Genomic DNA, 56431 nt, shown 5'->3' with positions numbered 1-56431 from the left:
TTCCATTCCGTGGAAGTCCGCAAAGGCCGGATAGCGCCGGATGACCTTGTTGGAAAAGATTCGCGACAGCCGGGAGTTGGCGGAAGTGTCCACCAGTTCGGGCTCGCCAATGGCCATCAGAAGACGTTCTGCGGCAGAGGCGTATGCGCTGCGATCCTGTTTGCAGAGCTCCAGATACTCCTGTAACGAGAGCTCTTCCTGACGTGTGGTTTCAAAGCGTTGTTGGAAGTGGCTAAAAATACTCATGACGTCACCTCGCTCGATACGTAGAGCCGGCGGCGGATCGTCAGTCGATGCTGGCAGCAACCGGGATTCCAGATGCTGTTTACCCCCCAGAACACCATAAAAGTAACTACCGATGACCCACGCGCCGGTGTACCGGCTCTCCCCTGATTACGGATGGCCTGAGGCTAAGGATAGTTCGGATTCGGAAAGATGAAGACGGGATGAGCAAGAAGTCGCGCTGACCGTTCGTCAGTTTGGGCGCGAACCCGCGCAGGACGCGGGATCGGCTGGATAAAAATATTTTTTCCGGGTACTTGCGATGTGCCCGTGATGGAAATGGCAGTCGGTATCAGCCTTGTGCCGTTTCGTTCGGATAGGTGGTGCGCCACAGCTCGAAACCACCGTCGAGGCTGTAGACATCGGAGAAGCCCTGGCCGACCAGATAGGCCGCCGCGCTCTGGCTGGAGTTACCGTGATAGCAGACCACTACCAGCGGTTTGTCCAGGTCGGCCTTGGCGATGAAGTCGGCGATGGAATGGTTGTCCAGGTGTTGCGACTGGCTGATGTGGTTGCTGGCGAAGGCCTGCGGATCGCGTATGTCCACCACGACGGCACCTTGCTCGCGCAGGGCGTGGGCCTGTTCCGGGGGGATACGTTTGAAGTCTGTCATGGGGTGGGCTCCTGAGCTGAATCTTTCAAGGCCGGGCCACACTGGGTGGCTCCGGAGTGTCGAGTGTTCTGGTCGGACCTTTGGCGGTATTGCCGGCAGCGTCGCAATCGCATTGATGGCGTTCAAGCGTGTCGACGTTCATCAGGGTCATGGTTCCGCCCCAGACGCAGCCGCTGTCCAGCGCATGGATGCCGGGCTCGTCGCAACGCCCTTCGAGTGCTGCCCAGTGGCCGAACAGGATCTTCAGGTCACCGGTCTTGCGAGGCTTGTGGCTGAACCACGGCGCATAGCCTGGCGGGGCGGTCTCGATGCCTTCCTTGCCCTTGAGGTCCAGCTTGCCTTCGCGGGTGCAGAAACGCATCCGGGTGAAGTAATTGGTGATGACCCGCAACCGCGTCACGCCGTGCAAGTCGTTGTCCCATTTGGCGGGCTCGTTGCCGTACATGCCATCCAGAAAGGGTTCATACAGGTTATCGTCCTGCAGGGCCTGTTCGACTTCGCTGGCATATTTGAGGGCTTTCTTCAGCGACCACTGAGGAGGAATGCCCGCGTGAGCCATGGCGATATTGCGCTGGGCATCGTAGTGCAGCAGTTTTTGTCGACGGACCCATTCCAGCAATTCGTTGCTGTCGGGCGCCTCGAGGATTTCGCGCAGGGTATCGGACTTCTTGAGGCGCTCGATCTTGCGTGAGACCGCGAGAAGGTGAAGGTCATGGTTGCCCAGTACACAGACCACGGAGTCGCGAATGCCATACAGAAACCGTAATGTCTCGAGCGATTGCGGGCCACGGTTGACCAGATCGCCCACCAGCCACAGCTGGTCTTTGGCCGGATCGAAGTGAACATCGTCGAGCAGGCATTTCAGGGGGGCAAGGCAGCCTTGCAGGTCGCCAACTGCATATACCGCCATCAGTGAAGGGCGCCTGGAACGGCAAGACGGAAGGGGGCAATCACCGCATCGAAACGCTTCCCGTCTTCGGCGAGCATCTGATAGGAGCCCTGCATGTTGCCGACCTGTGTCGTCATGACGGTGCCGCTGCTGTAGGTGTGGCTCTGCCCGGCCTTGATCAACGGCTGTTGACCCACGACGCCTTCGCCACGCACTTCTTCGACATGACCGTCACCATCGGTGATGACCCAGTGCCGCGACAGCAGCTTGGCCGGCAACTCACCGTTATTGTGGACGGTGATGGTGTAGGCGAAGGCAAAGCGGTTCTGCTCGGGTTGTGACTGTTCCGCGAGGAATCGCGTGACGACGCTGACGTCGACCTGATAACGGGAATCGGGCATGCAGTAGACCTTGAAAGCTAGAGCGGAAAAAACTGGAGCATTCGATAGACAGGTCAGTCTAGGACATGTAAGCGGAAAGTGACGACTCGCCGCTTACCTGTCCTTTCAGATTATTCCACCCCTGCCTTTTCGCTGAGTTTGTCCGCCAGACGGACGAATGCAGCCAGATCCAGTTGTTCGGGACGCAGACTGCCATCTACGCCGGCAGCGGCAATTTCGTCGCCACTCAGGAGCAGTTTGAGCGTGTTGCGCAAGGTCTTGCGCCGCTGGTTGAAGGCTTCGCGCACGATGCGTTCGAGCAGGCGATGATCCTTGGCCGGGTGAGGCAGGGTTTCGTGTGGCACCAGGCGCACGATGGCTGAGTCCACCTTCGGCGGCGGGTTGAACGCCCCCGGACCGACGTTGAACAAGTGTTCCACGCGGCAATGGTACTGAACCATGATCGACAGGCGACCCCAGTCGCCACCACCTGGCCCGGCTGCAAGCCGCTCGACCACTTCCTTTTGCAACATGAAGTGCATGTCGCGAATCAGGCTGGCGTTTTGCAGCAGATGGAAAATCAGCGGCGTGGAAATGTTATAGGGCAGGTTGCCCACGACACGCAGGCTGTTGGGGGCTGCTCCCAGGCTGTTGAAGTCGAACTTCAGGGCGTCGCCCTGGTGCAGGTTGAAGTTCGGCTTGCCGGCGAACTGGCTGTTGAGGATCGGGATCAGGTCCTTGTCCAGCTCGACCACATCGAGGCGTGCCCCGCTGTTGAGCAGGCCTTCGGTCAGCGCGCCCTGGCCCGGGCCGATTTCCAGCAGGCGGTCTTCGGATTTGGCACGGATGGCGCGCAGGATCTTGTCGATGACGCCGGCGTCGTGCAGAAAGTTTTGTCCGAAGCGCTTGCGGGCCCGGTGTTGGTATTGCTCGGTCATGAATGGGTCTCGGCCATCTGGTAGGCGGTTTGCAGGGCGACTTGCAGGCTGCCGGTGTCGATGTTTCCGCTGCCTGCCAGATCCTGCGCCGTGCCGTGATCGACGGAGGTGCGGATGATCGGCAGGCCGAGCGTTACATTGACCGCTGCGCCAAAACCTTTGTATTTCAGCACGGGCAGGCCCTGGTCGTGATACATCGCCAGCACTGCATCGCAGTGCTCCAGATATTTGGGGGTAAACAGAGTGTCGGCAGGCAGCGGACCTCGAAGATCGATGCCTTCGCTGCGCAAGCGTTCCAGGGTGGGTTCGATGATGTCTATTTCTTCGCGGCCCAGATGCCCGCTTTCTCCCGCATGCGGATTGAGTCCGCACACCAGGATCCGTGGTCGGGCAATGCCGAACTTTTCGACCAGATCGGCATGAAGGATGCGTGTCACACGCTCCAGGCGGTCCGGTGTAATGGCGTCGGCAACGTCGCGAAGGGGAAGGTGAGTGGTGACCAGCGCTACACGCAGGTCGCCCGTGGCCAGCATCATCACTACCTGTTCGGTGTGGGTCAGCTCGGCCAGAAATTCGGTATGGCCGGAAAAGGCGATACCGCCCTCGTTGATCACGCCTTTGTGCACGGGGGCTGTAATCATCCCGGCAAACAGGCCGTCGAGGCAGCCTTGGCCTGCACGTGTCAGGGTTTCCAGCACGAAGGCGGCATTGGCCTTGTCCAGCGTCCCGGTGACGACCCTGGCCTGCAAGGGAGTATCCCAGACATAGAGGCTGCCGGCAGGTGCCGGTGCATCCGGAAAGGTCTCGGGCGTGACTTCCAGCAGGTTGACGCTCACACCCAGCTGCGTGGCCCGCTCAAGGAGCAGGTCACGGCTGGTGATCGCAATCAGGGGGTGTGGCTGGGGCTGCGTGGCGAGCAGCAGGCAAAGGTCGGGACCAATGCCTGCGGGCTCGCCGGGTGTCAGTGCAAAACGCTTCGGCTTCACTGTGCAGCCTGGGACGCGCCAGGAAGCTTGATTTCAACGTAGGCTTCGTCGCGGATCTGACGCAGCCAGGTTTGCAGCTCTTCGTCGTACTTGCGGTTGCGCAAGACGCCAAGGGCTTGCTGGTCACGGGCCTGGCTGGTGGTGTCCGTGGCGCGACGGCCAAGGACTTCCAGGATGTGCCAGCCGTAGGCCGTCTTGAAAGGCTTGGACAGCGTGCCTTGTGGCGTGTCGTTCATGGCCTCGCGGAACTCCGGAACCAGAGAGTTCGGGTCCACCCAGTTCAGGTCGCCACCATTGAGCGCCGAACCAGGGTCTTCCGAGAAGCTCTTGGCCAGTTCGCTGAAGTTTTCACCCGCTTCGATGCGATCGTAGAGCTTGGTCGCAAGGCGACGGGTTTCTGCTTCGCTACGGATTTCGCTTGGCTTGATCAGGATATGACGCACATGCACTTCGTCGCGCATCTGGGCCTGACCTTCTCCGCCGCGTTTTTCCAGCAGCTTGAGGATGATGAAACCGCCAGGGGTGCGTGCCGGAGGCGTTACTTCGCCGGGGCGCATCGAGCTGAGCATGTCACCGAACGGTGGTGGCAGTTGAGCTGCCTTGCGCCAGCCCATGTCGCCACCTTCCAGTGCGCTTTCGCTGGCGGACCGAGCGATGGCGAGCTGGGAGAAGTCGGCGCCTTTCTGCAACTGACCGTAGATGTCCTGGGCCTGACGGGCCGCCGCCTGAATCGCATCCGACGAAGCGCTGTCGGGGGTGGCGATCAGGATATTGGCCAGGTGGAACTCTTCGGACAGTTGAGCCTTGCCCAGGTCGGACGCGAGGAAGTTCTTCACTTCCTGCTCGGACACCTGGATGCGCTCGGCCACGCGACGCTGACGCACGCGGCTGATGATCATCTCGCGACGAACCTGCTCACGGGCATCGTTGTAGGACAGACCGTCATGGGCCAGGGCCGCACGAAACTGCTCAACGCTCATGTTGTTGCGCTGGGCGATGGTTTCGATGGCCTGGTTCAGCTCTTCATCGGTAATGCGAATGCCGGAGCGTTCACCGATCTGCAACTGAAGGTTTTCCAGGATCAGACGGTCGAGTACCTGAGACTGGATCGCTTCGGCAGGAGGTGTACCACCTCCACGCTTGGCAATGGTCTGCTGGACTTCGCGAACGCGCTGGTCCATCTGGCTTTTCATGATCACGTCGTTATCGACGATGGCCACGACGCTGTCCAGAGGTTGAACCGCTGCATGCACAGCGCCGCTCAGGAGTAACGCGCCCAGCATCAGCGGGCGCAGACAATCAGAAAGCTTGGTCTTCACGTTCACGATAACCTTGAATGCCTTTGTCGAGGAAGCTCTCTACCTTGGCGCCGGTAACGCCGCCCAGTCCCTTCAACACAATTTGTAGGAATATGCCACGGTCGCCTTTTTCGTTCTCTGGGGCTTCCTGGCTGTATTCGTCGTAGTCGACCCAGTAGCGGTTGATCAGACGCAGTTTCCAGCAGCAGTTGTCGTACTCGAAGCCGCCAAACGCCTCGATGGTGCGATTGCGGTTGTAGTCAAACTGCCAGCGACTGATCAGGCTCCATTGCGGCACGATTGGCCAGATGACCGAGAAGTCGTGCTGCTGGATCTTGTAGTAGTCCTTCACGTAGCCCGGCTGGCCCTTGGTGCCATAGTCGCCACCACCCACGGTCCAGCGACCGGTGTTCTGGTCGTAGCGAACCTGGTCGTTGCGATAGCGATAACCGGCGTTGATGATCTTGCCCGGATTGTCTTCAGGCTGGTAATGGAGCATCGCACTGCCCGAGCGGGTGCTGTGGCTGTCCGGATCCCAGTTGAAGTCGGAGTTGATACGCAGGTCGCGGCTGAAGCGGTATTCATGCTCCAGTGCATACGGCGAGACTCCGGCCTTGGCATCGTCACGGTCTGCGAAGACCACGCCTGGCAACTGGACCTTGCGATCACTGAAGTACACCGCCTGACCAATGCTGAAGCGTTGACGCTCAAAGCCGTCTTCTTCGATCCAGCGGTTGGTGACGCCCAGGGACAACTTGTTCTCGTCACCAATCCGGTCGGAACCGGTGAAGCGGTTGTCACGGAACAGGGAGGCGTAGCTGAACGTGCTTTCGCTCGTATCGAAGACCGGGATGTCGCTCTGGTCTTTCTCGGGTACATAGAGATAGAACAGGCGCGGTTCCAGAGTCTGGCGATAGTCCTTGCCGAACCATTGGGTGTTGCGGTCGAAGTACAGGCCGCTGTCCACGCTCAGGATAGGTACGCTGCGGTTCTGGCTGCTGCTGTATTGCTCGCCTGCCAGCAAGGTGTTCTTGCCCTGAGTGTCCAGATCCAGATCGTACTGGGTATAGACATACTTCAGCTTCGGTGTGAGGAAGCCGTAGGTCCAGTTCATCGGCAGGCTGACAGACGGAGCCAGGTTCAGGCGATCACCATTGGCGCGGGCAAGCCCTTGCACGTTGGTGTCCAGGCGGCGTTCGGGGTTACCGTCCTGATCGAAGTAGGTGCCTGTCTGCAGGTCACGCTCAAAGCGCACGGCTTCGGTCTGATAATCGAAGCGAAGGCCGCCCGGATTGTAGGGCAGTGTGCCGTTGAAGGTGATCTGCGGCAAACGGTCGTACGGGGTGATGTTGGAGATCGATGCCAGCTTGTAGGCCTGGGCATTGAACATCGCCGTGTAACCGTCACCACGGTAGGTCAGGGAGCCTTGCTGATTGATAAACTCGGTCTTGTTCACTCCGGCCTGATCGGTTTCCAGGTCCTGGAAGTAGTACGGATCGCTGATATCGGTGTAGTCGACCTTGGTCAGCCAGCGGGAATCCAGACCACCGGTGTGTTGCCAGTTGATCATCCAGCGGGTTTTTTCATAGTCGGACTGCAGCTTGCGCTCGTCCTCTTCGTCGTTCAGGTACGCACCGCCGAACTGGCCTTCGCTGCTCTTGGTGAGGTAGCGGAATTCGCCTTCCATCAGCAGGCCGCGGTCAGCCATGTAGCGCGGGTATAACGTGGCGTCGTAGTTGGGGGCCAGGTTGAAGTAGTACGGCGTGACCAGCGTAAAGCCGTTGTCGCCACCGGCCGCGATGGTCGGCGGCAGGAAGCCGGACTGGCGACGGTCGTCGATCGGGAAGTAGATATACGGTGTGTAGAGTACCGGTATGTCCTTGACCCGCAGCGTGACGTTGGTCGCGGTGCCGAAACCGGTAGCCGGGTTCAGCGTGATGTTGTTGCCCTTGAGCGTCCAGGCATTGCTGCCCGGTTCGCAGGAGGTATAGGTACCGTCCTTGAGGCGGATGATCGCGTTCTCGGCACGCTTCGCGTAGCGAGCGTTACCGCGGACATTCGACTTGTGCAGGACGTACTCGGCGTTGTCGATCTGGGCTTCGCCAGTGTCGAGCTGCAGTTCGGCCTTGTCGCCGACGATCAGGGCACCGTTGTCGCGCAGACGGACATCGCCGTTCAGCTCGCCACGGTTTTCGGCCTGATACAGGGAGGCTTCCTGAGCCTGGGCCTGCATGCTGCCCTGACGCAGTACGACATCGCCTGCCAGAGTCGCGATCTGTTGTTCCTGCTCGTAGCGCGAGACCTTGGCTCCGACGAACATCGGGGCTTCGCTCTTGGGCGTCTTGTCGTCCATGCCTGGGCGGATCGGTTCTACATAGGCACCCGAGCAATAAGGCCCGGTCTCGGCCAGTTGCGCCGGCGTGAGCTTTTCCCGGGGAACCCAGTCAAGGTGGCTGTAGTCAGCACTGCGCGACTTCAGGCCTTTGCCTTTGGCTTCGGTAACAAGCTGGGTGGCGGGAACAGATTCGCCAGCCGGAGTGCTTTCCGAAATCACGGTGCCATTGGAGCTGACCACCGTCGCCTTGTGTACAGGACGTGGCGGCAGCTCTGCAGCGGCAGCGTTTGATTTCGGCGCACAGTTCCAGGCACCCGAAGCAGAGACTGAGCAGTCATACTGTTCCGCGGCAACCACGAACTGAGTGGCCAGGGGTTGCATCGCCAGCAAACTGCCGGTTACGAGCAACGGAAATTTTTTACGAAACGCGGGGGATTTCAATGCCATCTTATTAGTCCGGGCTTCCTGCGCGCCATCTGCCCGCGGGGGGGCCGCACGCCTCTCGATGGGCTGAAAAAGATCCCGGATAATAAAGCATGACCCGCTTGACGGCTAGCGCCGTCGGAGACCCTTGTAATGTCAGATCAAGATATACGCCTTCAATCCTTGAAAGTTTGGCTCGATGAGCAGCTTCCAGCGCTCTTCGCAGCGCAGCAATGGGGCGGCGTACCCCCGGCCACATTGACTGCGGCCAGTAGCGATGCCAGTTTTCGCCGTTATTTCCGCTGGGAAGGCGGTGGGCGAACTTTTATTGTCATGGATGCGCCTCCACCGCAGGAAAACTGCAAACCCTTTGTGGACATTGCTCATTTATTGGCCTGTTCGGGCATTAATGTTCCGAAAATTTATGCCGAAGACCTGACGCAAGGGTTCCTGCTGCTCAATGATCTGGGACGCAAGACCTATCTGGATGTGATCGACGCAGAGAATGCCGACGGGCTGTTTTCCGATGCGATCGATGCGTTGCTGGCTTATCAGCAATTGCCGATGGAGGCGCCATTACCCAGCTATGACGTAGCGTTGCTGCGCCGCGAGCTGGAGCTTTTTCCTGAGTGGTATGTGAAACGGCATCTGGGCGTCGAACTGGATCAGGCACAATTGGCCAGTTGGCAGCGTGTCAGTGATCTGTTGATCGAAAGCGCTCTGGCGCAGCCCAGGGTTCTGGTCCATCGCGACTATATGCCGCGCAACCTGATGATCAGCGAACCCAACCCAGGCGTGCTGGATTTCCAGGATGCGGTTTACGGGCCGGTCACTTATGACATTACCTGCCTGTTCAAGGATGCGTTCCTGAGCTGGCCTCAAGAACGTGTAACGGGCTGGTTGAGCGGCTATTGGGACAAGGCGCGTGCCCAGGGCATCCCGGTCCAGGAGGACTTTGCCGAGTTTTTGCGGGCCAGCGATTTGATGGGTGTTCAGCGCCACTTGAAGGTTATCGGGATTTTTGCCCGGATTTGTCATCGTGATGGCAAGCCTCGTTACCTGGGCGATGTGCCGCGTTTCTTCTCTTACATCGAAGCTGTTCTGGCGCGACGCCCGGAGCTGGCGGAATTGAAGCAATTGCTGGCCAGCCTGCCGACGTCGGCATGAGAGGTGATTTTTTGAAAAGGAATCGATTGTGTTGAAGGGGCTTGCATGAAAGCGATGATTCTCGCTGCCGGAAAGGGCGAACGGATGCGTCCGTTGACCTTGCACACACCAAAACCGTTGGTGCGTGCTGGCGGTGTTCCATTGATCGAATACCATTTGAATGCACTCAAGCAGGCCGGCTTTCACGACCTGGTCATCAACCATGCCTGGCTGGGGCAGCAGATCGAAGACCATCTGGGAGACGGCCAGCGCTGGGGGCTGAATATTCGCTACTCACCCGAAGGCGAGCCACTGGAAACCGGGGGCGGCATTTTTCGTGCGTTGCCATTGCTGGGGGAGGAGCCCTTTGTCGTGGTCAATGGCGACATCTGGACCGATTACAGCTTTGCCGGGCTGCGCAAGCCTCTGACCGGTCTTGCTCATCTGGTCATGATTGATAATCCCGCACACAACCCGACAGGCGATTTTTCGCTGGTCGAAGGCCGCCTGTTCGATGCGGGTACTGATGCTCCACGTCTGACTTACAGCGGGATTGCGGTCCTGCACCCACGCCTGTTCGCCGCTTGTGAGGCCGGTGCATTCAAGCTGGCCCCGTTGCTGCGCGATGTCATGGCGCAGGGGCTGGTCACGGGAGAGCACTTCCAGGGGACCTGGGTCGATGTCGGGACTCATGAGCGCCTGGATGAAGTCGAACGATTGCTGGCGGAGTCTCGCTAGATGTTATGGCCTGGCACACTGATCGGCGCCGGAGCCGGTTATGCCATCGCCAGCATCCCGGGCGCGATGCTCGGCGCGTTGCTGGGACAGGCGCTTGATCGTCGTTTGCAGTTGCACAGTTGGGCGCATGTGCGTGAGCGTCTGGGTGGGCGGTCTGCCATACGGGACGAGGACCTGCTGTTCGTGTTGCTGGGCCGTCTGGCCAAGAGCGGAGGGCGGGTAACGGCCAGTCACATCCATCAGGCTCGTGCGGAAATGCGCCGCTTGAACATGGATGAAGCGGCGCAGCGTCTGGCCATTACCGCTTTCAATCGTGGCAAGGATGGCGCGGACGGGCTGCGCAGTTATCTGCGTCGCCTGCGTGCACAGCCGGGTATGGCCGAAGGCCTGTTGCGGGCCTGTTGGCGCATGGCCTGGGCTGATGGCAGGATGACTCGGATCGAGCGTGAGCTGATCGGAGCGTGGGGCATGTGGCTGGGGTGGTCTGAGCAGAGGATCGATGCGCTGGCTGCCGAGCATGATCCGATGAAGAAGGCCCCCGTCAGCAGCAAGGATGAATACAACGGTGCGTTGTCATTGCTGGGTGTGCAGGCCGATACGGACCCTGCGAGCATCAAGCGGGCCTATCGCCGTCTGCTCAGTCGGCATCATCCGGACAAGATCGCGGGGGCCGGAGCCAATGCACTGCAAGTGCGTGTGGCCACCGAGAAGACCAGTGAGCTGCACAGTGCTTACAGGCTGATCAAGGCGCGTCGCGGGTTTCGTTGAGGCATCGTGCCTGCCGGAGCTCCGGCAGGCCTGTGCAGCATGTGGTTTAGTTGGCTTCGACCCAGCCGCGGATGCGTCGAAAGATCTGCTCCTGTTCGGCGTCTTCATTGCCAGCAATGTTGGTCAGCCCGACTTGCGTAAAGCCTGCGCCCTTGGTGCGCTTGCTGGCCTGCAAGCGGTCGTTGGCTGCCTGGGCGGCCAGGTTCCTGTAGACGAAGTCTGCGGTTTTCATTTTCAGCGTCGGTATCAGTTCCAGCAGTGAAGGCTTGGTATTGAGGGGCTCGCGTGCCGCCACCATCGCGAACTTCTGCACCGCCGGCGATGGCCGTTCATTCAGGAAACGCGCCGCCCAATAGGCGCCGCTGCTATGACCGACCAGCACGATGCTGCGGGCCTTGTTCTGTTGGGCAAAGCTGATCGCGCTTTCGATGCGGGCAAAGATCTTTTCGGCTTCTGCCTTGGCACGCTCCTCGGCGGCGGCCGCCTTTGCCGCGTCGTCACCGGCCTGGGCTTGCGCGTCGGCCTCTTTGGCAGTGTCGTCCTTGGCCGCTTCCTTGGGTTTTTCATCCGTGGCGGGAGCATCCGGCTCCCGAGGCATCAGGGCTTCGTCCTGTACATCCGGCAGCGTGATGCTCAGCGTGGCCCAGCCGGTATCGGGAAACTTGCGGCGTAGCGGCCCGATGATGTCCGGCCAGTCTGCCGACTCGCCGGCTCCGGGAAGAAGAATGACCGCGCCTTGTGGTTCTGCGCTGTTGGCCGGTTTCCAGAGGGCCAGGAAGCTTTCGTCGCCAGCCTGCAACTGCTGCAGATCCTGCGGGGGCAATTGGCGCTCAAGGGCAATGGCATCTTCCTGGGCGCGGGTCAGAAGCGGGGCGCGCTCTACCGGTGCTTCCGTGGGTGCGGCATCCTTGGCGGGAGCAGGATCGGCCGCCATCGCAGGCAAGGTACAAGGTACTATCAGCGACAGGAACAATGCAGGAAGCGTTGCACGAAAGGTATGGGACATCGAATATTCCAGGCCAGAAACTATCCCGGCAGCCTAATGTGTTGATCGGTATTTGTCAGGCCCAGGCTTGGGCGGTTCATGATCGCCCAATGAAAACACATGAGAACGACACCTTGATGATTCGTCTTCTGCGCTCCGTTTTTATCGGCTGCCTGACGGTGCTCTTGATGGCGCTGGCGGTGAATACGCATGCGGATGAGCAGGAGCAGGTTGTGCCCGCTGTGCTGAGTCAGGCGCAACGCGCCTGGCTGGACCAGCACGGTCCCTTGCGTGTCGGTCTGGTGATGCATGCGCCTTATGCCCAGTTCGATCAGCGTCTGCAGCAATTGTCGGGTGCCAATGTCGACCTGATGAATGCACTGGCCACGGCGCTGCAAGTCGAGTTGCTATGGCGAAACTTTCCCGATCAGGCTTCGCTGGAAAAGGCTGTAGCGGCGGGGCAGGTGGACCTGGCTCCAGGGCTGATGCAAACCCCGGCCGGGCTGCGGATCTGGCTGTTTTCCGACCCTTATCTGCGGGTGTCGCAATTGCTGATCGGAGAGCGCGATGGCAGCTCTGCGGTGGATCTGGAAAAGGTCGATGAGCGTTCTCGTGTCGCGGTGCGGATGCCCGGTCCGACGGCCGATTACCTGCGCAGCAATTACCCTCATCTGAACCTGCAAGGTGTGCCGCTCGAGCGTCAGGCGCTGCAATTACTGTTGAGCCAGCAGGCGCGATACGCCGTCGTGGATGAGGCTCAGCTCAGTCGTCTGTTCCGTGAACCGGAGTTCGCCGGGCTGGCGGTGGTGGGTGATATCGGCCTGCCGCAATTGTTACGTGTGGCAACGCGGCGGGATGCGCCGCAACTGGCCGCCATCGTCACCGAGGCCCTGCATGCCATTCCCGCGAAGGCGCTGGATCAACTGCATGCCCGCTGGATGCCGCTCAAGCCTTCGCGCTTCAGTGAGTCGCCTGGCTTGTGGCAGAACCTCTGCCTGTTGCTGCTGGTGATGCTGTTGGCCTGCTTCGCCATTGTCATCTGGCAGCGCCGTCAGCAGCAGGCCCTGGAGCAGGAGTTGCTCGCGGCCCGGGAAGACATCGCGCGACGGGTCGCGGGTGAAGAGGCACTGCGCCTGGCGCAGTTCTCCATCGATCAGAGCACGGTCGGTATTCTCTGGGTCAATTGGGACAGTCGGGTGCGTTATGCCAATCAGGCCGCCGAGTCCATGCTGGGCTACGCGCCGGGCGGTGTCGTCGACCGACCCTTGATCGATTTCGAGCCTGGCCTGCACATGGATCGCTGGCTGAATCTGTGGAAGAACGCCCGTTCAAGCGAAGACAGTCCGCAAGTGTTCGAGACCAATTGCATCCGTGCCGACGGCAGTGTGTTGCCGGCGGACGTGTCTTTGAGCTTCCTGCGTTTCCAGGAAGCTGAATACCTGGTGGTATTCCTCAGTGATGTCAGCGAGCGACGGCGTGCTCACGATCAGTTGCGTGAGCTGTCGGCGCATCTGGAAAGCGTGCGGGAAGAGGAGAAGGCCCGCATTGCCCGGGAAGTGCATGACGAGCTGGGGCAGATGCTGACGGTTCTGAAGCTGGAGACGTCCATGTGCGAGCTGGCCTATGCCGGTCTCGATCCGGGGCTGGGCGAGCGCCTGAACAGCATGAAGCGTCTGATTGCCCAACTCTTTCAGTTGATCCGCGACGTGGCGACCGCCTTGCGTCCGCCGATTCTCGACGCCGGTATTGCCTCGGCCATCGAATGGCAGGCCCGACGTTTCGAGGCGCGCACGCAGATTCCGTGTCTGGTGCAGGTGCCGGACAATCTGCCGACGCTCAGCGACGCGAGGGCAACCGGCATGTTTCGCATTCTTCAGGAGGCGCTGACCAACGTGATGCGTCATGCCCGGGCGCATACGGTGGAAGTCAGCCTGACGCTGGAAAGGGGCGTGATGTGCATGACCATTGCCGATGACGGCCAGGGGTTTGTCATGCAGCCCGACAAGCCGGTTTCGTTTGGTCTGGTGGGGATGCGCGAGCGAGTCCTGATGCTGGGCGGTCGATTGGAACTGGACAGCGAGGTCGGTGAAGGCACAACCTTGCGCGCATATATTCCGTTGGACCCTGTGGGGCAGGAGCGAGAAACGTGATTCGTGTACTGGTCGCCGAAGACCACACCATCGTGCGTGAGGGCATCAAACAACTGATTGGCCTGGCAAAGGATCTGCTGGTGGTGGGCGAGGCCAGCAATGGCGAGCAGTTGCTTGAAACACTTCGTCATGTGCCTTGCGAAGTGGTGCTGCTGGATATCTCCATGCCGGGCGTCAACGGGCTGGAGGCGATTCCCCGGATTCGGGCCTTGAACAATCCGCCGGTGATCCTTGTGCTGTCGATGCATGACGAGGCACAAATGGCCGCCCGCGCCTTGAAGGTGGGGGCTGCAGGGTATGCAACCAAGGACAGTGATCCGGCCTTGCTGCTGACCGCCATTCGTCGGGTGGCGGCCGGTGGACGTTATATCGACCCGGAACTGGCGGACCGCATGGTCTTCGAGGTCGGCCTCACGGATAACCGTCCCTTGCACTCACTTCTGTCGGAGCGCGAATTTTCGGTTTTCGAGCGTCTGGCCCAGGGCGCGAACGTCAATGACATCGCCCAGCAACTGGCCTTGAGCAGCAAGACCATCAGCACCCACAAGGCGCGGCTGATGCAGAAGATGAACCTCAACTCGCTGGCGGACCTTGTGAAGTATGCGATGGAGCACAAGCTGCTCTGATCTAAAAACGACCCCGTAGGAGCGAATTCATTCGCGAAAAACGACGTACCTGAGGTGGCAGGCAGGACGCTTTCCCGAATGAATTCGGTCCCACAGGTCGATTACCCGGAAAATGAACGACATTCCCACTTATCCAATCGCGCCATTCGTGTAGGGCAATCCCTACAGCGTCGCTTCCAGCCTGCCTAGGCAATTCTCTCCTGACCCCCGATTTGCGCGGTGTGTGGCCTGTTCTAGGCTTGAACTCACGCAGATAAAACAAAGGTGTGGGTAATGAGCGACGTCGATTCAAGCGCTGGGGCGAATGATGTTCTGGTCAGCTTTCGTGGTGTTCAGAAGAGCTACGACGGCGAAGCACTGATCGTCAAAGACCTGAACCTGGACATTCGCAAAGGCGAATTCCTCACCCTGCTCGGGCCGTCGGGCTCCGGCAAGACCACCAGTCTGATGATGCTGGCCGGTTTCGAGACGCCGACCGCCGGTGAAATCCTGCTGGGTGGGCGAGCCATCAACAACGTGCCGCCGCATAAACGCGACATCGGCATGGTGTTCCAGAACTACGCCTTGTTCCCACACATGACGGTCGCCGAGAACCTGGCGTTTCCGCTGTCGGTGCGCGGCATGAGCAAGACCGACATCGGCGAGAAGGTCAAACGCGCGCTGGGCATGGTGCAACTGGACGCCTTTGCGCACCGTTATCCGGCACAGCTGTCCGGTGGTCAGCAACAGCGTGTGGCCCTGGCCCGCGCCTTGGTGTTCGAGCCGCAACTGGTATTGATGGATGAACCGCTCGGTGCGCTCGACAAGCAGTTGCGCGAGCACATGCAGATGGAAATCAAGCATCTTCACCAGCGTCTGGGCGTGACCGTGGTCTACGTGACCCACGACCAGGGCGAGGCGTTGACCATGTCTGACCGGGTGGCGGTTTTCCATCAGGGCGAGATTCAACAGATCGCCGATCCGCGCACCCTCTACGAAGAACCCAAGAATACGTTTGTCGCCAATTTCATCGGCGAGAACAACCGCCTCAGCGGGCGTCTGGTCAGCCGCAACGGCGAGCGCTGTGTCGTCGAGCTGGGACGCGGTGAAAAAGTCGAGGCGCTGGCAATCAACGTCGGGCAGGCCGGTGAACCGGTCACCCTGTCGATTCGTCCCGAACGTATCAGCCTCAATGGTCGCAGCGAAAGCTGTGCCAACCGCTTTTCGGGCCGTGTGGCCGAGTTCATTTACCTGGGCGACCACGTGCGTGTGCGCCTTGAAGTGGCCGACAAGACTGACTTCTTCGTCAAGCAACCCATTGCGGAGCTGGACCCCGCGTTGAGCGTTGGCGACGTAGTCCCCCTGGGTTGGCAAGTCGAGCACGTGCGCGCGCTCGATCCCTTGCAGCAAGTGCATTGATCTATCGATAAAAGCAACAACAGAGGCGAACGATCGCCCATCCCAATCGCTTACCAACACTGCTCGTGGAGAAAAGAATAAATGCTGAAATCATTGAAGTTCACCGCCATCACGTTGGGCATGATGTGTGCGACGCAAGCCATGGCCACCGATCTGACGGTCATCTCTTTCGGCGGTGCCAACAAGGCGGCCCAGGAAAAGGCTTTCTACGCCCCTTGGGAGAAGGCCGGTCACGGCAAGATCATCGCGGGCGAGTACAACGGTGAAATGGCCAAGGTCAAAACCATGGTCGACACCAAGAGCGTTTCCTGGGATCTGGTAGAAGTCGAATCGCCTGAACTGTCCCGTGGTTGCGACGAAGACATGTTCGAGGAACTGGACCCGGCTCTGTTCGGCAAGGCCGAGAACTTCGTGCCGGGCGCGCTGACGACCTGCGGTGCAGGCTTCTTCGTATGGTCCACTGTCCTGGCTTACAACGCCGACAAGGTCAGCACGGCTCCGACCAGTTGGGTTGATTTCTGGGACACCAAGAAATTCCCGGGCAAGCGCGGTCTGCGTAAAGGCGCCAAATACACTCTGGAATTCGCCTTGATGGCCGACGGCGTTGCGCCGAAAGACGTCTACAAGGTACTGGCCAGCAAGGACGGTCAGGACCGCGCCTTCAAGAAGCTCGATGAACTCAAGCCAAACATTCAATGGTGGGAAGCGGGCGCTCAGCCGCCTCAATACCTCGCTTCCGGCGACGTGGTCATGAGCTCGGCCTACAACGGTCGTATCGCGGCCGTGCAGAAGGAAAGCAACCTGAAAGTGGTCTGGACCGGTGGCGTTTATGACTTCGACGCATGGGCCATTCCAAAGGGCTCGAAAAACGCCGAAGCCGCGAAGAAATTCATCGCTTACATCCTGAGCCCCGAGCAGCAGAAGACCTATTCGCAGAACATCGCCTACGGCCCGGCCAATACTCAGGCGGTCGCCTTGCTGGACAAGGAAACCCTGCAAAACATGCCGACCACACCTGAAAACATCAAGGATCAGGTGCAGATGGACGTGACCTTCTGGACTGACAACGGCGAGTCGCTGGAACAGCGTTTCACCGCTTGGGCCGCCAAGTAATCGCGTCAACCTGAGTTAGACCCAGGAGCGTTCCCGACCTCAGGGAACGCTCCCCTCGTTCAAAGATTTCGGAGTTCGCTATGGCCACCGCCGTGCCCCTGACTGAAGGCGCCAGCCCCAACTTGAAGCAACGCCTGGCCCGTGCCGAACGGGTCAACCGCTGGAAAGCCCAGGCCCTGATCGCTCCGTTGGTCATCTTTCTGCTGCTGGTCTTTCTGGTGCCTATCGCTGCGCTGCTCTACAAGAGCGTCGGCAACCCGGAAGTCGTTGCCGCACTGCCGGGCACCGTTGTCGAAGTCGACAAGTGGGACGGTAAAGGGCTTCCGCCCGAGTCGGTCTACAAGGCCCTGAGTCTGGACCTGGCTGAAACCCGCAAGAATTCGACCCTTGGCGAACTGTCCAAGCGTCTGAACATGGAACTGGCCGGCTATCGCAGCCTGCTGAGCAAGACGGCCCGTGCGCTGCCTTTCAAGACCGAGCCTGAATCCTACAAGGATGCACTGGAAGCGCTGGACGAGCGTTGGGGCGACCCTGCCTACTGGCAGGCGATTCGTCGCAATACCAGCAGTTTCACACCTTATTACCTGCTGGCTGCTGTCGATCATCGTATCGATGACGTCGGTGAAGTCGCCGCTGCAACGCCCGATCAAGCCATTTATCTGGATATCTTCACCCGCACCTTCTGGATGGGGCTGGTCATCACCACCATCTGTCTGGTACTGGCCTATCCCTTGGCTTACCTGCTGGCCAGCCTGCCGGCACGGCAGAGCAACCTGCTGATGATTCTGGTGCTGTTGCCGTTCTGGACATCGATTCTGGTGCGCGTGGCGGCCTGGATCGTGTTGCTGCAATCGAGCGGCCTGATCAATGGCGCGCTGATGGCCATGGGCATCATCGATAAACCGCTGGAGCTGGTCTTCAACCGGGTCGGTGTCTACATCTCGATGGTGCATATCATGCTGCCGTTCATGATCCTGCCGATCTACAGCGTGATGAAAAACATCTCCCCGACGTACATGCGTGCGGCCATTTCGCTGGGTTGCCATCCGTTCACCAGCTTCTGGCGAGTGTATTTCCCACAGACCTATGCCGGGATCGGTGCAGGCTGTCTGCTGGTCTTCATCCTGTCGATCGGCTACTACATCACCCCGGCCTTGCTGGGCAGCCCGAACGATCAGATGGTCAGCTACTTCGTGGCGTTCTACACCAACACCAGCATCAACTGGGGCATGGCGACGGCCCTGGGCGGGTTGCTGCTGCTGGCGACTATTGTGCTGTACCTGATCTATAGCTGGTTGGTCGGCGCCAGCCGCCTGCGTTTGAGCTGAGGGGAATCATCATGCTGAACTCTTATTCGTCGCCCATCGAGCGCATCTGGTATTACGCGCTGCGCATCATCTGTGCGCTGGTGCTGTTGTTTCTGGTCTTGCCGGTACTGGTCATCGTGCCGTTGTCGTTCAACTCGGGCAGCTTTCTGGTCTATCCGCTGCAAGGCTTTTCGTTGCAGTGGTATCAGGACTTTTTCGGTTCTGCCGAATGGATGCGTGCGCTGAAGAACAGCATGATCGTCGCCCCGGCTTCCACCGTGCTGGCGATGGTCTTTGGCACGCTGGCTTCGATTGGCCTGACCCGTGGCAACTTCCCCGGTAAACCCCTGGTCATGGCGCTGGTGATTTCCCCCATGGTCGTACCGATGGTGATTGTCGGTGTCGCCAGCTACCTGTTCTTCGCCCCACTGGGGCTGGGCAACAGCTACACCTCGTTGATCCTGGTGCATGCGGTCTTGGGCGTGCCGTTCGTGATCATCACCGTGTCGGCTACCCTGCAGGGCTTCAACTACAACCTGGTTCGTGCTGCCGCCAACCTCGGCGCGTCGCCGTTGACGACCTTTCGTCGGGTGACCCTGCCGCTGATTGCGCCGGGTGTGATTTCCGGGGCCTTGTTCGCCTTTGCGACGTCGTTCGATGAAGTCGTGGTGACCCTGTTCCTCGCGGGCCCCGAACAAGCGACCCTGCCGCGCCAGATGTTCAGCGGTATCCGCGAAAACCTCAGCCCGACCATCGCCGCCGCCGCGACCCTGCTCATCGCCTTCTCGGTGGCCTTGCTGCTGGTGCTGGAATGGCTGCGCGGGCGTAGTGAGAAGCTGAGGACCCAGGGAGAATAATTGCTCCTGTAGGCGCGGATTTATCCGCGAAGAGGGCACTTCACGCCTGTTTCGCGAATGAATTCGCTCCTGCGTTCGCAGGAATTCATTCGCGAAAAAACATCCTCCAAGGCATATCCCGATCTCTTGGAGTACAATGCGCGCCACCGTGATTCTGCTCAAACAGGTGCGCCATGCAGCCCTTCGTTATTGCCCCATCGATTCTATCCGCTGACTTTGCCCGTCTGGGCGAGGATGTCGACAATGTGCTGGCCGCTGGCGCCGACTTCGTCCACTTCGATGTCATGGACAACCACTACGTTCCGAACCTGACCATTGGCCCGATGGTGTGCAGCGCGCTGCGTAAATATGGCGTTACGGCGCCTATCGATGTGCACCTGATGGTCAGCCCGGTGGATCGCATCATCGGCGACTTCGTCGAGGCCGGTGCGACCTACATCACCTTCCACCCGGAAGCGACCCAGCATATCGATCGTTCGCTGCAACTGATCCGTGAAGCCGGCTGCAAGTCGGGCCTGGTGTTCAACCCGGCTACGCCGCTGAACCTGCTGGAATACGTGATGGACAAGGTCGACATGATCCTGCTCATGAGCGTCAACCCCGGTTTTGGCGGGCAGAAGTTCATCCCTGGCACCCTCAACAAGCTGCGCGAGGCGCGTGCCTTGATCGATGCGTCGGGCCGCGATATCCGCCTGGAGATCGATGGCGGCGTCAATGTCGCCAACATTCGTGAAATCGCTGCCGCAGGTGCCGACACATTCGTGGCCGGTTCGGCTATCTTCAATGCCCCCGACTACAAGGAAGTGATCGAAAAAATGCGTAACGAACTGGCGTCGGCACGCCCATGAGTGGCTTCGAGCAGCTGTTTGCGGGCAAGTTGCCCAGACTGATCATGTTCGATCTGGACGGGACCCTCGTGGACTCGGTGCCTGATCTGGCCGTGGCCGTGGACAAGATGCTGCTCGAACTCGGACGTCCGGCGGCCGGTATTGAATCGGTCCGGCAGTGGATTGGCAACGGCGCACCGACCCTGGTGCGTCGGGCGCTGGCCAACGACCTCGACTGCAGCGGTGTCGATGAGACACTGGCCGGGCAGGCGCAGGACATCTTCATGCAGGCTTATGCCGAGAAACATGAATTCACCGTGGTCTATCCCGGCGTTCGTGAAACCTTGAAGTGGCTGCAGAAGATGGGCGTTGAGATGGCCCTCATCACCAACAAGCCGGAGCGCTTCGTGGCCCCCTTGCTGGATGAAATGAAGCTGGGGCGTTTCTTTCGCTGGATCATCGGTGGCGACACCATGCCTCAGCGCAAGCCGGATCCGGCGGCCCTGTTTTTCGTCATGAAAATGTCCGGTATTCCGGCCTCCCAGTCGCTGTTTGTCGGTGACTCTCGCTCCGATGTACAGGCGGCCAAGGCTGCTGGCGTGACCTGTGTTGCCCTGAGTTACGGGTATAACCATGGCAGACCGATTGCCGAAGAGTCTCCGGCCATGGTCATCGACGATCTGCGCCAGCTGATTCCCGGTTGCCTGGATCAGGACGCTGAGATACTGTTGCCCGACATTGAACGTCCCTCCTTTAGAGATTCCATCGTGGTGGTCACTCGCAAACTCTGGATGAAAGTCATCAAGGCCCTGGCCCGTTGGCGTTGGCGCGCCTGACTTGATCCCGGCCGCCTGTGCGGCACGTTTGCCTACCTGACCGTTTTACCCTCAAACCACGAGGCTGCTCATGAACCGTGAAGAATTCCTGCGTTTGGCTGCTGCTGGCTATAACCGCATCCCGTTGGCCCGCGAAACCCTGGCTGACTTCGATACACCGCTGTCGATCTACCTGAAACTGGCCGATCAGCCGAACTCTTACCTGCTGGAGTCTGTGCAGGGCGGGGAGAAGTGGGGGCGTTACTCGATCATCGGCTTGCCGTGCAGCACCGTAATGCGCGTTCACGGGCATCACGTCAGCGTGACTCACGAGGGTGCAGAAGTCGAAAGCCTGGAGGTTGAAGACCCGCTGGACTTCGTCGAAACGTTCAAGGCCCGCTACAACGTACCGACCATTGCCGGCTTGCCGCGTTTCAATGGCGGGCTGGTGGGGTATTTCGGCTATGACTGCGTACGCTATGTCGAAAAGCGTCTGGCCAATTGCCCGAATCCGGATCCGCTGGGCGTGCCGGATATCCTGTTGATGGTGTCCGATGCGGTGGTGGTGTTCGATAACCTGGCAGGCAAGATGCACGCTATCGTGCTGGTCGATCCGGCTCAACAGGATGCCTATGAGCACGGCCTGTCCCGTCTTGATGACCTGATGGAAAAACTGCGTCAGCCGATCGCGCCACGCCGTGGTCTGGAACTGGGCCGTGCACAGGCGGCAGAGCCGGTGTTCCGCTCCAGCTTCACCCAGGGTGACTACGAAAAGGCCGTCGACACCATCAAGCAATACATCCTGGCCGGGGATGTGATGCAGGTCGTGCCGTCACAGCGCATGTCCATCGACTTCAAGGCCGCGCCCATCGACCTGTACCGGGCGCTGCGCTGCTTCAACCCGACGCCTTACATGTACTTCTTCAACTTCGGCGACTTCCATGTGGTCGGCAGCTCGCCGGAAGTATTGGTTCGGGTCGAAGACAATCTGGTCACCGTTCGCCCGATTGCCGGTACACGCCCACGGGGCGCGACTGAAGAAGCGGACCGTGCCCTCGAGGAAGACCTGCTGTCCGACGACAAGGAAATCGCCGAGCACCTGATGCTCATCGATCTGGGGCGTAACGACACGGGGCGTGTCTCGGAAATCGGTTCGGTCAAGCTGACGGAGAAAATGGTCATCGAGCGTTACTCCAACGTCATGCACATTGTTTCCAACGTGACCGGCCAACTGAAAAGCGGGCTGACGGCCATGGACGCGCTGCGTGCGATCCTCCCGGCGGGTACCTTGTCCGGCGCGCCGAAAATCCGTGCCATGGAAATCATCGACGAACTGGAGCCGGTCAAGCGTGGCGTCTACGGTGGAGCCGTGGGTTATCTGGCGTGGAACGGCAACATGGACACCGCGATTGCCATTCGTACTGCGGTGATCAAGAACGGTGAGCTGCATGTGCAGGCCGGGGGCGGCATCGTGGCCGACTCGGTACCGGCGCTGGAGTGGGAAGAAACCCTCAACAAGCGTCGGGCCATGTTCCGTGCCGTGGCCCTGGCCGAGCAAACCCACGAGTCCTGATGCGTGAGCCATGCAACGCGGTGTCTGCCCTTGGGGCAGGCACCGCGTTTTTGTTTGCCTGGGCAAAGGCTTTCACCGATCGTTTGATTACCGTTCAAGGGAACTCTTCGAGCTGATTTCGGCACGAAAGAGGTGCCAATTGCTGCCTTTTCCTACGGTAGTGTTTTTTGGAATCGTAATATCTTTCACGAAGCGTGCGGCACGAAAGGTGCTTGAATCCGGCGGTTCAAGCCATTTTCCATGAAAACTGTCCGATTCCGGCGGATGTTCCCTCTACTCGCTGGCGGAGGATTGCCGTATAACGGCAACAATCGCGTATCAGGCAACAAAGGACCCACAATAAAAGCTGATGAAAACTCCTAAACGCATTGAACCCCTGATCGAAGACGGTCTGGTCGACGAAGTGCTGCGCCCTCTCATGAGTGGTAAAGAGGCAGCTGTTTATGTGGTGCGCTGTGGCAAAGAGCTGCGGTGTGCCAAGGTTTACAAGGAGGCGAATAAACGCAGTTTCCGCCAGGCGGCCGAGTATCAGGAAGGTCGCAAGGTACGCAATAGCCGGCAGGCAAGGGCCATGGCCAAGGGCTCCAAATACGGTCGTAAAGAGGCCGAGGATGCCTGGCAGAATGCTGAGGTCGCGGCGCTGTTCCGTCTGGCCAATGCCGGTGTGAGGGTTCCCAAGCCTTTCGATTTTCTGGAAGGGGTCCTGCTCATGGAGCTGGTTGCCGACGAGTACGGCGATGCGGCTCCCCGCTTGAACGATGTGGTCCTGGAGCCGGATCAGGCGCGCGAGTATCACGCATTCCTTATCCAGCAGATCGTGCTGATGCTGTGTACCGGTCTGGTGCACGGTGACCTGTCGGAGTTCAACGTGCTGCTGGCCCCGAACGGTCCGGTCATCATCGATCTGCCCCAGGCGGTGGACGCGGCGGGCAACAACCACGCCTTCACCATGCTGGAGCGTGATGTGAACAACATGGCGTCCTACTTCGGGCGTTTCGCGCCGGAGCTGAAGGCCACCCGATATGCGAAGGAAATGTGGGCGTATTACGAGGCCGGAACGCTGTCGCCGTCTACGGTGCTGACAGGCGAGTTCAAGGATTCGGAAGTGTCCGCCGATGTGAGGGGCGTGTTGCGCGAGATTGAGGCAGCACGCCTGGATGAAGAGCGTCGTCAGGCTGCCCGTGCTGCCGAGGATGCCCCCAAGGGTAAATCCACCGAAGAACCGCCTCCGCCCTGGATGCAGTAACCAGATTGCGGGCACGCGCAGGTAGGAGCGAATCGGGCGGCGATCCGCTCATTCGCGAATGAACTCGCTTCCACACAGAGCCGTAAAGCGCTTCAGTTACAGCAGCCCCCCGACGCCAGGTCCTTGAGGATCGGGCAGTCGGGGCGGTCGTCGCCATGGCAATGCTCCACCAGCTCCTGCAAGGTGTCGCGAAGGCTCGCCAGTTCATCGATCTTCTGATTCAGGTCGAGGATATGCTGATGAGCCAGCGCCTTCACATCGGCGCTGGCACGCTGTCGATCCTGCCAGAGGGTCAGCAGTTTGCCGACCTCTTCCAGCGAAAAACCGAGATCCCGCGAACGTTTGACGAAGGCCAGCGTATGCAGGTCTTCAGACCCGTACACACGGTAACCGCTGCCGCTGCGACTGGCGGCCTTCAGCAGGCCGATGGATTCGTAGTAACGGATCATCTTGGCGCTCAAGCCGCTTTTTTCGGCTGCCTGGCCGATGTTCATCATGCCTCTCCTCTGTCGTCCGGTTTCCAGGTCTTGAGCAGCAGCGCATTGCTCACCACGCTGACGCTGGACAGGGCCATCGCTGCTCCGGCCAGAACCGGGTTGAGGTAACCCAGGGCCGCCAGCGGGATGCCGATCAGGTTGTAGACAAATGCCCAGAACAGGTTCTGGCGAATCTTGGCGTAGGTCTTGCGACTGATCTCCAGCGCCGCCGGCACCAGTTGCGGTTCGCCGCGCATCAGGGTAATGCCGGCAGCATGCATCGCCACGTCGGTGCCGCCTCCCATGGCGATGCCGATATCGGCCGCAGCCAGTGCCGGGGCGTCGTTGATGCCATCACCGACCATTGCCACGACATGGTTCTTTTTCAGGTGCTCCACAATCGCGGCCTTTTCGTCCGGCAGGACTTCGGCATGCACATTGTTGATGCCCAGGGCCTGGGCCACTGCCTTGGCACTGCCGGGATTGTCGCCCGTCAGCAAATGGCAACTGATGCCGCGGGCAGTCAGTTGTTGCATGGCCTGCTCTGCGCCGGGCTTGAGGGTGTCCCCGAAGGCAAACATTCCCAGGACGACCGGTTGGGGGCCTTGCTCGATCAGCCATGACAGGGTGCGGCCTTCGGCCTCCCAGGTTCTGGCGGACTCGGCCAGTTCACCCATCTGCAAGTTGTTTTCTTCCAGCAGACGCCTGTTGCCCAGTGCCAGTTGATGCCCTTCGACAGCCCCGGCGATGCCGCGTCCGGTGAGTGACTGGCTGTGCTCGGTGCTGTCGAGTTTCAGTTGCCACTCGCGACAGACTTCCAGTACGGCCTTGGCCAACGGGTGCTCGCTGCCGCGTTGCAGGGCGCCTGCCCGTTCCAGCAACTGCTCTTCGTTGCCTTCCACGGCGATCATGTTGGTGATGCGAGGTGTGCCGCAGGTCAGCGTGCCTGTCTTGTCGAACACCACGGCATCCACTTCATGGGCACGTTCCAGCGCTTCGGCATCCTTGATCAGGATTCCGTAGCGCGCAGCGACACCGGTCCCGGCCATGATGGCTGTGGGCGTTGCCAGGCCCAGGGCGCATGGGCAAGCGATGACCAGCACCGTGACCGCGTTGATCAAGGCGACTTCCAGCGATGCGCCGGCCAGTAACCAGCCCGCCAGTGTGAAAAAGGCAATGACCAGTACGGTCGGCACGAACACTTGGCTGACCTTGTCCACCAGACGCTGTATCGGAGCCTTGCCCGCCTGGGCTTCTTCGACCAGACGGATGATGCGCGCCAGCACCGTTTGGGTGCCCAGCGCGGTGGTCCTGATCAGCAACAGGCCTTCGCCGTTGATGGCGCCGCCGGTGACGCTGTCGCCGGGCTGTTTGGGGACCGGAAGGCTTTCACCGCTGATCAGGGCTTCGTCGGCATGGCTGCGGCCTTCCATGACTTGACCGTCCACAGGGAAGCGCTCACCGGGTTTGACCCGTACCAGATCGTCGATCTGCAATTCGCTGATGGCGACATCGTGTTCCTGGCCGTCGATCACTTTCAGGGCGCGCTCGGGGCGCAGTGCCTCCAGGGCACGTATGGCACTGGCGGTCTTGCGCTTGGCACGGCTTTCCAGGTATTTGCCCAGCAACACCAGGGCGATGACCACGGCCGACGCCTCGAAATACAGATGCGGCAGGTGACCGGGTGCGGCATTGATCCATTGATAAAGGCTCAGGCCGTATCCGGCACTGGTGCCGATGGCAACCAGCAAGTCCATGTTGCCTGCACCTGCCCGTACGGCTTTCCAGGCCGCCACGTAAAAGCGTGCGCCGAGGATGAACTGCACAGGGGTGGCCAGAACGAATTGCACCCAGGCGGGCAGCATCCAGTGCAATCCGAAAGGGCTTGCCAGCATGGGCAGCACCAGCGGCAAGGCCAGGACGATCGCCAGTGCCAAGGCCCAGCGGTCGCGATTGAGGTGACGGATCTTTCTGGCGGCGTCAGCCTGCTCGCCCTGAAACAGGGTGGCGTCATAGCCCGCATCGCTGACGGCCGCGATCAGCGTCTGTGGGTCGGTTCCGGTTTGTGTCTGTACATGGGCGCGTTCGTTGGCCAGGTTGACCGTGACATGGGTGACCCCGGGCACTCTGGCCAGGGCACGCTCGACCCGACCTGCACAACTGGCACAGGTCATGCCGGTGATCGGCAGGTCGAAGGTGGTGTGTTCGTGCATCGTTTCACTCCCTGAAGGCTTGATGCCTGCAAGGTTCAACCTTGCCACATGGGCAAGGTCAAGTGTGAATCAATAGTTCAGATCGGCTTTCTTCAGGTACATGCCGTTCAGGTCGGTCGCGATGCGGTACTTGAGGATGTCCCCGGCGCGCAGTCTGATCTTGGTACTGCTCTGCGCTTCCATGCCGGGTGCACAGCCGACTACCGTACCCGGGAGCCTGCGCAGGCGTACGGAAACTTCGCCTTCCGGCAGGTTGAAGGATACCGAGTCCTCCTGGAACAACCGGCCGGCCAGCTGATCCTGGATGTAGATGCCGATTTCACAGGAGGTCGCGACTTCCAGACGCTCTCGGGAAATGATCAGGATGCCGTAATCCTGAGCAGCCTGAACGCTGGGGGTAGTCGCCAAAAGACCGAGAATGCCGAATAGGCTCAATACTGACCAGCGCATGGCTGATACTCCTGCAGTAGACGTCGATGACGAAGCTTGGCCCAGGGCTGCGACGAATACCAGCCCGGCAGATAAAACAGAAACTTGACCTTGCCATGAGGACAAGGTTGAAGATGGCCCTCATCCATCACTGAAGGAGCATCAGCATGCAGTTATTCAAGGTTCAGGGCATGACATGCGGGCACTGTGTCCGTGCGGTGACTCGGGTCATCAAGCAGGATGATCCCGCTGCCGAGGTTCAGGTCGATCTGGCCAGTGCTCAGGTGAGTGTGCAGAGTTCGCTGCCATTGGAGCGAATCATCGAACTGATGGGCGAAGAGGGGTATCAGGCGCAGCCGGTGTAATCCGGGAGGCGTGTTTTTCATACGCTGAAAAATTCTGAATTAATTTTGCTGTCCTGCGTTATCGGCAAGGCAAGCCGGTTAGACTAGCCCGCTGCCTTGCACTCGTTGTGGACACTCGATGAACCTTAAAACCATCCTTATTCTTGGTGCGCTGAGCGCCTTTGGCCCCCTGGCCATCGATTTCTACCTCCCCGGCTTCCCTGCCATGGCCCTGTACTTCGGGACCGATGAAAAACATGTGCAGTTGACCCTGGCAGCCTATTTCCTGGGCTTGTCCATCGGGCAACTGGCCTACGGCCCTGTGGCGGACCGTTTTGGTCGACGTACGCCCTTGCTGGCGGGGGTGACGCTGTTCACGCTGGCTTCGCTGGCCTGCATGTTCGCGCCGAACCTGGAGTGGCTGATTGGCGCACGCTTCATTCAGGCGTTGGGCGGCTGCGCGGGGATGGTGCTGGCGCGGGCTATCGTCATCGATAAATGCAATGCGGTGGAATCGGCCAAGGTCTTCTCGCAACTGATGCTGGTCATGGGGCTTGCGCCGATTCTTGCGCCGATGCTCGGTGGCGTGCTGGTCAGCACCTATGGCTGGCAAGCGATTTTCCTGTGCCTGACGATTTTCAGCGGGTTGTGCCTGGCCGCTGTGGCGCTGGGCCTGCCGGAAAGCATCCCGGCCGGAGTGCCTCGCCAGCCGCTCAGCGGCGCGCTGAAACAATATGGCAACCTGCTCAGGGACCGCGTATTCCTGGGGCATGCCTTGACGGGCGGTGTTTCCATGGCCGGGATGTTTTCCTATATCGCGGCCTCGCCTTTTGTGTTCATCAAGCTGTATGGCGTGCCTGCCGAACATTACGGCTGGTTGTTCGGCATGAATGCCGCAGCATTCATTCTGGTCGCTCAGGTCAATGCGCGCCTTCTGCGTAGAAAAGGCCCGGCCTTGCTGCTGCAACGGGCGGTCTGGGTTTATCTGCTGGCGGCACTGACGCTGTTTGCGGTGGCCGGTCTGCGCACCGAGGCGCTGTGGCCGTTGCTGGTACCGCTGTTCGTCTGCATGGCCAGCCTGGGGTGCATCATCCCTAACGCTTCAGCCTGTGCCATGAATGGTCAGGGTGCCCGGGCCGGCAGTGCATCGGCATTGCTGGGTTGTCTGCAATTCAGCGTCGCAGCGGGGGCGGCGAGCCTGGTGGGCGTGCTGCATGACGGCACTGCCACGCCGATGGCCACCGTGATCAGCCTGTGCGGTGTACTGGCCGTCACGGCATCGGTGTATACGCGCCGCTTGCAGGCACGGCGCGACACACTGGCTCGCTGAGTACGCGATCAGAACCCTTCGAGCACGATCTTGCCCTTGGCCTTGCCGCTTTCCAGCAACTCATGGGCGCGGCGCAGGTTGGTGGCGTTGATGGTGCCGAAGTGTTCGCCGAACGTGGTTTTCAGCGTCCCGGCATCGATCAGCTCTGCGACCCGGTTGAGCAGGTTGTGCTGTTCGATCATGTCCGGTGTCTCGAACATCGAGCGGGTGTACATGAACTCCCAGTGCAGCGACAGGCTCTTGCGTTTGAGCTTTGAAACATCCAGCGTCTTGGGATCATCGATCAGGGCCAGCTTGCCCTGCGGCTGAAGGGCTTCGACGAGCTGGTCCAGGTGCTGATCGGTCTGGGTCAGGCTGGCGACATGGGTCACTGGAGCCTGGCCGATGCGTTTGAGTTCTTCACTCAACGGTTTGCTGTGATCGATCACCTCATGAGCGCCGAGGTCGAGCACCCAGTCGGTGGTTTCCGGGCGAGAGGCGGTGCCGATGACCTTCAGTGAGGTCAATTGACGAGCCAGTTGGGTCAGGATCGACCCTACACCGCCAGCCGCACCGACGATCAGCAGGCTTTGCCCGTTGTCCGTCTTTCCTTCTTCGATCTGCAGGCGCTCGAACAGCAGTTCCCAGGCGGTGATTGCCGTCAGTGGCAAGGCGGCCGCGTGGGCAAAGCTCAGCGACTTGGGCATGTGCCCGACGATCCGCTCATCCACCGCATGGTATTCGCTGTTGGCACCCGGGCGAATCAACGAGCCCGCGTAGAACACCTTGTCACCGGGCTGGAACAGGGTCACGTCGCTGCCCACGGCTTTCACCACGCCCGCAACGTCCCATCCCAGCACCTTGGCGGCACCGCCTTCGGGCTGGACGTTTTTCCGAACCTTGGTGTCCACCGGGTTCACGGAAATCGCTTTGACTTCCACCAGCAGGTCGCGGGGGCCGGCAACGGGTTCCGGCAGTTCGACATCCTGCAAGGCGTTGAGGTCGCTGACGGGAAGGGGCTGATAATAGGCGATGGCTTTCATGCGGGGCTCCATGGTGGAAAAAGTGATGTGTGGATCATTCGTTATTTCACTTAAAGATAAAACCCGCTAAAACGGCAGTCTCTTTCAATTTAATTTTGAAAATACGGGGTTGAGGCATGCTGCGTTTCGATGACTTGCAGTTGTTTGTACGGGCGGCCGACCTGGGCAGTCTGTCGGCAGCGGCCCGTGTCATGGACATGTCGGCTGCCGTTGCCAGTGCGGCCCTCAAGCGCATCGAGCAACAGCTCGGCGCACGTCTGCTGACGCGCTCCACTCGCAGCCTGCGCCTGACCGCAGAAGGCCAGGGGTTCCTGGAGTATGCCCGGTCTGCCTTGAGCAGCCTGGAGGACGGCCGACGTTTACTGGCCAGCAATCAGGAGAGCTGTAACGGCGTCCTGCAACTGGCGGCCCCCTCGGATTTCGGGCGCAACGTGCTATTGCCCTGGCTCGACGACTTTCAACAGCAGCACCCGCAATTGACCGTGCGCCTGTTGCTGGGGGATCGGGTTGATGACCTGTTCCGTCAGCCAGTGGATGTCGCCTTGCGCTATGGCGAACCGGGAGATTCAAGCCTGGTGGCACGGTCTGTCGCACCTGACAATTGCCGGGTGTTGTGTGCTGCGCCCGGCTACCTGGCCCGCCATGGTGAACCGCAACAGGTCGGGGAACTGGCGCAGCACAATTGCCTGCTGCTCATGCTGGGTGACCGGATCCACGACCACTGGACTTTCCACGACGGCAAACGTGAAGTGGGCCTGACCGTCGGAGGGAACCGTTTCAGTCCGGATGGCGATGTGGTGCGTCGCTGGACGCTGTCCGGTGCCGGGATCGCGTATCGGTCCTGGCTGGATATCGCGGCGGATGTCCATGCGGGGCGTTTGAAAGTGCTGATGCCGCATTTGCGTGGAGATGCTGTTCCGTTGAACTTGTTGTGTGCTCATCGGGCACAACTGAACAGACCTATCACACTATTACTTGAGATGCTTCGCGTTCGTTGTGCACAGCATGCTGTAAACCCTTAATGCGTTAGTGGGTTTGTTTGATCGAAAACTATTAGGAATTGGCTGACGGATACTTCGGAAAATATAAGGGGTAAATACAGTTTTCAATTGCAAAGTGCCAACATAAGACAGGCGTTCACCCGTGAAGGTTGTCGAGTGTGCCGGGTACTTTCTCACGGTGCCTTGTGGCTTTACAGGATGCTGTCCCGCGGGGTCTGGCCTGAAGACTTTGAAGGGGGCTGAACGGTGAGTGGCGTCGGGGTGTTCATCTTTCAGAAGGTCCTGCACACTTCGGTCAACTCACTCACAATGTGTCTGACAATAATCCGGGTAAATATTTTTTACCCGATTGGGCGACAGATCATAGAGCTTATACTTGTCATTTCAGGTTGGATCCACGTTCAACTTTATGGGAGCGGGATTGTTATCAATATGCCATCGCTATAGATGAATGTTTCAACAGGGAGTGAATACATGGAATATGCACCTTGCATCAGTCAGATCGCGACATTGCTGGCCGACCCCAAGCGTAGCGCAATGATTTGGGCATTGATGGATGGTACTGCCCGCCCTGCCGATGAGCTGGCCCTTTTGGCGGGCCTCTCGACATCTTCTGCTGGCGCGCATCTGGCACGATTGGCCAGTGGCGGCCTGTTGAAGCAGGAGGCCCGGGGTCGCAAGCGCTTTTTCCGGTTGGCGGCACCCGAAGTAGGCGCGGCCGTGGAGGCCCTGGCCAATGCGTCGATGGTCAGTGCCGATCAGATCAGCCGCACGGTTGCGCAACCCATGCCTCCCTTGCCTCTGCGACGGGCGCGTATCTGCTCCGACCATCTGGGCGGTGAAATGGCCGCCGAGCTTTACCAGCGCCTGCTGGAGGCTGGCTGGATCGAGCAACAGGAACAGCGGGTCGAGGTCACCAGCAAAGGCATGGCCAAGTTTGCCGAGCGGGGTATCTACATTCCGGCACTGGCTCAGCGTCAGCGCGAAACCGTGTGTGCCTGCCCGGACTGGAGCGAGCGCAGCCCACATCTGGGGGGGGCGCTGGGAGCGGGGTTATTGCAGCTGTTCATTCAGATGGGGTGGCTGCGCGCCACCGAAGAGTCCAGCACCTTGCAGGTGTCGTCCAACGGTCAGCGTGAGATCGGCAAGATAGCGGCTGCGGCGTGAAACGCAGAGGCATTGCGGGCGGGCAGTCTCTTCCGCCCGCAATGTCACGGGTTACGGCTTGACCAGACGCGCATCCAGACTGTTCTGCGCCAGGCGTATGGCCTGATTCTGGGTCATGCCCAGGTGGGTGTGCAGGGCGTGGAAGTTCTCGGTGACATAACCGCCGAAGTAGGCCGGGTCATCCGAGTTCACGGTGACTTTCACACCGCGCTCCAGCATGTCGAGGATGTTGTGCTGCGACATGTGATCGAACACGCACAGCTTGGTGTTGGACAGCGGGCAGACCGTCAGCGGAATCTGCTCGTCGATGATCCGCTGCATCAGGCGTTCGTCTTCGATGGCACGCACGCCATGGTCGATCCGCTGGATCTTCAGCAGGTCCAGGGCTTCCCAGATGTACTCGGGCGGGCCTTCTTCCCCGGCGTGGGCCACGGTCAGGAAGCCTTCGCCACGTGCGCGGTCGAAAACACGTTTGAACTTGCTCGGTGGGTGGCCCATTTCCGAGCTGTCCAGGCCTACGGCCACGAACGCATCGCGAAACGGCAGGGCCTGGTCGAGGGTCTTCTCGGCTTCTTCTTCGCTCAGATGGCGCAGGAAACTGAGAATCAGGCCGCTGCTGACACCCAGTTTCGACTGGCCGTCCTTGAGGGCTGCCGTGATGCCGTTGAGGACCACTTCAAACGGAATGCCGCGATCCGTGTGGGTCTGAGGATCGAAGAACGGTTCGGTGTGGATGACGTTCTGAGCCTTGCAGCGCAGCAGGTAAGCCCAGGTCAGGTCATAGAAGTCCTGCTCGGTGCGCAGCACATCCGCGCCCTGGTAGTAGAGGTCCAGAAATTCTTGCAGGTTGTTGAAGGCATAAGCCCCGCGCAAGGTTTCGACATCGTTCCAGGGCAACGCAATCTTGTTGCGCTCGGCCAGGGCAAACAGCAGCTCGGGCTCCAGGGAGCCTTCCAGATGCAAGTGCAGTTCTGCCTTGGGCAGGGCGTTCAACCAGTCGTACATGTTCTTTTCTCATCAGGTGCAGATGGCGGGCATTCTACAGAGGCTTGTCCATCAGCAGGGTAAAACCTGACCGTTAGTTCAGGTAATGGCCTCCTGTTCGCGCCGATAGGCATAGGTATCGGCAAAACGGGACAGCAGAAACTCTGCACAGGTCGTTGCAGGATAGCGTGCCGGATGGGTTTCGTTCTGGCAGCCCGGCAGGCATTCGATGCGGGTGTCCGGATGCGGTTCGGCGAAGAAGGGCATGGAGTAGCGGTCGACGCCCAGCGGGCTGATGACCCGGTGCGGGGTCGAGACATAACGGTCATTGCTCCAGCGCGCCATCATGTCGCCCAGATTGACCACGAAAGTGCCCTCGATCGGTGGTGCATCGATCCACTGGCCGCGAACATCACGCACCTGCAAGCCTCCGGCCGCGTCCTGATACAGCAGCGTGACGCAGCCGTAATCGGTATGCGCACCCGCGCCCTGCTGTTCGGAGGAGGTGGCGGTATGGCGCGGCGGGTAGTGAATCATGCGCAGGACACTGACCGGGTCCTTGAAGCGTTGATCGAAGAAATCACGCTCGATGCCCAGCGCCAGGGTCATGGCCCGCAACAGGGTTTGTGCCAGGGCCTGCATGTCCAGATAGTGCTGTTCCATCAGCGCTTCCCAGCCCGGCATGTCCGGGTGGCGGTTCGGCCCGCGCAAGGGTTTGCCGGCCAGCACATCGGGATGACTGGCATCCAGATGCAGGCCCATGTCGAAGGTTTCCTTGAGGTCACTGGGCAGGCTGGGGTCCAGTTGTTCGGTGGCGATGGCCCCGTAACCGCGATGATGGGCGCTCTGGGTGATGTCGATCTTGAGCTTGTCCGCCTGAGGCCAGGCAAAGAACGCCTTGCCGGTGTTCAACACCTGCTCGATACGTTGCGCGGTGATCGGGTGACCCTTGATGTAGAAAAAGCCCCACTCGCGACAGGCCTGGTCGATCTGGGTGGCAACGGTCTGCCAGGCCGGTTCGTCAGGGGTGTAGAGCGGGGAGATGTCGATGATGGGAAGCCGGTTCATGAACCATTCCTGGGTGTCAGGTTGTCTGTTCGTATGGGCGTCGCGAGCAGGTCGCGGTGATTGCCACCTGCTCGTGAAACGTTTTACTTCGGCAGTTCTGCTGTAATCCCTTCGACGTAATAGTTCATCGAGGCCAGTTCGGCGTTGGTGGCGACTTTACCTTCCGGAATCTTCACGGCACCGGTCTGGTCCTTGATCGGGCCAGTGAATGGATGGAACTCACCGCTCTCGATGCTGGCGATGATCTTCTGGGCTTCGGCTTTCACGTCAGCCGGGACCAGGTCGCTGATTGGCAGCTCAACCGTGCCTTCCTTCAGCCCGCCCCAGTAATCCTGAGGTTTCCAGGTCCCCGCGATCACGCCTTCGGTGGCCTGGATGTAATGCGGCCCCCAGTTGTTGACGATGGAGGTCAGGACCGCTTTCGGCCCGAAGTGCGCCATGTCCGAAGCATAGCCAACGGCATAGACGCCGCGGCGTTCGGCGGTCTGGATCGGTGCCGGGCTGTCGGTGTGCTGGAACACGACGTCCACACCCTGATCGATCAGGGCGTTGGCGGCGTCGGCTTCCTTGCCCGGGTCGAACCAGGAGTTGACCCACACCACCTTGATTTCGGTGCCGGGGTTGTATTTGTTCAGCGCCAGCTGGATGGCATCGATATCACGCAGGACTTCCGGAATCGGGAACGAGGCCACGTAACCGATCTTCTTGGTCTTGGTCATCTTCGCCGCGAGGAAGCCACCGACATAGCGCCCCTCATAGGTACGGGCCAGGTAAGTGCCCATGTTCTTGTCCTGCTTGTAGCCGGTGGCGTGCTCGAACTTCACCTTCGGGAATTGCTTGGCGACTTTCAGCGTCGGGTTCATGTAGCCGAAGGAGGTGCTGAAAATCAGGTCGAAACCGCCCTTGGCCATGTTGCGGATCACACGCTCGGCGTCGGCACCTTCCGGCACGTTTTCGACGTAGCTGCTGCTGACCTTGTCGCCCAGTGCCGCAGCCATGGCCTTGCGGCCTTGTTCGTGCTGGTAGGTCCAGCCGTGGTCGCCAATCGGGCCGATGTAGACGAAGCCGACTTTCAGGGGATCGGCTGCCGAAGCGAGCAGGCTGGAGCTCAGGCCGACAACGGCAGCCATGGCGCACAGCAGTTTTTTCAGAGGACGACGTGGGGTGGTCAGGTGCATCGGTTCTAGCTCCTTGCGGTCTTGTTGGCGTGGCCGACTATGCGGATACGCCAGCAATGCAAAAAACTGACCAACAAGACAACTTATGACGGAGCGCCGATTCCCGGCCCGGAAGGCCGCAACGACATGCAGCCCGAAGGTGCAGGCGCCGCTTCTGCGCTTCTAACTGGTGCAGCGCGTGCTGCGTTCGACAATGCACATCGGAGTGCCCGCGACAGGTTCTTGCAGGATCTGCACCTGCACATCGAACACCCGGCAGACCAGATCGGCGTCCAGTACCTCGCCGGGCGCGCCGCTGGCCACCAGACGCCCGGCCTGCATCACGGCCAGATGATCGGCATAGCGGCAGGCCTGGTTGATGTCGTGCAGCACCGTGATGACAGTCTTGCCTTCGGCGCTGAGCTGACGCATCAGGTCCAGCAGCTCGACCTGATGGCTGATGTCCAGATAAGTGGTCGGCTCATCCAGCAGCACGATATCGGCATCCTGGGCGAGCACCATGGCCAGCCAGGCCCGCTGACGTTGTCCGCCGGACAGATCGGACAGCGGACGATCGGCCAGTGTTTCCAGCTCCATGCGTTTCAGGGCCTGATCGACACTGTGGCGGTCGGCTCCGCTCAAGCGTCCCCACAGGCTGTTGTGGGGGCTGCGCCCGTAGGCCACGAGCTGGCGTACGCTGACGCCTTCCGGGATGGGCAGCACCTGCGGCAGAAAGGCAATCCGGCGGGCCAGTTCCCGTGGTGAAAGCTGCCCGTAGGCTTGCCCGTCAAGGCTCAGGCTTCCCGACTGTGGGGTGAGGATCCGGGCGAAGGCCTTGAGCAAGGTGGACTTTCCACAGCCATTGGGGCCGATCAGGGCCGTGACCTTGCCGGGCGGCGGGCTGAATGAGAGCGCCTGCACGATACGGGTTGTGCCGTAGCCGATGTCGAGTTGCCGTGCCTGGAGAATGCTCATGGAATCAACCTTTGAATCGGGCCAGCAGCCAGAGGAAATACGGAGCGCCGATCACGGCCGTGAGAATGCCGGCCGGAATCTCGCTGGGGGCGATCAGCGTCCGGCCCAGCGTGTCGGCCAGTACCAACAGCAACGCACCCAGCAACATCGAGGCGGGAAGCAGGTATTGATGATGGCCGCCCACCAGACGTCGGGCCATGTGCGGCGCGACCAGCCCGACGAAGCTCACCGGCCCGATGATGCCTACGCCCAGGCTGGTCAGCAGCACAGCGCCTCCCATTGCCAGCCAGCGAATGCGCTTCAGGGCGGTGCCCAGGCTCTGCGCGGCTTCGTCGCCAAGGCCGATCAGGTTCAAAGGCTTGGCCAACAGCAGGCAGGCCGGAATCAGCACCAGAAACGGCAAGGCCAGCACGACATGGTGCCAGTTGCGACTCCACAGGCTGCCGGTCAGGGCGAGCAGGGCGGTGTTGATATCCAGCGGATTGGAGAGGATCAGAAACTCGGTGATGCTCGACAGCGTGACCGCAATCGCCACCCCGGACAGCGCGAAACGCACCCCGGAAAACTGCACGCCGGTGTTGTACAGCGCAAGCAGCAAGGCCCCGGCCGCGCCGCCCAGGCACGCCACCAGGGGCAGCCAGGCCACCGGGAGTTGTGGCAGGCCGATGATGGCGATGGTCAGCGCCAGTCCCGCCCCCTGGGTGACGCCGAGAATTTCCGGCGAGGCCAGCGGGTTGCGGATCACGCCCTGGACGATGGCACCGGCCAGCCCGAAGGCGCTGCCGGTCAGTATCGCGATCAGGCCTCGCGGCAGGCGGTGGTTCCAGATCTCGAAATCCTTGCTGTCGTGGGCAATCAAATGATCGAGCACGGCTCCGGGTGTCAGCCAGACGGTGCCTGCGCTCAGGCTGAGCAGAAGCGCCAGCAGCAACAGTGCCAGCAGAATCAGCACTCTCGAACGGGGCCGGTTCATAGTGCGCGCCTTGCCAGAAACAGAAAGAAGGGGGCGCCGATCAACGCAGTCACGACACCGGCCGGTGTTTCCACCGGGAAGGCCACGGCCCGGCTGATCAGGTCGGCGGCCAGTACGATCCCCGCTCCCAGTCCGGCGCTGACCGGGACCAGCCAGCGATAGTCATTGCCCAGCCATTGGCGTGCGATGTTCGGTGCAATCAGGCCGACAAACCCGATCGGCCCTACCGCACAGACGCTGGCACCTACCAGCAGCAGGCTGGTGACGAACACCAGAAGCCGCAGTGCTCCGATCCGTACGCCCAGCGAGCGTGCGGCGTCTTCGCCCAGATTGATCAGGTTCAGACGCGGCGCACAGGCGATAGCCAGTACCACGCCAAGCAAGGTGCAAGGCCAGAGCAGTTGCAGTTGCGCTGCACCGACATTGGCCAGTGAGCCGGCCAGCCAGTTGAGCACGCTTTGCGCCTGGGCTTCGACGAGGATGACGGTCAAGCGGGTCAATGCTGCACACAGCGCCGCGACGGCGACACCGGCCAGTACCAGCCGGCCCTGAGCCGTGGCGGGCGACCAGGCACCGCCCAGGCTGAAGACGGTGATCCAGGCCAGCGCGCCGCCTACGCACGTCAGCAGCAGAGCACCGCCGGGGAAGGGCAGCGCCACCAGCCCTGTGGAGAACAGGGCCAGACCCAGCGCGGCACCGGCGGTCACGCCAAACAGGGAAGGCGATGCCAGTCGATTGCGGGTGATGCCTTGCATCAAGGCACCGGCTACCCCGAGGCATGCGCCGACCAACGCCGCACAGACTGCCCTGGGCACACGCAGTTGCGCCACGATATAGGCGATGTTGCCGCCTTCGTGACCCTGATTGAACAATCCGTTCCACGCATCGATCTGCCGGATGCTGAAGGGCGACAAAGCGAACAGCGACACCCAGAAGAGACCCAGACACGCTACGGCGATCAGGGCCGCCATCAGCCAGCGGCGCATTTACGGGTTCAGTACGGCCTTGCCGCCCTTGAGGATGGACAAGGCGTCATCGGCGATCTGCTCGGAAGCCATGATGCCGCGGTTACGCGCCCAGCTGTCGCCATCGACTTCCGCGACCTGCTTGTTACGCACGGCACTCAGCACTTGCCACAGCGGCTGCTTGCTCCAGCTGTCCACAAGGCTGGGGCGGCGGTAATGCCCGACCAACAGCCAGGAGGGATCCAGCGCCAGCAGTTGCTCAAGGCTGACGAACTCGGTCGGGGCTGCGTTCTTGCGAACTTCCGGCACTTGCAGGCCGATGGCCTTGAGAACGCTGCCTGCATAGGAATGCGGACCATGCACGGAGAAGCTGTCTTCGCGAGCCACTCCGAACAGCGCTTTGGTATTGGCTGGAACCTGGGCGGCAATATCCTGAAGGTGTTTACGGTTCTCGGCAATCCGCGCCTGCATCTGTGGGCCTTTGCCCAGCGCAGTGCCAATCAGTTCGGCGGATTTCAGGCTACCTTCGTAATCCTCGCCCCGCGACGGCAGCATCAGCGTGGGGGCCAGGCTCGACAGGTCGTTGTAAAGCGCCTGATGGCGACCCAGGTCGGCAATGATCAGGTCGGGCTTGAGACGGGCGATCACTTCGATATTGGGTTGTGAACGCAGCCCCACCGATTGCCACTCGCCCACCGCCTTGCGCACTTTGGGCAGTACGCGATTGGCATCACCATCATCGGCCGCTCCGACTGGCGTCACGCCCACAGAGGCGAGCCCGTCGAGAAACGAAAACTCCAGTACCACCACACGCTTTGGCGTGTCAGGCAAATGGACCTTGTGCTGGCCGTCGTCGATATCGATGGGCGCTGCCTGGGCAGCACTGGCCGAGAGGGCCAGCAGGCTGCAAGCCAGCAGGCGGGAGAGGCGGGAAGAACGCATGGCGAATACCTTTGTAGCGGAAACAGTCGCGCCAGAGAGGTCACGAATAAAACGGCGGGCACTATTTCACATCGAGGCGGCAGGATCAAAAGTCATTTGCCTGTCGAGGAGAGGCGTTCAGGTTTCGATCATCTCGCCCCTCAGTACTTCACCAGCTCGAACAGATCGCGCATTGCACGTTTTGCCATCAGTTGCATCACCTGCGGCGCAAGCCTGTCAGCCGGTCCGCTGGTGCCCAGGGCTCCTACCACCTTGCCTTTGACGCGCAGCGGAATGGCCATGCAATTGAGGCCCGGTTCCGAGGCCTGTATGTCCAGGGCATAGCCGCATTCGTTGATGCGCAGCAACTCGTGTTCAAGGTCTTTGCCCAGTGGTGCGCTGCGGCGCACTCGCCGGGCCAGCATGGGGTCATGGGCCAGGAAAACCTTGCCGACGGCAGAGGTCCGGAGTGCGTCTCTCTGGTCATCGTCCTGCTGGGTCAAGGGGTGTCCGCCAGCATCGAGCGCATCGAGGGTCAGATACGTGCGGGCTCCGCTGGGTATTGCCAGGAAGCAATTGGCTTCGCACGACTCGTTGAAGGCCTGTAGCGCCGGGGTAAAGAGCTGGCGCAGCCGCTCGTTCCGGTCATGGCCTGCGTGCGCCAGGGTCTGGATACGCGAGCCGAGCAGGTAGCGACTGCCCTGGTGAGTGACATAGCCCATGTCCGCGAGTGTATCGAGCAACCCATGCGCGGTGCTTTTGGTCAGCCCGTTGGGGACGCAGAGATCGGTCAGGCGTGCGCCTTGCGGATATGCCTTCAACAGCTCAAGCAGAGCCATCGCCCGTTCTATTGACTGAATGTGGCGGCTGCGTGCTTTCAAGGGGGACTCCTGCAACCTTTCCCGGATTTCTGGCGGATTTGTTCGGCAATGCCGAAATCAGAGCGTTACGGCCCGTCATCTGTGCCGCAAAGGCCTTATGCCTCTTACAGTGCCTGAGGTTTTTCACTTTAAGGGGCTCGTTATGGATCTTCAACTCAAAGGCAAATCCGTGTTGGTCAGTGGTGGTTCGCGTGGCATTGGCCGGGCAATTGTCGAGGCGTTTCTTGAAGAAGGGGCCCGTGTCAGTTTCTGCGCCCGAAACGAAGCCGGTATTCACGAGGCGCAGGCACAGTTTGCTGGCGAAACCTTCGGTCAGGTGGTGGATATCACGGACGCCGCTCAGGTCGAAAACTGGGTGACGATGAGTGCCAGGAAACTAGGCGGTGTGGACATCATCATTCCCAATGTCAGTGCCCTGGCGGGAGGAGGCGAGTTGGCGGTGTGGCGCAAGGCGTTCGAGACGGATTTGTTGGGGACGGTCAGTTTCATGAATGCAGCGCTGCCGTTTCTGAAACAGTCACAGGCGGCGTCGGTTGTCTTGATTTCCAGCGTTTCCGGTCGTGAGGTAGACCGCTTCGCCGAGCCTTATGGCGTCTTGAAGGCGGCCCTGATTCATTACGGGAAAACACTTTCCTTGCGACATGCCCGCGAGGGGATCAGGGTCAATACGGTATCGCCGGGCAATGTCTATTTTCCTGACGGTGTATGGGGCGCGATTGAGCGCGAGCAGCCTGAGGTGTTCGCTGAGTGCCTTGCTGCCAACCCCATGGGACGAATGGCTACGCCGAAAGAGGTCGCCACGGCCACGGCCTTTTTAGCCAGCCCGGCCGCCAGCTTTATCACTGGCACAAACCTGCTGATTGATGGAGGCTTGACCCAGAGCGTTCAATTTTGAAAACAGGAGATCACGATGAAACAGTCCAGCGTGCAGGCCGATGCTCTGTCCTGGGGACACGGCCCACGTACGTTCGAGGTCTTTCTCGAGCCAACCTGTCCGTTTTCCGTAAGGGCTTTCAACAAGCTCGACGAGTTGCTGGCGCAGGCGGGCGAAGATCGCCTCACGATCAAGATCCGGTTGCAATCCCAGCCGTGGCACATGTATTCGCCCGTGATCGTGCGCTGCATCCTGGCGGCCTCCATGCTGGAGGGCGGCAAGGATACGGCCAAGGCGGTCATGGCAGCGGTGGCGGCGCATCGAGAGGAATTCGAGTTCGAGCACCATGCAGGCGGTCCGAACCTCGATGCGACACCCAATGACATCATTGCCCGCCTTGAGCGTTACAGCGGCGTCGCGCTCTCTGAAGCATTCGCCATTCAGGAGCTTGAGCACGTCATCAAATGGCACTGCAAATACTCACGGCAGAACGGGATTCACGTGTCGCCCACCTTCATGATCGACGGTTTGATACAGCCGAACATGGGGAGCGGCGATTCCGTGGCAGAGTGGCTTTCCCAACTGCAACTGGCGTAGGTTTTGAGCACATTCGCGAATGAATTCGCTCCTACCAGGCCTGTGTAGGAGCGGATTCATCCGCGAAGATCCACAAGAAATGTGACGATTCCGAAGGATCGATCCGTATCTTCTGCACGAAACTTCCCTGACAATCCAACCCCGCTTGTGCCTGCCCATACATGGAGTAGCCTGCGTCCGTCGCTGCAAAATCAGCGACCGGGTGTGGAAACCTGTTCTGTTTTGTAGGCGTACAAGCGTCCCCCAAGTGGCTTGCCGAATCTCTAGCCGGTGAGTGTGCTATGGCGGCTATGTGCGGGCAGACCTCGGTCTGGCCGGGTGCCTACAGCCTGGTTTTCCACCCCGTTCATAGCTGCCACCTTTTGTCGTGTGGAAACGGCAATTGATGGCCCCAGCAAATGTAGGAGCCATGCCATGTTAAAAATAACCCCTGATCCTCCCATCAAACTTGAGGAAACCCTTTTGCGGGTTTCCGATCTCTTGCGTTGTGCATCGGCTGCTGCCTATGAAACAGGCGATCAGCTTAACGGCCCAAAACGATATCTGGCGTTTTCGGTAATGCACCTGATCGAGATGGCGCATGCGCTGATCGAGCGCTCACTGGAGGGTGTCGAAGTCGTTGAGGGATAAAACCGTCTGTGGGAGGGGGCTTGTCCGCGACGTGGCAGACGAGACCTACACCGGCTGTACAAGCTCCCGCGCGGCCTGTCGGTGATCGGCAATCAGCTTCGGCAGATCCAGCCCTTCGACCTGTCCATCGATCACCCGCCAACGGCCTGCAATCATCACGCGATCAGCCCGATCCGCACCGCACAGCAACAAGGCCGAGAGCGGGTCATGGCTGCCGGAGAAGCGCAGTTCATCGAGCTTGAACAACGCCAGGTCCGCCTGTTTGCCCACCGCCAGTTCACCAATGTCAGTACGTCCCAGCAGTCGGGCCGAGCCTTGAGTGGCCCAGCCCAGCACGCGCTCCGGCGTTATGGCCTGAGCGCCATAGCGCAGCCTTTGCAGGTACAGCGCCTGACGGGCTTCGAGGATCATGTTCGAGGCGTCATTGGACGCTGAACCGTCCACGCCCAGCCCCAGTGGCGCGCCCGCCTCGGTCAGCTCCAGGGTCGGGCAAATGCCTGAAGCCAGACGCATGTTCGAGCTGGGGCAATGACAGATCCCGGTGCCTGCTGCGCCCAGCCGGGCAATTTCATCCGGGTTGAAGTGGATGCCGTGAGCCAGCCAGGTCCGCGGTCCGAGCCAGCCGACGCTGTCCAGATAATCCACTGTCCGCAGCCCGAAACGTTGCAGGCAGAAGTCTTCTTCATCCAGGGTTTCGGCCAGATGAGTATGCAGACGCACGTCGAGTTCTTCAGCCATGGCGGCGCTCTCGGCCATGATCTGCGGCGTCACCGAAAACGGCGAGCAAGGCGCCAGAGCAATCTGGATCTGCGCACCGTCGCCACGCTCATGGTAGGTCTCGATCAGGCGCTGGCTGTCGGCCAGGATCACTTCGCCCTGCTGCACCGTCTGCTGTGGGGGCAACCCGCCATCGGCTTCGCCCAGGCTCATGGAACCGCGGGTCAGCATGGCGCGCATGCCCAGTTCACGAACGCTGTGCACCTGCACATCGATGGCCTGCTCCAGCCCGTCGGGAAACAGGTAATGATGGTCGGCCGCCGTGGTACAGCCCGACAGCAGCAACTCGACCAGCGCCACTTTACTGGCCAGCGCTAGCTTTTCCGGCGTCAGGCGTGCCCATACCGGATACAGCGTCTTGAGCCACGGGAACAACGGCTGATTGACCACCGGTGCCCAGGCGCGGGTCAGGGTCTGATAGAAGTGATGATGGGTGTTGATCAACCCCGGCAGCAGTACATGCTCGCGGGCATCGAACACGTTGTCGCAAGGTCGGGAAGGTTGTTGGCCGGCAGCCAGTACTTCAACGATCACACCGCCCTCGACCACAAGGCCGCCACGGGCGTCCAGGTCATTGGCCGTGAATATGGCAAGGGGATTTTTCAACCAGATACGGATCGCAGGCATGGGCCGGCTCCTCTGAAAGTGGGTTCAGGTTAGCCAGCTCAGTGTTGCCCTGTCTGCTGATCCAGGGTTGCCATGATGTGCAAAAACGCCAGGCAATGGCACGATTCTAGTGCCTTGGTCAGTTTTTAATCAAGACATGCTGCCCGCGACGGAGGACCTCCAGAAAACCTATAAGCTTCAGGTCGCGGTAGGAGCGAATTCATTCGCGAAGGCCCTCACGGATGAATTCGACCTGAGTCATCGGAGAGCGATTACCAAGCAATCGTCTCCCCCTTGTAGTTGATGAAGTGATGCCCGCCCTTGCCTGCATAGGCATCAAGCTGTTTGACAAGTCCGGTGGTGCTGGTCAGCACGTCGATATCGGCACCTTCGCCGCCCATGTCGGTTTTTACCCAGCCCGGGTGCAGGGACAGGACGGTAGGACGGTTGTCGCTCAGTTGGGTGACGAAGGTATTGGTCATGGAGTTGAGGGCAGCCTTGCTGGCCTTGTAGAGCGCCATTTCCGGACCGTCCGGGCACGTAACGCTGCCCAGCCACGAGCTCATGAAGGCCAGTACACCGGTTTTCGGGCGAATCTGTCCGACCAGACGTTCGGCCAGGCGAATCGGTGCCACCGCGTTGGTCAGGAACAACTGGCCCAGTTCGGCCGCCGTGGATTGAGCGGCGCTCTGGTGTTTGGGCCCCATGACGCCAGCGTTGACGAACAGCACATCGAACACTTCGCCCTTGAGCTTCTGGACCAGCACTTCCAGCGAGGCGACATCATCAATGTCCAGGGTTTCAATACGCGTGTTGGCGACAGCCCTGAGCGTATCGGCTTTCTGCGGATCACGAACGGTGGCGATCACGTTCCAGCCTTGTTCGCTCAGACGCTGAACCAGCCCGAGACCCAGGCCACGGGATGCGCCGATGATCAGTGCGGTTTTGGTAGCAGTCATGAAAAACTCCTTGGCAGTTGAAAGAGAAGCAAAGTCAGGGCCTCAATGGGCAGCTCTGGAGTAGACGCGCTTGAAGCTCGCTGCGCAATTCAGACAGTTCCGTCATGCGTTGGTCGATCAGCGTCAGTTTGTCCTGAAGCAGTCGGGTCACTGCAACATCCGGAGAGGGAGCCTTCCAGAGTTCGGCCACGTTATGACCAATCTCGCCCAGGCTGAACCCCAAACGTTGCGCGACCTTGATGAACTGCACCAACTGCACCGTCTCCACAGGGTAATGACGATAGCCGTTGGCACTGCGTTGGGCGGCAATCAACCCGCGCTGTTCATAAAAACGCAGCGTGTCGCGACTGACGGCGGTGGCCTGGGCCAATTCACCAATACGCATGCCAGGTGTCCTTGAGGGCTTGACCCTGGAGCGTACTCCACCCTTTAGCCTGTGGGTATCTCAATCGACAGGACGTTTTTATGTGGCAACCCCAACAGTATCGCCAAGTGGTTCGTGCCAGCGCCTGGTATGACCTGATCGTCACCGCCGCTTTCGCCACGCCCTGGAGTTTTGCCGCGTTGCACGGGCTTTTAGCGACCCTGAGCCAGCACTGGAACCTGCCGGGAGATTTACCGGCGTTCGAGCCCCTGCATGTGTTGATGGCTAACCTGCTGGGTTCGATTGTATGCGTATGGGCTGTGCTGCGGATTCGTGATCCGCAACAGCGGTTTGGACGCTACGACGCCGCAGGCCGATTACTGTTCGCGACCTGGCAGGCCTATGCGTTGATGAATGGCGCCAGCAGCCTGCTGATCGGGTTTCTGGTGATGGAGTTGGCGTGGGCGATTGCGCAGTTCTGGCCAGTGCGTGAATGAATCGTCCCGCGTAGGAGCGAATTCATTCGCGAGAGGCCGGTACATCCCATAAAGATGTACCAGTCCCAGATAAAGCCTTCCCGGATAAATCCGGTCCTACGCAGTATTCACAGCGCCATCATCAATGCCCCGCCTGCCACGGCTGCCCAAGAGAAACCGGCGCATACAGCCGGGTTCTCAAGGCATCGCGTGACAGCAGGACCAGCACGACGATGGTCGCTACATACGGCAGCATCGCCAGCAGGTTGGACGGGATGGCGAGGCCAATGCCCTGGGCCACAAGATGAAGGATGCTGGCGAGGCCAAAAAGGTAGGCGCCCAGCAGAAGACGCCAGACGCGCCAGCTGGCGAACACCACCAGGGCCAGGGCGATCCAGCCGCGACCGGCGCTCATGTTTTCGGCCCACATCGGGGTATAGGCCAGCGACAGATAAGCGCCTGCCAACCCCGCCATTGCTCCGCCGAACAATACGGCCAGCGTGCGCACTCGCAATACCGGCAACCCCATGGCGCTGGCGGCATCGGGGTTCTCGCCCACGGCCTGGATAATCAGGCCGATACGGCTTTTGAGCAGCACCCAGGCCACCAGCGCGAACAGGGCGAACGACAGGTACACCAACAGGTCCTGAGCGAACAGCATGCGGCCGATCAACGGGATATCACTCAGAAAGGGAAGGGCGACCGGCTCGAAACCATTGAGCGGCTTGCCAACCCAGGCTGCGCCGACGAAGCTCGACAGCCCCACGCCAAAGATGGTCAGCGCCAGGCCGGTGGCTACCTGGTTGGCGTTGAACATCAGGGCCACGACGGCGAACAGGGCTGACAGCAACATGCCTGCCAGCATGGCCAGCAACACGCCCAGCCAGAGGTTGCCGGTGCTCAGGGCAATGATGAAGCCAATCACTGCGCCGAACAGCATCATGCCTTCCTGGCCCAGATTGATGACGCCGCTCTTTTCGCAGATCAACTCGCCAAGGGCCACCAGCAACAGCGGCGTACCGCACCGAACCATGGCGTAGAAAATGTTGCTCAGCAGATCGATATCCATCATGCCGCTCCCGTGACAGGTGCCATCTGGCGTTTGGCCCAGCGCAGTTTCAGGCGGGGGCGATAAAGGATCAGCACATCACAGGCCAGCAGGAAGAACAGCATCATGCCCTGAAACAACTGAGTGATGGCCAGCGGGAGATTCAAGGTCATCTGCGCCTGCTCGCCGCCCAGATACAGCAGGGCGATCAGCAGGCTGGAAAACAGGATGCCGATGGGGTTCAGGCGTCCCAGAAATGCGACGGTAATGGCGGCATAGCCATAACCGGGCGATACCTGTGGCACCAGCTGGCCGATGGGGCCGGTCACTTCGCTGACACCGGCAAGCCCTGCCAATGCTCCGCTGATCAGCAAGGCCAGCCAGACCAGACGCTTTTCGCGGAAACCCACAAAGCCCGCCGCACGTTTATCGAGCCCCAGCACCTTGATCTGGAAACCGACAAAACTGCGTTGCAGTAACACCCAGACCGCCACCAGTGCCAGCAGGGCGAAATACACCCCGACATGGGCGCGACCATCGTCCATCAGCAAGGGCAGGCGGCTGGCGTCGCCGAAGGTGGCCGACTCCGGGAAGTTCATGCCGGCAGGGTCCTTGAGAGGGCCGTGTACGCAAAACAGCAACAGGTTCAGGGCGATGTAATTGAGCATGATGCTGGTCAGGATTTCATTGGCGTTGAAGTGCGTGCGCAGCCATGCAGTCACGTCAGCCCATGCGGCCCCGGCCAGAGTGCCTGCAATCAGGATCGCCACCAGCGCCCAGCGACTTTCCACGTCAATCAGGTTCACGGCCACGGCGCTGCCGACCAGCGCACCCAGCAACAATTGACCTTCGGCACCGATGTTCCAGATCCGGGCCTGATACGCCACCGCCAGGCCGAGTGCGCAGAGCAGGATCGGCAGCGTCTTGACCATCAGTTCGGACAGGCCATAGAGATCGCTGACAGGCGCGATCAGCAGGGTATGCAGCGTGACCCACGGGTCCAGCCCCAGGCCCATGAACAGCAATGATCCGCATATCAGCGTCAGGGCGGCGGCCAGCAAGGGCGAGCACCACAACATGGCGCGCGATTGCTGGCCGCGCGGTTCCAGAGAAAGCAGCATGTTCGGCTCCGTTAACCCAGCGTGGTGGCGTGGGGGTGAGAATGATCGAACTGTCCCGCCATCCAGCCGCCGATCTGTACGGGCGTGGTCTGGTCTGTGGGGATCAGTTCCGATAGTTGGCCGCTGCTCAGGGCAGCGAGTCGGTCGCTGATCTGGAACAGCTCGTCCAGATCTTCTGAAATCACCAGAATCGCTGCGCCGGCATCCCGCAGAGCGATCAGGGCGCGATGGATGGCCGCCGCGGCCCCCACATCGACACCCCAGGTCGGATGGGCCGCCACCAGCAGTTTCGGGTTCTGAAGAATCTCTCGGCCCAGAATGAATTTCTGCAGATTGCCGCCCGACAGGCTGCGGGCGGCCGTCAGGGCGTCGGGAGTCTTGACTGAAAAGCGTCGAATGATTTCATCGGCCAGCGCACGGACCTTGCCGCGCTTGATCAGCCCCTTACTGACCAGCCCCTGTTGAAAGGCGGTCAGCAGGGCATTGTCGGTCAGGCTCAGCTCAGGCACTGCGCCATGGCCCAGACGTTCGGCGGGTACAAAAGCCAGGCCTCTCTGGCGACGAGCGTCCGGACGCAGATGCCCGACAGGAGCGTCTGAGAACCGGATGTTGACTGCCTGGGATGTGGTCAGCGTCTGCTCGCCGCTGAGCAGAGCCAGCAATTCGTCCTGACCGTTGCCTGCGACCCCGGCAATCCCGACGATTTCCCCGCTACGCACTTCAAGATCGATGTCCTGCAATGAGCAGCCAAAGGGGTCAGGGTTTTGCCATGAGAGTTTTTCCACCTGAAGGAAGGGGGCTGCTCCTGCGACTTTCTCGTACTGTGCCGTCAGCCCTTCCGCATCGCCGACCATCAAGCGTGCCAGTTCCAGATCGCTGCATTGAGCCGGAATGCAATGCCCGGCGACCTTGCCTGCACGCAGCACCGTGGCGCTGTGGCACAGGGCGCGAACTTCACCCAGTTTGTGGCTGATGAACAGAATGCTGCAGCCTTCTGCGGCCAGGCGGCGCAAGGTGACAAAAAGTTCGTCGGCCTCCTGCGGGGTCAGCACGGAGGTGGGTTCGTCCAGAATCAGCAAGCGAATGTCTTGCATCAGGCAGCGAATGATTTCGACTTTCTGGCGTTCACCGATCGACAGGCTGTGAACCAGTCGCTGCGGTTCCAGTGCCATGCCATAACGCTGGGACACCTCGCGAATACGCGGTTCCAGTTGCCGGGGAGTACCCGCCGCACTGCCCATGGCCAATGCAATGTTCTGGGCGACGGTCAGTGTCTCGAACAGGGAGAAATGCTGGAACACCATGCCGATGCCCAGACTTCTGGCCTGCGCCGGATTGCGCATGGTCAGCGTCTCGCCTTGCCAGACAATCGACCCCGAGTCGGGCTGAGTGACGCCATAGATGATTTTCATCAGGGTGCTTTTGCCTGCACCGTTCTCACCCAGCAACGCATGGATTTCGCCGGGCTGGATGTTCAGATCAATGGCGTCGTTGGCCAGGCAGCCGGGGTATCGCTTGGTGATGTGGCGCAATTGCAGGCGCGCAGGTGTTGCGTGGTTTGGCATGACAGGCTCGGATCATTGAGTGGCTCGCTCGGGTAAAGCAAAATCCTGGCCAAGGGGTCAGGTTTTGTGGCGTGTGCTGTCCGCAAGGCACATGAAAGGCGTTTTGGCGGTGCCGAAAGAAACGCTGCAATCTTTTTGGCACCAGTTCGGGGCGTCGGTAAGGGGCCAGGATTCAACATGGCTCATCAGGCTGTACAAAAAACGTACAGTGCGGGGCGAGGGCGATACCCCAAGCGGTTGCGCGACCCTTGCACCTGTTATCCACAGGTTGTTCCACAGTAACTGTGCGCAATCCGAAAACGCGGTAATAACGGCGTGCCGGATAGCGTCCAATGGTGCTAAAGGGCGTTAAGAGGCTGTTTTCAGAAGATTTTTATCGGGCTGTACGGCTATTGTGCAAAAAACGATCACTTGTCTGAACCGTACGTCCGGTAAGGCTTGCAGCCCGGTGTGCTCAGCTTATCCACAGCCGGATGCACAGTAGATGTGGGCAAGTTGCAGGAAATGTCCGGGAATATCGCATTACTGATCATGTGCCGGATGCAGGATAATTCTGCCCCGGCTCAAGTCCGCGAGTTGACGTTGCAGGGAGGCAATGTGTTCCGGACCAATGGCAATCGACATTTCCACGCCATTGGCGGTGAAGTTTTCTGATTCGACCAGCCCCTTGATCTCTGCCAGGCGAACCTTGACCAGCGCCAGTTCGCTGAAACTGCATTCAAGGTTGAATGGCACCCGGTTGATCAGTGGCAGGCGCTCGGCCTGTTGCAGGCATTTGTTCGCGCCACCGCCATAGGCTCGTGCCAGGCCTCCCGTTCCCAGCTGGATACCGCCATACCAGCGAATCACCAGCACGACGACCTGGTCGAACTCCTGGGCTTCGATGGCGGCAAGGATGGGCCTGCCTGCTGTGCCGCCAGGTTCGCCGTCGTCGTTGCTGCGGTATTGAGCACCCAGTTTCCAGGCCCAGCAGTTGTGCGTCGCATCCAGGTCGCTGTGCTGGTCGATGAACGCTTGAGCGTCGGCCGGGCTGGCGATGGGGGCCGCCAGGGTGATGAAACGGCTTTTGCGAATCTCTTCACGGTATTCGCAAGGGCCGACGAGGGTAAAAGGCATGGGGTTTTCCAGCAAACGACAAGGGTCGAATATTACAAGACCGGCGGCGTAAGCCCACACCCTTTGAGAATGATCTGGATCAGATTGTGGGTGGCATCGTCCATGTCTTGTTTGGTCAGGCGACTACGGCCCGTGACCCGGCAGATCTGTGTCGCGAAGTCGGCGTAGTGCTGAGTGCTGCCCCACAGCAGGAATATCAGGTTGACCGGGTCTACCGGGTCCATTTTCCCCGCATCGATCCACGCTTGAAAAACCGCAGCCCGCCCATGGAACCAGGTGCGGTAATCCTGGCTGAAGTATTCGCTCATGCACTCGCCGCCGCTGATGATTTCCATCGCGAAAATCCGCGACGCCTGGGGGTGGCGTCTTGAAAACTCCATCTTGGCGCGGATATAGCGAGCCAGCGCCTGGGCCGGGTCATCCTCGACACTCAAGGTGTTGAAGGTGCTGTCCCATAGCTCGATGATGTTGCTCAACACCGCGATATACAGGCCCAGCTTGTTGGTGAAGTAGTAATGCAGGTTGGCCTTCGGCAGCCCTGCATTCAGTGCGATGGTGTTCATGCTGGTGCCCTTGAAACCGTGGCGGGCAAATTCGTCTTCGGCGGCCTTGATGATGGCTTCTTCGTTTTTCTGGCGAATACGGCTTGCAGGCTTGGTGCCGTGAGTGCTGTGCGCTGGGACTTCGAGGGTCATGTGCAGTTCCGGACAGATCAAGGGGGCTACGGGTGGACAGATTACGCACCCGTACGAATCCGACAAGCGTTGCTGTGGGAAAAATTCTTAATGTTCAATGGGTTTGGCTTGTTGCTCGTAGGTTTTTTCGATAACGGCGGTTTTTTCTTCCGGAATCAGCAAGCACATGACGATGGCGGTGATACCGCCGCTGGTAATGGCTGAGTCAAACAGGTTCTGGACCAGTTTGGGCAAGTGATGCAGCAGCGCCGGTTGTGCGGCAATGCCCAGGCCGACACCGAACGAGGTGGCAATGATCAGCATGCTGCGTCGGTCCAGGGGGGCCTGAGCCAGGATTCGCACGCCTGCGGCTGCGACGCTGCCGAACATCACCAGCGTTGCGCCGCCAAGCACGGGCTTTGGAATCTGCTGCACGATGGCACCAATGGAAGGGAACAGGCCGAGAACGAACAGTACGGCGCCGATATAAAGGCCGACATAACGGCTGGCAACGCCGGTCAACTGGATCACGCCATTGTTCTGGGCAAAGGTTGTGTTGGGGAAGGCACTGAATGTGGCGGCAATCATGCAGCTCACGCCATCACCCAATACGCCGCCCTTGAGCCGGGATACGTAGCTCGGGCCAGTGATGGGCTGACGAGCCAGCATGCAGTTGGCGGTCAGGTCGCCGACGGTTTCGATGCTGCTGATCAGATAAATCAGCGCGACAGGCAGGAACGCCGTCCAGTCGAAGCTGAAACCGAATTTGAACGGGACCGGCACGCTGATCAGCGGCAGATCATGAATCGGTTGCGGGACGAGCTTTCCACTCATCCAGGCTGCCACGCTGCCGATGGCCAGCCCTATGATGATCGCTGACAGACGAATCCAGGGGGTATTGGAGCGGTTGAGCAGAATGATGATCGCAAGCACGAATACGCCCAGCGCCAGATTGAGAGGCGCGCCGAAATCCGGGGCGTTGAAGCCTCCTCCCAGATCGGTGACACCGACCTTGATCAGGCTGATGCCGATCAGCGTAATGACAATGCCGGTCACCAGGGGCGTGATGATTTTGCGCAACTGGCCAATGAAGCGGCTGAGTACGATCTGCACCACGGCACCGAAGAAACAGACACCGAAAATCATCGCCATGATGTCTTCCGGGCTGCCACCGCGTTGCTTGACGATGAAACCTGCGGACAGGACCGCGCCGAGAAAAGCAAAGCTGGTGCCTTGCAGGCAGATCATCCCGGCACCGATACCAAACGGGCGACGAGCCTGGATGAAGGTTCCTACGCCTGAAACCATCAAGGCCATGCTGATCAGGTAGGGCAGATAAGCGCCCAGCCCCAGTGCCGAACCAATGATCAGCGGCGGGGTGATGATGCCGACGAAGCTGGCAAGGACGTGTTGTAGCGCCGCCAGAATGGAGGTGGCGGGAGTGGGGCGGTCATTGAGGCCGTAAAGCAGGTCATTGTTGTGAGATGAATCAGGCTGCATGTCGAGCACTCAGTGTGAGGTGTGGTCATGTACTGCGTTCTTGGCCAGATACATTGCAAAAAGCTGTCCACTTGCTCAGGTTATTTTTGTCGAGTCTCCTTTAAGTCTTTTTATTTCAGTGGCATAGAAATTTTTTAGGGTGTTCGGCTTGCGATTGAAAGCACCCGCTGCACCCCGGTCATGCCTTATCGCGTGGCAGCCAGGCTCTCCAGAAAGCTCTCCAGCACCAAATGGGGGCGACGACCTTTGCGCGTCACGGAGACCAGGCTCAAGTCATAGAATCGAGACCCCGGTTTCAGCGCGCGTACCCGGCCTTGCTGCACCCAGGCACTGGCGTAGTGGTCCGGTAGATAACCGATATAGCGACCGGTGAGGATCAGAAAGGCCATGCCTTCGCGATCCGATGCGCTGGCTGTGCATTTGAGTGCCTGATAGTGAGCCTGAATATCCACGGGCAAACGAAAGGTCGGCGCAATGGCGTCCTGAGTGGCGAGACGTTCGTCCTTGAGTTCGGCATCGTCGACATAGAACAGAGGATGACCGACGGCGCAGTAAAGCAGCGAACGTTCACTGTACAGCGGCTGGTACTCAAGGCCGGGGAGGGCGCTGGCCTGGGGAACGACACCCACATGCAGGCGTCCGTCCAGCACGCCCTGCTCAACCTCATTGGGGGCAATCATCCGTATATTGATGTGGACATCCGGCCCCCGTTCCTTCAATTGCGCCAGCGCATGGGTGATGCGCATGTGCGGTAGCGTCACCAGATTATCGGTCAGGCCGATGTTCAACTCCCCGCGCAGATGCTGGTGCAGGCCATTGACCTCTGTGCGAAAGCTCTCAAGTGCACTGAGCAATTGCAATGACGACTGATACACCTCGCGGCCTTCGTCGGTCACGGAAAATCCGGCACGGCCCCGTTGGCACAAGCGCAAGCCGAGACGTTGTTCCAGGTCGCTCATCTGTTGACTGATCGCCGAGCGACCAATTCCGAGCACACTTTCGGCAGCCGAAAAGCCACCAGCCTCGACTACGCTTTTAAACAGGCGCAGCAGACGGATATCGAAATCACTGACCTGTGCCAGTGGATCGGGACGGCGAATGCTCATTGTTTAGTGATCACTTAACTAAAGATCGAAAAAGTTGAATTTTTCGGACTTTATCTTCGTGTCACCTTGGCCGCAACCACACTTTTCTTACGTTCTGCGAGGTCTGCTCCAATGAATGTGTCCGAACAATCCGATGTGTCTGTCGCCAGCCAATTGAAGCTCAACGCTCACTGGATGCCCTACACCGCGAATCGTAATTTTCAGCGCGACCCGCGAATGATTGTTGCGGCCCATGGCAGCTACCTGACCGACGACAAGGGACGCAAGATTTACGACGGGCTTTCCGGCCTCTGGACCTGTGGCGCCGGGCATACGCGCAAGGAAATCCAGGAGGCTGTGTCCAGGCAGATCGGTGTTCTGGATTATTCGCCGGCTTTCCAGTTCGGACACCCGCTGTCGTTCCAGTTGGCGGAGAAGATCGCTGAACTGGCTCCGGGTAACCTGAATCACGTTTTCTACACAGACTCCGGTTCCGAGTGCGCCGATACGGTCGTGAAAATGGTGCGTGCTTACTGGCGTCTGAAAGGCCAGTCGACCAAGACCAAAATGATCGGCCGTGCCCGTGGCTACCATGGCGTGAATGTCGGCGGGACCAGCCTGGGTGGCGTAAACGGTAACCGTAAGATCTTTGGCCAGATGATGGATGTCGATCACCTGCCGCATACCCTGCTGGCCAGCAATGCCTTTTCCAGGGGCATGCCCGAAGCCGGTGGTATCGCACTGGCCGATGAGATGCTCAAGTTGATCGAGCTGCATGACGCCTCGAACATCGCCGCGGTCATCGTTGAACCGATGTCGGGTTCGGCGGGCGTGATCGTACCGCCTCAGGGGTATCTCAAACGCCTGCGCGAGATCTGTGACCAGCACAATATTCTGTTGATCTTCGATGAGGTCATCACTGGCTTCGGGCGTACCGGCTCAATGTTCGGTGCCGACAGCTTCGGTGCAATACCTGACCTGATGTGCATTGCCAAGCAGGTCACCAATGGTGCCATTCCCATGGGGGCCGTGATTGCGAGCAGTGAAATTTATGAAACCTTCATGAGCCAGCCGACGCCGGAATATGCCGTCGAGTTTCCACATGGTTATACCTATTCCGCTCACCCGGTTGCCTGCGCGGCGGGGCTGGCGGCACTGGATCTGTTGCAGCGTGAGAATCTGGTTCAGCAGGTTGCTGAAATTTCCCCGCACTTTGAGCGTGCCTTGCACGGGATCAAGGGCGTGAAGAACGTTATCGATATCCGTAACTACGGACTGGCGGGGGCGATCCAGATTGCTCCACGGGATGGTGACGCCATCGTCCGTCCATTCGAGACGGCGATGAAATTGTGGCAGGCCGGTTTCTATGTTCGCTTTGGCGGCGACACCCTGCAGTTCGGCCCGACCTTCAACTGCAAGGCGCAAGACCTGGATCGAATGTTCGATGCCGTCGGTGAAGCGCTGGGTCTGGTTGATTGATTACCTGGCCTGGCACCGCTCTGCATCGGTGACAGGCACGAAATTCTTGGAGTCATTTGCATGAGCAGCATCCAACACTTGATTCACGGCGAACTCACCTCCGATAGCGGGCGTACCGCGGATGTGTTCAATCCATCGACAGGGCAGGCAATCCACAGCGTAGCGCTGGCCAGTCGGGAAACCGTGCAACAAGCCATCGACTCGGCCAAAGAGGCTTTCCCGGCCTGGCGTAATACGCCGCCAGGCAAGCGTGCCCAGATCATGTTCCGCTTCAAGCAGCTGCTGGAGCAGAACGAACCGCATATCGCTCAACTCATCAGTGAAGAGCACGGCAAGACGCTGGAGGACGCGGCGGGCGAACTGAAGCGCGGTATTGAAAACGTCGAATATGCCTGCGCTGCGCCGGAAATCCTCAAGGGCGAATACAGCCGCAACGTCGGACCGAATATAGATGCCTGGTCTGACTTTCAGCCTCTGGGGATCGTGGCCGGCATCACGCCATTCAACTTCCCGGCCATGGTGCCGCTCTGGATGTACCCGTTGGCCATTGCCTGTGGCAACTGTTTCATCCTCAAACCGTCGGAGCGTGATCCAAGCTCCACGCTGTTCATTGCCCGGTTACTGCATGAGGCTGGCTTGCCCAAGGGCGTGCTCAATGTTGTACAGGGCGACAAGGTGGCCGTCGATGCGCTGATCGAAGCGCCTGAAGTCAAGGCGCTGAGTTTTGTCGGATCGACGCCGATTGCCGAGTACATCTATAAGGAAGGTGCTGCACGTGGCAAACGTGTCCAGGCGTTGGGGGGCGCAAAGAATCATGCGGTCCTGATGCCGGATGCTGACCTGAACAATGCGGTCAGTGCCCTGATGGGGGCTGCCTATGGTTCATGCGGGGAGCGCTGCATGGCCATTTCGGTGGCGGTCTGCGTCGGTGATCAGGTTGCCGATGCTCTCGTCGCCAGGCTGGTGCCGCAGATCAAGAGCCTGAAGATCGGTGCCGGCACCCAGTGCGGCCTGGATATGGGACCACTGGTGACCGGGCCGCACCGCGACAAAGTCAGCAGCTATATAGAAGACGGCGTTCAGTCGGGGGCGACCCTGGTTGTCGATGGCCGCGATATTCAGGTGGCAGGCCATGAAGAGGGGTTCTTCATGGGCGGCTGCCTGTTTGACCGGGTGACACCGCAGATGCGTATCTATAAAGAAGAGATCTTCGGGCCGGTGCTGTGCATCGTGCGTGTGGACAGCCTCGAGCAGGCGATGCAACTGATCAATGACCATGAGTACGGCAACGGCACGTGTATCTTCACCCGTGACGGTGAAGCGGCTCGTCTGTTCTGTGATGAGATCGAAGTCGGCATGGTGGGCGTCAATGTCCCGCTGCCTGTGCCGGTTGCCTATCACAGCTTTGGTGGCTGGAAGCGTTCGCTGTTCGGTGATTTGCATGCCTACGGGCCGGATGGTGTGCGTTTCTATACGCGCCGCAAGGCCATTACCCAGCGTTGGCCGCAACGGGCCAGCCATGAAGCGTCGCAGTTTGCCTTCCCTAGCCTGTAGGTAAGAGTGCGCAGGGGGCGATCTTTTTTGAAGATCGTCCCCTGTGTTTATTGGGCTATCAGAGTTTTATGACAGTATTTTGAAATTAACGGTTGACGGGCGATTTAATGTCTCTATAATTCGCCCCACTTCTGGCGCAGGCGGATCTGAAAAAGCCTTGTAAATCAACAATTTATAAGTGTTTTTGACGGTAGGCTTCGCAGAAGGGCTTCGGTCGCGGTTGGATCGAAAGCGGTTCGAGAAAAGGGTTTGACAGCGTCTCGCGATGCTGTAGAATTCGCCTCCCGCTGACGAGCAACAGGTAGTTGATCAAAGCGCAAGTGATTGAAGTTGAAAAAGAAATTTTGAAAACTTCGTAAAATAATCGCTTGACAGATTCTGAGGTCGCTGTAGAATGCGCGCCTCGG

The 56431-nt window shown here is 59.9% G+C and carries 54 protein-coding genes (1 of these 54 cut by a window edge); 23 read left to right on the top strand and 31 right to left on the bottom strand.

What is annotated here, in order from left to right; translation table 11 throughout:
- The 8 genes from ACIPY9_RS22830 to ACIPY9_RS22795 form a co-directional block, all read right to left on the bottom strand.
- Nucleotides 1–246: the 5' end (the start) of a PrkA family serine protein kinase gene (locus ACIPY9_RS22830; protein WP_400706934.1), read on the bottom strand. Its footprint begins 1677 nt before the window's first position; the window shows 246 of its 1923 coding nt (coding positions 1–246); the start codon lies at nucleotides 244–246; its stop codon lies off the left edge, out of view.
- 328 nt (nucleotides 247–574) lie between these two features.
- A complete protein-coding gene (gene glpE, locus ACIPY9_RS22825; RefSeq protein WP_400706931.1) occupies nucleotides 575–895 on the bottom strand; it encodes a thiosulfate sulfurtransferase GlpE in 321 nt (106 codons plus the stop codon).
- Nucleotides 896–920: 25 nt separating this feature from the next.
- Entirely contained in the window at nucleotides 921–1805 is an 885-nt protein-coding gene (locus tag ACIPY9_RS22820) for a symmetrical bis(5'-nucleosyl)-tetraphosphatase (protein ID WP_400706928.1), read from the bottom strand.
- Entirely contained in the window at nucleotides 1805–2185 is a 381-nt protein-coding gene (gene apaG / locus ACIPY9_RS22815; protein ID WP_400706925.1) for a Co2+/Mg2+ efflux protein ApaG, read from the bottom strand. Before apaG ends, ACIPY9_RS22820 begins: the two co-directional genes overlap by 1 nt.
- Before the next feature lie 110 nt (nucleotides 2186–2295).
- Nucleotides 2296–3102, bottom strand: coding sequence for a 16S rRNA (adenine(1518)-N(6)/adenine(1519)-N(6))-dimethyltransferase RsmA (rsmA, locus tag ACIPY9_RS22810; protein WP_400706922.1), 807 nt, complete (start codon nucleotides 3100–3102; stop codon nucleotides 2296–2298).
- Complete coding sequence (pdxA, locus tag ACIPY9_RS22805) at nucleotides 3099–4088, bottom strand: 4-hydroxythreonine-4-phosphate dehydrogenase PdxA (protein ID WP_400706919.1); 990 nt, start codon at nucleotides 4086–4088, stop codon at nucleotides 3099–3101. The genes rsmA and pdxA overlap by 4 nt, the downstream gene beginning before the upstream one ends.
- Entirely contained in the window at nucleotides 4085–5407 is a 1323-nt protein-coding gene (locus ACIPY9_RS22800) for a peptidylprolyl isomerase (RefSeq protein ID WP_400706916.1), read from the bottom strand. The genes pdxA and ACIPY9_RS22800 overlap by 4 nt, the downstream gene beginning before the upstream one ends.
- Nucleotides 5388–8168, bottom strand: coding sequence for an LPS-assembly protein LptD (locus ACIPY9_RS22795; RefSeq protein ID WP_400706913.1), 2781 nt, complete (start codon nucleotides 8166–8168; stop codon nucleotides 5388–5390). Before ACIPY9_RS22795 ends, ACIPY9_RS22800 begins: the two co-directional genes overlap by 20 nt.
- Nucleotides 8169–8297: 129 nt before the next feature.
- Between ACIPY9_RS22795 and ACIPY9_RS22790 the strand changes: the two genes are divergently transcribed.
- From ACIPY9_RS22790 to ACIPY9_RS22780, 3 genes are read left to right on the top strand one after another with little or no spacing between them, the layout of a single operon-like run.
- A complete protein-coding gene (locus ACIPY9_RS22790; protein ID WP_400706910.1) occupies nucleotides 8298–9311 on the top strand; it encodes an aminoglycoside phosphotransferase family protein in 1014 nt (337 codons plus the stop codon).
- A gap of 45 nt (nucleotides 9312–9356) precedes the next feature.
- The gene (gene murU, locus ACIPY9_RS22785) at nucleotides 9357–10028 is read left to right on the top strand and encodes an N-acetylmuramate alpha-1-phosphate uridylyltransferase MurU (protein ID WP_400706907.1); all 672 of its coding nucleotides are present in this window, start codon (nucleotides 9357–9359) and stop codon (nucleotides 10026–10028) included.
- Entirely contained in the window at nucleotides 10029–10796 is a 768-nt protein-coding gene (locus ACIPY9_RS22780; protein WP_400706904.1) for a TerB family tellurite resistance protein, read from the top strand.
- 46 nt (nucleotides 10797–10842) lie between these two features.
- On the opposite strand, the gene ACIPY9_RS22775 is transcribed toward ACIPY9_RS22780, so the two are convergent.
- Nucleotides 10843–11802 (bottom strand): alpha/beta hydrolase family protein, encoded by a 960-nt coding sequence (locus tag ACIPY9_RS22775; RefSeq protein WP_400706901.1) that lies wholly within the window; start codon nucleotides 11800–11802, stop codon nucleotides 10843–10845.
- Between the two features lie 116 nt (nucleotides 11803–11918).
- On the opposite strand from ACIPY9_RS22775, the gene ACIPY9_RS22770 reads away from it, so the two are divergent.
- The 10 genes from ACIPY9_RS22770 to ACIPY9_RS22725 all read left to right on the top strand — a co-directional run bounded on the left by ACIPY9_RS22770 (nucleotide 11919) and on the right by ACIPY9_RS22725 (nucleotide 23693).
- The gene (locus tag ACIPY9_RS22770) at nucleotides 11919–13931 is read left to right on the top strand and encodes a transporter substrate-binding domain-containing protein (protein ID WP_400706961.1); all 2013 of its coding nucleotides are present in this window, start codon (nucleotides 11919–11921) and stop codon (nucleotides 13929–13931) included.
- A complete protein-coding gene (locus ACIPY9_RS22765; RefSeq protein ID WP_400706898.1) occupies nucleotides 13928–14557 on the top strand; it encodes a response regulator in 630 nt (209 codons plus the stop codon). Before ACIPY9_RS22770 ends, ACIPY9_RS22765 begins: the two co-directional genes overlap by 4 nt.
- A gap of 273 nt (nucleotides 14558–14830) precedes the next feature.
- Complete coding sequence (locus tag ACIPY9_RS22760) at nucleotides 14831–15955, top strand: ABC transporter ATP-binding protein (RefSeq protein ID WP_400706895.1); 1125 nt, start codon at nucleotides 14831–14833, stop codon at nucleotides 15953–15955.
- A gap of 81 nt (nucleotides 15956–16036) precedes the next feature.
- Complete coding sequence (locus ACIPY9_RS22755; RefSeq protein ID WP_400706892.1) at nucleotides 16037–17068, top strand: polyamine ABC transporter substrate-binding protein; 1032 nt, start codon at nucleotides 16037–16039, stop codon at nucleotides 17066–17068.
- 80 nt (nucleotides 17069–17148) lie between these two features.
- A complete protein-coding gene (locus ACIPY9_RS22750) occupies nucleotides 17149–18396 on the top strand; it encodes an ABC transporter permease (RefSeq protein WP_400706889.1) in 1248 nt (415 codons plus the stop codon).
- An 11-nt stretch (nucleotides 18397–18407) separates the two neighbouring features.
- The gene (locus ACIPY9_RS22745; RefSeq protein ID WP_400706887.1) at nucleotides 18408–19232 is read left to right on the top strand and encodes an ABC transporter permease; all 825 of its coding nucleotides are present in this window, start codon (nucleotides 18408–18410) and stop codon (nucleotides 19230–19232) included.
- Nucleotides 19233–19405: 173 nt separating this feature from the next.
- Entirely contained in the window at nucleotides 19406–20080 is a 675-nt protein-coding gene (gene rpe, locus ACIPY9_RS22740; RefSeq protein WP_400706884.1) for a ribulose-phosphate 3-epimerase, read from the top strand.
- Nucleotides 20077–20895 carry a phosphoglycolate phosphatase gene (locus ACIPY9_RS22735; RefSeq protein ID WP_400706881.1) on the top strand — a complete coding sequence of 273 codons (819 nt, stop codon included), beginning with the start codon at nucleotides 20077–20079 and terminating at the stop codon, nucleotides 20893–20895. The genes rpe and ACIPY9_RS22735 overlap by 4 nt, the downstream gene beginning before the upstream one ends.
- A gap of 70 nt (nucleotides 20896–20965) precedes the next feature.
- Nucleotides 20966–22447, top strand: a complete 1482-nt coding sequence (trpE, locus tag ACIPY9_RS22730) for an anthranilate synthase component I (RefSeq protein WP_400706878.1) — start codon at nucleotides 20966–20968, stop codon at nucleotides 22445–22447.
- Between the two features lie 349 nt (nucleotides 22448–22796).
- Nucleotides 22797–23693: a PA4780 family RIO1-like protein kinase gene (locus ACIPY9_RS22725; protein WP_400706875.1), complete on the top strand. Its 897-nt coding sequence runs from the start codon at nucleotides 22797–22799 to the stop codon at nucleotides 23691–23693.
- A 92-nt stretch (nucleotides 23694–23785) separates the two neighbouring features.
- Here ACIPY9_RS22725 and cueR read toward each other — a convergent pair whose 3' ends face one another.
- The 3 genes from cueR to ACIPY9_RS22710 all read right to left on the bottom strand — a co-directional run bounded on the left by cueR (nucleotide 23786) and on the right by ACIPY9_RS22710 (nucleotide 26832).
- The gene (gene cueR / locus ACIPY9_RS22720; protein ID WP_400706872.1) at nucleotides 23786–24187 is read right to left on the bottom strand and encodes a Cu(I)-responsive transcriptional regulator; all 402 of its coding nucleotides are present in this window, start codon (nucleotides 24185–24187) and stop codon (nucleotides 23786–23788) included.
- On the bottom strand, nucleotides 24187–26382 hold the full coding sequence (locus ACIPY9_RS22715; RefSeq protein WP_400706869.1) for a heavy metal translocating P-type ATPase: 2196 nt from the start codon (nucleotides 26380–26382) through the stop codon (nucleotides 24187–24189). The genes cueR and ACIPY9_RS22715 overlap by 1 nt, the downstream gene beginning before the upstream one ends.
- 69 nt (nucleotides 26383–26451) lie before the next feature.
- On the bottom strand, nucleotides 26452–26832 hold the full coding sequence (locus ACIPY9_RS22710) for a hypothetical protein (RefSeq protein WP_400706866.1): 381 nt from the start codon (nucleotides 26830–26832) through the stop codon (nucleotides 26452–26454).
- 146 nt (nucleotides 26833–26978) lie between these two features.
- Between ACIPY9_RS22710 and ACIPY9_RS22705 the strand changes: the two genes are divergently transcribed.
- Entirely contained in the window at nucleotides 26979–27176 is a 198-nt protein-coding gene (locus tag ACIPY9_RS22705) for a heavy-metal-associated domain-containing protein (RefSeq protein WP_400706863.1), read from the top strand.
- 118 nt (nucleotides 27177–27294) lie between these two features.
- A complete protein-coding gene (locus ACIPY9_RS22700) occupies nucleotides 27295–28485 on the top strand; it encodes a multidrug effflux MFS transporter (RefSeq protein WP_400706860.1) in 1191 nt (396 codons plus the stop codon).
- Nucleotides 28486–28493: 8 nt separating this feature from the next.
- On the opposite strand, the gene ACIPY9_RS22695 is transcribed toward ACIPY9_RS22700, so the two are convergent.
- The gene (locus ACIPY9_RS22695; protein WP_400706857.1) at nucleotides 28494–29507 is read right to left on the bottom strand and encodes a zinc-binding alcohol dehydrogenase family protein; all 1014 of its coding nucleotides are present in this window, start codon (nucleotides 29505–29507) and stop codon (nucleotides 28494–28496) included.
- 116 nt (nucleotides 29508–29623) lie between these two features.
- Between ACIPY9_RS22695 and ACIPY9_RS22690 the strand changes: the two genes are divergently transcribed.
- Together ACIPY9_RS22690 and ACIPY9_RS22685 are read left to right on the top strand one after the other, a co-directional pair.
- The gene (locus ACIPY9_RS22690; protein ID WP_400706854.1) at nucleotides 29624–30529 is read left to right on the top strand and encodes a LysR family transcriptional regulator; all 906 of its coding nucleotides are present in this window, start codon (nucleotides 29624–29626) and stop codon (nucleotides 30527–30529) included.
- Nucleotides 30530–30982: 453 nt separating this feature from the next.
- Complete coding sequence (locus tag ACIPY9_RS22685; RefSeq protein ID WP_400706851.1) at nucleotides 30983–31675, top strand: ArsR/SmtB family transcription factor; 693 nt, start codon at nucleotides 30983–30985, stop codon at nucleotides 31673–31675.
- A gap of 51 nt (nucleotides 31676–31726) precedes the next feature.
- On the opposite strand, the gene ACIPY9_RS22680 is transcribed toward ACIPY9_RS22685, so the two are convergent.
- From ACIPY9_RS22680 to ACIPY9_RS22645, 8 genes are all read right to left on the bottom strand, one after another.
- Complete coding sequence (locus tag ACIPY9_RS22680; RefSeq protein ID WP_400706848.1) at nucleotides 31727–32680, bottom strand: adenosine deaminase; 954 nt, start codon at nucleotides 32678–32680, stop codon at nucleotides 31727–31729.
- Between the two features lie 78 nt (nucleotides 32681–32758).
- On the bottom strand, nucleotides 32759–33727 hold the full coding sequence (locus ACIPY9_RS22675; RefSeq protein WP_400706845.1) for a 2-oxoglutarate and iron-dependent oxygenase domain-containing protein: 969 nt from the start codon (nucleotides 33725–33727) through the stop codon (nucleotides 32759–32761).
- Nucleotides 33728–33810: 83 nt separating this feature from the next.
- Nucleotides 33811–34905 carry a BMP family ABC transporter substrate-binding protein gene (locus ACIPY9_RS22670; protein WP_400706842.1) on the bottom strand — a complete coding sequence of 365 codons (1095 nt, stop codon included), beginning with the start codon at nucleotides 34903–34905 and terminating at the stop codon, nucleotides 33811–33813.
- 162 nt (nucleotides 34906–35067) lie between these two features.
- On the bottom strand, nucleotides 35068–35859 hold the full coding sequence (gene fecE, locus ACIPY9_RS22665) for a Fe(3+) dicitrate ABC transporter ATP-binding protein FecE (protein WP_400706839.1): 792 nt from the start codon (nucleotides 35857–35859) through the stop codon (nucleotides 35068–35070).
- A 4-nt stretch (nucleotides 35860–35863) separates the two neighbouring features.
- Nucleotides 35864–36832, bottom strand: a complete 969-nt coding sequence (locus ACIPY9_RS22660) for an iron chelate uptake ABC transporter family permease subunit (protein ID WP_400706836.1) — start codon at nucleotides 36830–36832, stop codon at nucleotides 35864–35866.
- Nucleotides 36829–37818, bottom strand: a complete 990-nt coding sequence (fecC, locus tag ACIPY9_RS22655; RefSeq protein ID WP_400706834.1) for an iron-dicitrate ABC transporter permease FecC — start codon at nucleotides 37816–37818, stop codon at nucleotides 36829–36831. The genes ACIPY9_RS22660 and fecC overlap by 4 nt, the downstream gene beginning before the upstream one ends.
- Complete coding sequence (locus ACIPY9_RS22650) at nucleotides 37819–38739, bottom strand: Fe(3+) dicitrate ABC transporter substrate-binding protein (RefSeq protein ID WP_400706831.1); 921 nt, start codon at nucleotides 38737–38739, stop codon at nucleotides 37819–37821.
- A gap of 140 nt (nucleotides 38740–38879) precedes the next feature.
- A complete protein-coding gene (locus tag ACIPY9_RS22645; protein WP_400706828.1) occupies nucleotides 38880–39599 on the bottom strand; it encodes an IclR family transcriptional regulator in 720 nt (239 codons plus the stop codon).
- Between the two features lie 142 nt (nucleotides 39600–39741).
- On the opposite strand from ACIPY9_RS22645, the gene ACIPY9_RS22640 reads away from it, so the two are divergent.
- From ACIPY9_RS22640 to ACIPY9_RS22630, 3 genes are all read left to right on the top strand, one after another.
- A complete protein-coding gene (locus tag ACIPY9_RS22640) occupies nucleotides 39742–40494 on the top strand; it encodes an SDR family NAD(P)-dependent oxidoreductase (protein ID WP_400706825.1) in 753 nt (250 codons plus the stop codon).
- Nucleotides 40495–40509: 15 nt separating this feature from the next.
- Nucleotides 40510–41070: a DsbA family protein gene (locus ACIPY9_RS22635; protein WP_400706822.1), complete on the top strand. Its 561-nt coding sequence runs from the start codon at nucleotides 40510–40512 to the stop codon at nucleotides 41068–41070.
- A 414-nt stretch (nucleotides 41071–41484) separates the two neighbouring features.
- The gene (locus ACIPY9_RS22630) at nucleotides 41485–41700 is read left to right on the top strand and encodes a DUF6124 family protein (protein WP_400706819.1); all 216 of its coding nucleotides are present in this window, start codon (nucleotides 41485–41487) and stop codon (nucleotides 41698–41700) included.
- A gap of 45 nt (nucleotides 41701–41745) precedes the next feature.
- On the opposite strand, the gene ACIPY9_RS22625 is transcribed toward ACIPY9_RS22630, so the two are convergent.
- From ACIPY9_RS22625 to ACIPY9_RS22615, 3 genes are all read right to left on the bottom strand, one after another.
- Nucleotides 41746–43104 (bottom strand): 8-oxoguanine deaminase, encoded by a 1359-nt coding sequence (locus tag ACIPY9_RS22625; RefSeq protein ID WP_400706817.1) that lies wholly within the window; start codon nucleotides 43102–43104, stop codon nucleotides 41746–41748.
- Nucleotides 43105–43355: 251 nt separating this feature from the next.
- Nucleotides 43356–44042, bottom strand: coding sequence for an SDR family oxidoreductase (locus ACIPY9_RS22620; protein ID WP_400706815.1), 687 nt, complete (start codon nucleotides 44040–44042; stop codon nucleotides 43356–43358).
- Between the two features lie 34 nt (nucleotides 44043–44076).
- Nucleotides 44077–44427 (bottom strand): MerR family transcriptional regulator, encoded by a 351-nt coding sequence (locus tag ACIPY9_RS22615; RefSeq protein WP_400706812.1) that lies wholly within the window; start codon nucleotides 44425–44427, stop codon nucleotides 44077–44079.
- An 80-nt stretch (nucleotides 44428–44507) separates the two neighbouring features.
- Here ACIPY9_RS22615 and ACIPY9_RS22610 point away from each other — a divergent pair, with 80 nt between their 5' ends.
- Nucleotides 44508–44903 carry a hypothetical protein gene (locus tag ACIPY9_RS22610; protein WP_400706809.1) on the top strand — a complete coding sequence of 132 codons (396 nt, stop codon included), beginning with the start codon at nucleotides 44508–44510 and terminating at the stop codon, nucleotides 44901–44903.
- 121 nt (nucleotides 44904–45024) lie between these two features.
- On the opposite strand, the gene ACIPY9_RS22605 is transcribed toward ACIPY9_RS22610, so the two are convergent.
- From ACIPY9_RS22605 to ACIPY9_RS22575, 7 genes are all read right to left on the bottom strand, one after another.
- On the bottom strand, nucleotides 45025–45951 hold the full coding sequence (locus tag ACIPY9_RS22605) for an ABC transporter permease (RefSeq protein ID WP_400706806.1): 927 nt from the start codon (nucleotides 45949–45951) through the stop codon (nucleotides 45025–45027).
- On the bottom strand, nucleotides 45951–47051 hold the full coding sequence (locus ACIPY9_RS22600; protein WP_400706803.1) for an ABC transporter permease: 1101 nt from the start codon (nucleotides 47049–47051) through the stop codon (nucleotides 45951–45953). The genes ACIPY9_RS22605 and ACIPY9_RS22600 overlap by 1 nt, the downstream gene beginning before the upstream one ends.
- A gap of 11 nt (nucleotides 47052–47062) precedes the next feature.
- Entirely contained in the window at nucleotides 47063–48616 is a 1554-nt protein-coding gene (locus ACIPY9_RS22595) for an ABC transporter ATP-binding protein (protein ID WP_400706800.1), read from the bottom strand.
- 522 nt (nucleotides 48617–49138) lie between these two features.
- On the bottom strand, nucleotides 49139–49732 hold the full coding sequence (locus tag ACIPY9_RS22590) for an IMPACT family protein (RefSeq protein WP_400706797.1): 594 nt from the start codon (nucleotides 49730–49732) through the stop codon (nucleotides 49139–49141).
- 32 nt (nucleotides 49733–49764) lie between these two features.
- Nucleotides 49765–50427, bottom strand: coding sequence for a TetR/AcrR family transcriptional regulator (locus ACIPY9_RS22585; protein ID WP_400706794.1), 663 nt, complete (start codon nucleotides 50425–50427; stop codon nucleotides 49765–49767).
- A gap of 87 nt (nucleotides 50428–50514) precedes the next feature.
- Nucleotides 50515–51906 carry a uracil-xanthine permease family protein gene (locus tag ACIPY9_RS22580; RefSeq protein WP_400706791.1) on the bottom strand — a complete coding sequence of 464 codons (1392 nt, stop codon included), beginning with the start codon at nucleotides 51904–51906 and terminating at the stop codon, nucleotides 50515–50517.
- A 185-nt stretch (nucleotides 51907–52091) separates the two neighbouring features.
- Nucleotides 52092–53012 carry a LysR family transcriptional regulator gene (locus ACIPY9_RS22575; RefSeq protein ID WP_400706788.1) on the bottom strand — a complete coding sequence of 307 codons (921 nt, stop codon included), beginning with the start codon at nucleotides 53010–53012 and terminating at the stop codon, nucleotides 52092–52094.
- A gap of 111 nt (nucleotides 53013–53123) precedes the next feature.
- Here ACIPY9_RS22575 and ACIPY9_RS22570 point away from each other — a divergent pair, with 111 nt between their 5' ends.
- Together ACIPY9_RS22570 and ACIPY9_RS22565 are read left to right on the top strand one after the other, a co-directional pair.
- Complete coding sequence (locus tag ACIPY9_RS22570; RefSeq protein ID WP_400706785.1) at nucleotides 53124–54470, top strand: aspartate aminotransferase family protein; 1347 nt, start codon at nucleotides 53124–53126, stop codon at nucleotides 54468–54470.
- Between the two features lie 60 nt (nucleotides 54471–54530).
- A complete protein-coding gene (locus tag ACIPY9_RS22565; protein ID WP_400706782.1) occupies nucleotides 54531–56024 on the top strand; it encodes a CoA-acylating methylmalonate-semialdehyde dehydrogenase in 1494 nt (497 codons plus the stop codon).
- Nucleotides 56025–56431: the final 407 nt, after the last annotated feature.

The sequence above is a fragment of the Pseudomonas sp. NPDC089734 genome, from assembly GCF_044748865.1.
In the GTDB taxonomy this organism is placed as follows: Bacteria; Pseudomonadota; Gammaproteobacteria; order Pseudomonadales; family Pseudomonadaceae; genus Aquipseudomonas.
The sequence above is the reverse complement of the archived record's forward strand: the minus strand, read 5'-3'. Positions and strand labels throughout refer to the sequence as shown.

Coding starts and splice junctions, on each gene's coding strand:
- ACIPY9_RS22710 (WP_400706866.1), bottom strand. CDS start 26,832: ATGCGCTGGTCAGTATTGAGCCTATTCGGCATTCTCGGTCTTTTGGCG.
- ACIPY9_RS22630 (WP_400706819.1), top strand. CDS start 41,485: ATGTTAAAAATAACCCCTGATCCTCCCATCAAACTTGAGGAAACCCTT.
- ACIPY9_RS22795 (WP_400706913.1), bottom strand. CDS start 8,168: ATGGCATTGAAATCCCCCGCGTTTCGTAAAAAATTTCCGTTGCTCGTA.
- ACIPY9_RS22820 (WP_400706928.1), bottom strand. CDS start 1,805: ATGGCGGTATATGCAGTTGGCGACCTGCAAGGCTGCCTTGCCCCCCTG.
- ACIPY9_RS22595 (WP_400706800.1), bottom strand. CDS start 48,616: ATGCCAAACCACGCAACACCTGCGCGCCTGCAATTGCGCCACATCACC.
- ACIPY9_RS22565 (WP_400706782.1), top strand. CDS start 54,531: ATGAGCAGCATCCAACACTTGATTCACGGCGAACTCACCTCCGATAGC.
- ACIPY9_RS22775 (WP_400706901.1), bottom strand. CDS start 11,802: ATGTCCCATACCTTTCGTGCAACGCTTCCTGCATTGTTCCTGTCGCTG.
- rpe (WP_400706884.1), top strand. CDS start 19,406: ATGCAGCCCTTCGTTATTGCCCCATCGATTCTATCCGCTGACTTTGCC.
- ACIPY9_RS22615 (WP_400706812.1), bottom strand. CDS start 44,427: ATGCGTATTGGTGAATTGGCCCAGGCCACCGCCGTCAGTCGCGACACG.
- ACIPY9_RS22585 (WP_400706794.1), bottom strand. CDS start 50,427: ATGACCCTCGAAGTCCCAGCGCACAGCACTCACGGCACCAAGCCTGCA.
- fecC (WP_400706834.1), bottom strand. CDS start 37,818: ATGCGCCGCTGGCTGATGGCGGCCCTGATCGCCGTAGCGTGTCTGGGT.
- ACIPY9_RS22625 (WP_400706817.1), bottom strand. CDS start 43,104: ATGCCTGCGATCCGTATCTGGTTGAAAAATCCCCTTGCCATATTCACG.
- ACIPY9_RS22705 (WP_400706863.1), top strand. CDS start 26,979: ATGCAGTTATTCAAGGTTCAGGGCATGACATGCGGGCACTGTGTCCGT.
- ACIPY9_RS22735 (WP_400706881.1), top strand. CDS start 20,077: ATGAGTGGCTTCGAGCAGCTGTTTGCGGGCAAGTTGCCCAGACTGATC.
- cueR (WP_400706872.1), bottom strand. CDS start 24,187: ATGAACATCGGCCAGGCAGCCGAAAAAAGCGGCTTGAGCGCCAAGATG.
- apaG (WP_400706925.1), bottom strand. CDS start 2,185: ATGCCCGATTCCCGTTATCAGGTCGACGTCAGCGTCGTCACGCGATTC.
- ACIPY9_RS22680 (WP_400706848.1), bottom strand. CDS start 32,680: ATGTACGACTGGTTGAACGCCCTGCCCAAGGCAGAACTGCACTTGCAT.
- glpE (WP_400706931.1), bottom strand. CDS start 895: ATGACAGACTTCAAACGTATCCCCCCGGAACAGGCCCACGCCCTGCGC.
- ACIPY9_RS22685 (WP_400706851.1), top strand. CDS start 30,983: ATGGAATATGCACCTTGCATCAGTCAGATCGCGACATTGCTGGCCGAC.
- ACIPY9_RS22620 (WP_400706815.1), bottom strand. CDS start 44,042: ATGACTGCTACCAAAACCGCACTGATCATCGGCGCATCCCGTGGCCTG.
- ACIPY9_RS22675 (WP_400706845.1), bottom strand. CDS start 33,727: ATGAACCGGCTTCCCATCATCGACATCTCCCCGCTCTACACCCCTGAC.
- ACIPY9_RS22605 (WP_400706806.1), bottom strand. CDS start 45,951: ATGGATATCGATCTGCTGAGCAACATTTTCTACGCCATGGTTCGGTGC.
- ACIPY9_RS22755 (WP_400706892.1), top strand. CDS start 16,037: ATGCTGAAATCATTGAAGTTCACCGCCATCACGTTGGGCATGATGTGT.
- ACIPY9_RS22610 (WP_400706809.1), top strand. CDS start 44,508: ATGTGGCAACCCCAACAGTATCGCCAAGTGGTTCGTGCCAGCGCCTGG.
- ACIPY9_RS22580 (WP_400706791.1), bottom strand. CDS start 51,906: ATGCAGCCTGATTCATCTCACAACAATGACCTGCTTTACGGCCTCAAT.
- rsmA (WP_400706922.1), bottom strand. CDS start 3,102: ATGACCGAGCAATACCAACACCGGGCCCGCAAGCGCTTCGGACAAAAC.
- ACIPY9_RS22640 (WP_400706825.1), top strand. CDS start 39,742: ATGGATCTTCAACTCAAAGGCAAATCCGTGTTGGTCAGTGGTGGTTCG.
- ACIPY9_RS22590 (WP_400706797.1), bottom strand. CDS start 49,732: ATGCCTTTTACCCTCGTCGGCCCTTGCGAATACCGTGAAGAGATTCGC.
- ACIPY9_RS22745 (WP_400706887.1), top strand. CDS start 18,408: ATGCTGAACTCTTATTCGTCGCCCATCGAGCGCATCTGGTATTACGCG.
- murU (WP_400706907.1), top strand. CDS start 9,357: ATGAAAGCGATGATTCTCGCTGCCGGAAAGGGCGAACGGATGCGTCCG.
- ACIPY9_RS22700 (WP_400706860.1), top strand. CDS start 27,295: ATGAACCTTAAAACCATCCTTATTCTTGGTGCGCTGAGCGCCTTTGGC.
- ACIPY9_RS22635 (WP_400706822.1), top strand. CDS start 40,510: ATGAAACAGTCCAGCGTGCAGGCCGATGCTCTGTCCTGGGGACACGGC.
- trpE (WP_400706878.1), top strand. CDS start 20,966: ATGAACCGTGAAGAATTCCTGCGTTTGGCTGCTGCTGGCTATAACCGC.
- ACIPY9_RS22575 (WP_400706788.1), bottom strand. CDS start 53,012: ATGAGCATTCGCCGTCCCGATCCACTGGCACAGGTCAGTGATTTCGAT.
- ACIPY9_RS22670 (WP_400706842.1), bottom strand. CDS start 34,905: ATGCACCTGACCACCCCACGTCGTCCTCTGAAAAAACTGCTGTGCGCC.
- ACIPY9_RS22570 (WP_400706785.1), top strand. CDS start 53,124: ATGAATGTGTCCGAACAATCCGATGTGTCTGTCGCCAGCCAATTGAAG.
- ACIPY9_RS22770 (WP_400706961.1), top strand. CDS start 11,919: ATGATTCGTCTTCTGCGCTCCGTTTTTATCGGCTGCCTGACGGTGCTC.
- ACIPY9_RS22660 (WP_400706836.1), bottom strand. CDS start 36,832: ATGAACCGGCCCCGTTCGAGAGTGCTGATTCTGCTGGCACTGTTGCTG.
- ACIPY9_RS22690 (WP_400706854.1), top strand. CDS start 29,624: ATGCTGCGTTTCGATGACTTGCAGTTGTTTGTACGGGCGGCCGACCTG.
- ACIPY9_RS22790 (WP_400706910.1), top strand. CDS start 8,298: ATGTCAGATCAAGATATACGCCTTCAATCCTTGAAAGTTTGGCTCGAT.
- ACIPY9_RS22695 (WP_400706857.1), bottom strand. CDS start 29,507: ATGAAAGCCATCGCCTATTATCAGCCCCTTCCCGTCAGCGACCTCAAC.
- ACIPY9_RS22780 (WP_400706904.1), top strand. CDS start 10,029: ATGTTATGGCCTGGCACACTGATCGGCGCCGGAGCCGGTTATGCCATC.
- fecE (WP_400706839.1), bottom strand. CDS start 35,859: ATGAGCATTCTCCAGGCACGGCAACTCGACATCGGCTACGGCACAACC.
- ACIPY9_RS22760 (WP_400706895.1), top strand. CDS start 14,831: ATGAGCGACGTCGATTCAAGCGCTGGGGCGAATGATGTTCTGGTCAGC.
- ACIPY9_RS22600 (WP_400706803.1), bottom strand. CDS start 47,051: ATGCTGCTTTCTCTGGAACCGCGCGGCCAGCAATCGCGCGCCATGTTG.
- ACIPY9_RS22715 (WP_400706869.1), bottom strand. CDS start 26,382: ATGCACGAACACACCACCTTCGACCTGCCGATCACCGGCATGACCTGT.
- ACIPY9_RS22750 (WP_400706889.1), top strand. CDS start 17,149: ATGGCCACCGCCGTGCCCCTGACTGAAGGCGCCAGCCCCAACTTGAAG.
- ACIPY9_RS22650 (WP_400706831.1), bottom strand. CDS start 38,739: ATGCGTTCTTCCCGCCTCTCCCGCCTGCTGGCTTGCAGCCTGCTGGCC.
- ACIPY9_RS22725 (WP_400706875.1), top strand. CDS start 22,797: ATGAAAACTCCTAAACGCATTGAACCCCTGATCGAAGACGGTCTGGTC.